The organism is Amycolatopsis sp. NPDC057786 (genome assembly GCF_042797905.1).
In the GTDB taxonomy this organism is placed as follows: Bacteria; Actinomycetota; Actinomycetes; order Mycobacteriales; family Pseudonocardiaceae; genus Amycolatopsis.
In genome coordinates, this window is sequence record NZ_JBHVKW010000039.1 from 1 (window position 1) to 57,671 (window position 57,671).

Consider the following 57,671-nt stretch of genomic DNA (forward strand, 5'->3'; position numbering starts at 1 on the left):
CCCCTGGACTGGGCGGCTCGCTGGGGCTGAGCCGATTCGGGATGTTGCGAAAGCCACTTTCGCAACGTTGGAGGTTGCGAAAGTGGCTTTCGCAACGTCGGGACCGGCGGGTGCGGGCGACCATGTCCCGAAAGCCACTTTCGGGACATCAGACGTCGCGAAAGTGGCTTTCGCGACACGCACCGGCCACACCACCCCGCCACCTCCTACTTCAGGCCTTGCAGTGACAACAACAGCGGATGCACGTCCGTCGCACCCACACGACCGGACGGCTCGAAGGCCGGATCCGAACAAAGCAGCACGGGACCGTCCTCTGTGGAATCCGGCAGCCGTCCGTGCGAGCCGCGCACCCAGCGCGGATCGGTCGGGACGACGTCCATCGCGTACCGGAGCCCGGCGAACTTCTTCGCCAGGTTGAGCCCCGCCCGCGCCTTGGCGAACTTGTCCTCCGGGTCGAAGAACAGCTCGGCGGGGTCATAGCCCGGTTTGCGGTGGATCTCGACGCCGCGCGCGAAGTCGGGCTTCCGCTCGTCGTCGAGCCAGTAGTAGTAGGTGAACCACGAGTCCGGCTCGGCGACCGCGACGAGTTCGCCGGCGCGCTCGTGGTCGATGCCGTACCGCGCCTGTGCCTCGCGATCGAGCACCTCGTCGACGCCCGTCAGCTCGCCGACGATCGAGCGCACCCGCTCGACATCGGCGGAGTCGCGGACGTAGACGTGCGCGACCTGGTGGTCGGCGACGGCGAACGCGCGCGACGCCCACGGGTCGAGGTACTCCATCCCCGCCTGGGTGTAGACCTCCAGCAGGCCCTCGCGCCGCAGCGCCCGGTTGATGTCGACCGGCCGGTGCACGTTGGTGATCCCGTACTCGCTGAGCGCGACCACGGTCGCCCCGGCGTTGCGGGCGTCGTCGAGCAGCGGCGCGAGCGCGTTGTCCAACTCACGCGCGGCCTTGCGTGCCTGCGGCGCGTCGGGGCCGAAACGCTGAAGGTCGTAGTCGAGATGCGGAACGTAGGTCAGCAGCAGATCCGGCCGTTTCTCGCGCAGGATCTGCCGCGACGCCCCGATCACCCACTTGCTCGATTTGATCGACGCCGTCGGGCCCCAGTACTGGAAGAGCGGGAATTCCCCCAGCGCGCCGGTCAGCTGGTCGTGCAGCTCGGGCGGCCGCACGTAGGCGTCCGGCGACTTGCGGCCGTCGGCGTGGTAGATCGGCCGCGGGGTCACCGTGACGTCGGTACTCATCCCCATCGCGTACCACCAGCAGACGTTCGCCGACGTGTAGCCGGGGTGCGCCGCCCGCGCGGTCTCCCAGAGCTTTTCGCCACCGACGAGCCGGTTGTGCTGGCGCCACAGGAAGATCTCGCCGAGTTCGCGGAAGTACCAGCCGTTGCCGACGATCCCGTGCTGCGCGGGCATGAGCCCGGTGAGGAACGTCGACTGCGCGCTGCAGGTGACGGCGGGCAGCACCGTGCCCAGTTCGGCCTGCCAGCCGTCCTTCGCGACGGCGGACAGTTTCGGCATGTCCCGCAACGCCTTCGGGGTCAGCCCGACGACGTCGATGACGACCAAGGGTTTCACGCGGACACCCCTTCCTTGACGAGATTCGCCTGTGCCCACTCGAGTTCCGCGGCGATTCCGCCGACGAGGTCGCCCGCGTCCGGGAGCACGCTCCAGGTGTAGGTCTCGACTTCGATATGCGGTTCGCCGGGCAGCCCGGCGGCGACGGTGCGCAGGACGTCCGTGGTGGTGGACAGCGGCGCGGCCGGGGCCTGGTGCAGCGGCATGTGGAAATGCACCCGCCACGGCCCCTCCCCCGGCAGGTCGGTCCAGGCTTCAGGCAGGTCGTCGGCCTTGTGCACGACACCGCCCGACAGCTCGCGAACCTGGTGCAGGTAACGCGGTTCGGCGAACGCGGCCAGCGCTTCACGCGCTTCGGCGGGCTTCTCGACGTGCAGGGCGGCGGAAGCCTGCACCTTGACGATGTCCACATCGGACTCCGCGATCGCCTTGAGGGTCTCCGCCGGGTCGGCGAACGACACCGCGAGATGACAGGTGTCCAGGCACAGCCCGACGTGCTCCGGGTCGACACGACCGGAAAGCCAGCCCAGCGCGTCGGCCACGGTGTCGAGCACACAGCCGGGCTCCGGCTCGACGGCCAGTTTGATCGGCCGGTCACCGATCGCCCGGACGACCTGACCGAACGCCTCGGTGGCGCGGCGATCGTCCTGTTCGGTCCACGGTTCACGCCAAGCCAACGGCAGCGTCGATATGCTGCCGTAAGAAGCATCCTCGGCGAGCAGCTCGGACAGCACGTTCACGCAGTCGATCGTGTACGCGACCCGGCCGGGATTCGTCCACTCAGGACGGTAGACGGCGTGTTTGACGACGTCGTCGTGGAAGCCGCCGTACGGGAACGCGTTCAGCGTGTACACCGACAGCCCGCGAGCGTCGAGTTCGGCACGGAAACGCTTGCGCGCTCCGGCGTCCTCGGCGAGCCCGCGCGCGACCGGCGCGGAGAGCCACAGTCCGACGCCGAGCCGATCGGCGCCCAGCCGCTCGCGCACCGGGAGCGCGTACCGCTCCAGCTGCGCGACGATGCCGTCGACGTCTTCGGCGGGGTGGACGTTCGTACAGTAGGAGATCATTTGCGGGCACCTCGCAGAACCGAGTTGCCCTCGAAAGTCACGGCCTCACCAGTGAAACCGGGCAGCGGGTCGAGCGTCAGCCTGCCGCTCAAGCCGTAGAAGTCGACTGGGTTCTGCCACAGCACCTTGTCGACGTCGGCCTCGGTGAAACCGCCGTCGAGCATCGCCTGTCCGGTCTTGGCGGTCTTCAGCGGATCGGACCGGCCCCAGTCGGCGGCCGAGTTGACGATCATGTTGTCCAGCCCGTACTGGCGCAGGATCTCGACCATCCGGTGCTCGTCCATCTTGGTGTCCGGGTAGATGGAGAAACCCATCCAGGCACCGGAATCCTTGACCAGCTTGACGGTGACCTCGTTGAGGTGGTCGACGACCACGCGCTCCGGCGCGACGCCGGCCTCACGCACGACGTCGAGGGTGCGCTTGGTGCCTTCCAGCTTGTCGCGGTGCGGGGTGTGCACCAGGACCGGGAGATCGTGTTCCAGCGCCATCGCCAGCTGCTGGGAGAAGACCTCGTCCTCTTCCTTGGTCATCGAGTCGTAGCCGACCTCGCCGACCGCGACCACGCCGTCCTTCGCCAGGTACCTCGGGAGCACGTCGAGCACCTCGCGGCAGCGGGGGTCGTTGGCCTCCTTGGGGTTCAGCGCGATCGTGCAGTGGTGCCGGATGCCGAACTGGGCGGCGCGGAACCGTTCCCAGCCGATGAGCGCGTCGAAGTAGTCGGTGTACGAGCCGACGCTGGTGCGCGGCTGCCCCAGCCAGAACGCGGGCTCGACCAGCGCGCGGACACCGGCCGCGTACATGGCTTCGTAGTCGTCGGTGGTCCGGGAGGACATGTGGATGTGGGGATCGAAGATGCGCACGGTCAGTGGCCTTCCTTGAGCAATGAGAGGGCGTCGGCGGGTACGTCACGTCCGGCCGCCCTGCGTTCGTCGGCGAAGTCGGCGAGCATGCGCCTCAGCTCGTCGTCCGCGCGGGAAGTGAGGTCCGCGACGGCGGCCAGCGGCACCCCGACGAAGACGCATTTGAGGACGCCGTGGCGCCACGTGTGGTCGTCCAGGAACCGGGCGAAGGCACCCATGGCGGCGGCGACCAGCCTGATGTCGTTGGCGCGCAAGGCGTCTTCGACCAGCCTGATGCCGGTGTCGGTGACTTCGGCGCCCGGGAACTCCAGCGCGTTGAGCGCCCGCAGGACCCCGCGCCGCTCGGCGTCGTCGCCGTAGCGGTAGAGATCGCGCAGTTCCGTGGCCAGCGCGGCGTCGTCGAGGACGTCGGCCAGCACCGTCACGAGCCGGACCCGCGCCCGGTCGTCGACGGTGCCGTGGATGAGCCCCTGCGGATCGGTGTCCGGACGCAGCGCCTCGCGGCCGACCTCGCGGCCGACGGCCGGGAAGAGCGAGCCGATCACCGACGGCTTCTCCCGGATCCGTCGTTCCGCCTTGGCCGACCAGGTCTGCGGCATCGCGGCGGTCAACGCCTCGAAGGCCCGTCGCGCGGTGTCCGGTGCGGCGTGGCTGTGCCGGGGCAGTTCGACCGCGGCCAGCCCGGTGTAGCCGATCTCCGCCAGCGCGGCGAGCGTCCCCGGCAGATCCAGATGTCCGTCGCCGAACTCGAGGTGTTCGTGGACCCGCGGCAGCATGTCGTCGAGCTGCACGTTCCACAGCAGCGGACCGGCGAGGCGGACGCATTCGGCCGCGTTCACCGGCTCGACGGCGACACAGTGCCCGACGTCGAGCGTGACCCCGAACAGCTCCGGCTCGCCGAGTTCCTTGCGCAGGTCCAGGACCTGGCCGAGATGCTGCACGAGATGCCCTGGCTCGGGTTCCATCGCCAGCCGGACGTTCAGCCGCGCGGCGTGCTCCAGGACCGCCGCGACGCCTTCCCGCAACCGGGACCAGGCGACGTCCTTGTCCACAGTGGACACCCCTGACCAGAACGAGACGCAGTCCGCGCCGAGGTCCCCGGCGATCCGCAAAGCCCTTGCCAGGAAGTCGATCCGGAGCGCGGGGTCGTCCGAAAGCAGTGTCGGCGAGTGCTTGCGCCACGGGTCGAGCAGATAACGCGCGCCGGTTTCGACGACGACCCGGTTCAGGCCGAGCGCCGAAAGCCGGGACGCCACGTGGTCGACCTGCCGCGCCAGATCGTCGGCGAACGGGTCGAGATGGTCGTGATCCAGCGTCAGCGCCACCCCGGTGTACCCGAGGTCGGCGATGATCGCGAGGGCGTCGTCGAGACGGTGGTTGGAGAAGCCGTTGGTGCCGTATCCCAGTGAAAACTTCATGTGGGGCTCACCTTCCGCGACAGCTTGCGGGCGATCGGCAGCGCGGCCGCGACCAGCACGGCCCCCAGTACCGAGCCCTTGGCCGTGACCGCCGCCTGCAGCGGGACCATGCCGTGGATGCCGGACTTCGTCGCCGAGCGCACGGACTTCGCCGACGGGTCACGGACAGCGTCCGCCTGCGCCCGGCCGACCAGTCCCGCGTAGCCCGAACCGGCCGCCATCGAGACCGCGCGATGCCAGCCGCCCCGCGCCGGTCCGGTCAATGCCAACGTTGTCGCCGCACAGCTGGTGGCCAGTGCGGCACGAGCCGTACCCGGTTTCGCGCCGTGCACTTCCCCGGTGGACAACACCGTGACACCGAGCGTGTGGACACCCACCGCGGCCGCGGCGGTGGCTGCCTTCTTCGGGGAGTCACCCGCGCCGAGCAGGACGTCGAGCGTGCGGCAGGCCGCCATCGCCACCGGTCCGGCCGAGGTCGGCTTGAGCACGGTGTCGTAGGCCCACACCGCCGCCGCGAGCGGGACCGCGACCCGCATCGACCGGCGGCCGCCGCCGAGCGCCGCCAGGCCCAGCCCGGCAGCGGTCAGCGCGGCCCCGGTGGTGAGCGCCGCGCCGGCACTCACCCGCCCGGACGGGATCGGCCGCTCGGGACGCTCCACGGCGTCGAGCTTCCGGTCCGCCCAGTCGTTGAGGGCCATTCCGGCCCAGTAGAAGGCAACCGAGGACAACGGCAGCAGCAGCCGTCGCCCGGTCATCCTGAGCCCCGCCGCTGCGGATCCGGCGACCGTGTCGCCGAGCACCGTCAGCGCGGCGGGCGCCCGTACGAGTTCCACGTAAGCCTTCACAGGGTTCCCGCCCAGCTGATCAGGCGGGCGGTCTGCTCGGCGAAGCGGTGTTCGTCGCTGCCCAGCGGATCCTTGAAGAAGAACCCGAGTTCGGTCAGCGCGCCGCTCTGGCCGCCGGCGTGCGCCGCGGTCACCAGCCTCGCGAGGTCGAGGATGAGCGGCGCCGCGAGCGCGGAGTCGTAGCCGGTCCAGGTGAACTGCAGGCTCATGCGCGCGCCGAGAAAACCCTCGAACGACACGTGGTCCCACGCGGTCTTGATCTCGCCGAGGTCGGGCACGTTGTCGATGTGCAGCGGCGCGGTGACGTCCTCGCCGAGCAGCGCCGCGAGCCCGCGGGCCTTGGATTCCAGCTTGCTGTTCGCGGTCACCGGGTCGGCGAGGGTCTCGCCGTCACCGCCGCCCAGCAGGTTGGTGCCCGCCCAGGAGCGGACCTTCAGCGCCCGCGCGCTGAACATCGGCGCGAGGACCGTGCGCAGCAGCGTCTCGCCGGTCTTGCCGTCGCAACCCGCGTACGGCAGGCCTTCCCGCTCCGCCAGCTCCCGCAACGCGGGCAGGGTGATCCCGGCGGACGGCGTGAACTCGACGTACGGGCTCCCCGCCTTCAGCGCCGCGTAAGCCGACAACGAACTCGACGGGAGCACCGCCCGTGCCGGGTCGGCGAGCGCCGCTTCCAACGCGGCGAGGTCGTCGTGTTCGGGCAGGTGGGGACACGGGGCCTCGGTGGAGGACACGTTGACCACGACGACCCGCGCGAGGTCGAGGCGGTCGGCGAAAGCTCGGATGTCCGCCGTCAGCCGGGCGGCCGCGTCGGCCTGGGCACCGGTGTGGGACGCCGGGTGGTAGCCGTCGCGGATCTCGGCGTCCACCTCGGCCAGCCCGGACCGGACCGCGGCGAACACCGCGTGCCCGAACACCCCGGCGTGCGCCAGCTGCTCGGCCCGCTTCTCCAGCGGCGTATGCGCGATGTCGTGCCCGCCGAGGACCAGATCGTCCCAGCCCGGCAACGGAACCCCGGCGAACGCGGGCAGCTCGGTGACGCAGCCGCCACCGCCCGTCACCCCCGCGCGCAGCGCGAGGAGCCCCACCGCGGCCGTGGTGGCCACCGACCCCCTCGCCCCGATCAACCAGATGCCCGTACGCTCGTGAGCAGGCATTTCCTCCACCTTTCCACACCCGAGAACCCCCGACCTCCGATGGTCGGATGTTTCGGATCGAACCAAGTCGCAGTGATAGTCGTCATGCGACTTTCGGCTGGATCTACTCCTCAGTTACTTCCTTTCGTGGTGACACCGGGCACAGCGGTCCATCGCGCCTCGTCGGACGCGCTGCGCTCGACCGCGGCCAAGACCTGCTGAACCCTCAACCCGTCCTCGAAGGACGGTTCGGGATCGGTGCCCTCGCCGATCGCGGTGAGCAGATCGGCGACCTCGTTGGTGAAGGTGTGCTCGTAGCCGAGGAGATGCCCCGGCGGCCACCACACCCCGACGTACGGGTGCTCGGGTTCGGTGACCAGGATCCGGCGGAACCCGGCTTCGGTGGCGGGCTGGCCACCGTCGAAGAAGGACAGTTCGTTCATCGACTCGAAGTCGAACGCGAGGCTCGCCTTCGACCCGTTGATCTCCAGCCGCATCGCGTTCTTGCGGCCCAGCGCGAACCGGGTCGCCTCGAAACTCGCCACCGCGCCGCCGGTGAACCGGCCGAGGAACAGCGCGGTGTCGTCGACCGTGACCTGCCCGGTGCCGCCGTCGCCGTCCGGCCGCTCCTTGACGAAGGTGTTGGTCAGCGCGGAAACCCCGGTGATCGTCTCACCGGTGACGAACTGGGCGGCGTCGACGATATGCGCGCCGAGATCGCCCAGCGCGCCCGAACCCGCCTTGTCCTTGTGCAGCCGCCAGGTCATCGGCGCCCGCGCGTCGGACAGCCAGTCCTGCAAGTACACCGACCGCACATGGCGGATCTCGCCGAGCGCCCCGCTCGCGACCAGCTTCCTGGCGTGCGCGAGCGCGGGCACCCGGCGGTAGTTGAAGGCCACCATCGACCGGACGCCGTTGGCCCGCGCCTTCGCCGCCGCCTCGGCCATCGCTTCGGCCTCGGCGAGGGTGTTGGCCAGCGGCTTCTCGCACAGCACGTGCTTCCCGGCCTCGAGCGCGGCGATCGCGATCTCGGCGTGGCTGTCGCCCGGCGTGCAGATGTCGACCAGGTCGACGTCGTCGCGGGCGATCAGCGCGCGCCAGTCCGTCTCGACGTCCTCCCAGCCGAACCGTTCCGCCGCGGCCTTCGTCCGAACCTCGTCGCGGCCGCCGAGCACGGCGAGTCTCGGGATCAGCGGTGGCGCGAAGAACCGGTGCACACTGCGCCACGCGTGCGAATGCACCGCACCCATGAACGCGTGACCCACCATGCCGATCCCGATCGTTTCCTTTGCCGTGCTCATGCCCCTCCTAGATGCGTGCGTGTGTCGGGTACGCGGGTTTACGAGTCGAAGCCGACGTCCATGTACTTGTCGACGTTCTCCTTGGTGACCACCGCGGAGTACGTGGTGATCTCGGCGGGGATCTCGTGCTCGGCGAAGTCGCCGGCGCCCTTGCCCTGGCCGAGAAGCCGCGCGAGCGAGATCGCCGAAGACGCCATCGACGGGCTGTAGAGCACGGTCGCCTTCAACGGCTCGGCGTCGGACTTGATCAGGTTCATCGCGTTCTTGGAGCCCGCACCGCCGACCATCAGGAAGTCCTTGCGGTTGGCGTTGTTGATCGCCGCGATGACGCCGACGCCCTGGTCGTCGTCGTGGTTCCAGAGAGCGTCCAATTTGGACGCCGACTGCAACAGGTTCGAGGTCTGCTGCTCACCGGACTCCGGCGTGAACTGCGCCGAGACGCGCGGTCCCACCTGGAAGCCCTGACGCGCCAAGGCGTCCTTGAAACCCTTGCTGCGTTCCTGGGTCAGCGGCAGCGAGTCGATACCCGCGACCTCGCCGATCACCGGGCTGGCGATGTTCTTCGCCTTCATCTGCTGGGCGATGTAGTTCCCGGCGTTGACGCCCATGCGGTAGTTGTCGCCACCGATCCAGGTGCGGTACGCGAGCGGGGTGTCGAAGACGCGGTCCAGGTTGATCACCTGGATACCGGCGTCCATCGCCTGCTGGCCGACCGCGGTCAGCGCCTTGCCGTCGAACGGCAGGATCACCAGGACGTTGACCTTGGCGTTGATCAAGGTCTCCACCTGGGAGATCTGCTGGTTGACGTCGTTGGTGCCCTCGGTCGCGTTGAGCGTGACCTCACTGAACTTCTGCGCCTGCGCGCGGGCGTTCTTGGTGATGGCCGCCATCCAGCCGTGGTCCGCGGCCGGCGCCGAGAACCCGATGGTGACCGGGGTGCCGGGCTGCGAGTTCGCCCCGGCGTTGGCCACGTTGGCCGCGTTGTTCTGCGCCGGTGCCTCGTTCGAGGTGCACGCGGTCAGCAGCGCACCCGCTCCGACGGCCGCGCCTCCCAGCAGGAAGCGGCGGCGGTGCAGGGATTGTTCGGTCATGACGACTCTCCATCCACGGTGATGAGTGGTTGCCATCGGATGTCCTTCGGGGGTATTCGGCGGATCCGGGTTTCCGCTGGGCGTGCGGCCGCGAGGTCCTCGTACCGGTGTCGTACTCGGGCCTTGCGGCCGTGCGTCCAGCGGGAAGCCGGGCCGTCGAGACCCCCGGAGGACATCCGATGGTGACCGCTAGGTGTTCGTCTTTGTCTTTTTGACGGAGCGGAACTGCAGTAGCGCGGCCAGGACGATGATCACGCCCTTGGCGATGTTCTGGATGTCGGTGTCCAGGTTGTTGAGCGTGAAGATGTTGGACAGCACGGTGAAGATCAGCACGCCGATCAGGGTGCCGATGAGCGAACCGCGGCCACCGGTGAGCAGCGTGCCGCCGATGACGACCGCCGCGATGGCGTCGAGTTCGTAGAGCATGCCGTTGGTCGAGGCGCCCGCGGTGGTGCGGGCGACGACCATCAGCGCCGCGATACCGCAGCACAGGCCGGCGACGCCGTAGACGAGCGCGGTGTGCCGCTTGACGTTGATACCCGCCAGCCGCGACGCCTCGGCGTTGCCGCCGACGGCGAAGGTGCGGCGGCCGAACGTGGTGCGGTTCAGCAGCACCCAGCCGATCACGAACACCAGCGCGAACATCCAGATCAGCACCGGGATGCCGAGCAGGTCACCGCGGAAGAAGTCGAGGAAACCCGCCTCCGACACCACCTGCGTGCGACGGCCGCTGATGCGTTCCGCGAGCCCGCGGGCCGAGACGTACATCGCCAGTGTCGCGATGAACGGCACGATCTTCCCGTAGGAGACCAAGATCCCGTTGATGAGACCGCAACCGAGGCCGACCAGGAGTCCACAAAGGATCATCACCCACGGGCCGTAGGACTGGGTGGCCAGCGTGGTCAGCCAGACGCTGGAGAGCGCCACGATCGACCCGACCGAGAGGTCGATGCCGCCGGCGATGATCACGAACGTCATCCCGACGCTGACCACCCCGATGGCCGCGGCGAGCCGCAGGATCGTGGAGATGTTGCCGTCGGTGAAGAACTGGTCGGGCCTCGTGACCTGCCCGACGATGCACAGGATCACCAGCACCCCGGCCAGCCCGAGCAGCCGGGTGTCGAGCGAGAACTTTCGCTTTTCCTTGGGTCGTACCGGTTCCACGGCGGGTCCCGTACGCACCGATTCGGCTTGGTCGGTCACGCCGCACTCCCCTCGAGAATCACGTCGAGCACATCCGCCTCTGTCAGCTCCGCAGACGGCTTTTCAGCCAGGACACGTCCTTCACGCAGCACCAGCACCCGGTCGGACAAGCCGAGTACTTCGGGGATCTCGCTGCTGACGAGCACGATCGCGACGCCGGTCGCGGCCAGTTCCTCGATCAGCCGGTACAGCTCCGCCCGCGCGCCGACGTCGACCCCGCGGGTCGGCTCGTCCAGCAGCAGGACCCGGCAGCCGCGGACCAGCCAGCGGGCGAGCACCGCCTTCTGCTGGTTGCCGCCGGACAGCGTGCGGATGACGCGGTGCGGGTCGGCGGGCCGGAGATCGAGGCGCCGCAGGCTTTCCCCGGCGTCGTCGAGTTCCCTGCCCCGCTCGGTGAACCCGAACGTCGCGTACTTGCTCAGGCTCGCCAGGGTCACGTTGTGCACGACGGGCAGGTCGAGCAGCAGCCCCTGGCTCTTGCGTTCCTCCGGCGCCAGCCCGATCCCGGCCTTGACCGCCGCGGACACACTGCCCGGCCGGACCGGTTCGCCGTCGACCGACACCGTGCCGGTGTCCTGCTTGCGCGCGCCGAAGATCGTCTCCAGCAGTTCGCTGCGTCCCGAGCCGACGAGGCCCGCGATGCCGACGACCTCGCCGGCGTGCACGGTGAAGTTCACGTTCTCGAACTCGCCGACGGTGGTCAGGTTCTCCACCTTGAGGACCTCGCGGTCCGGGTCCACGTGCTCCTGGTGGCGCGGGCCGAACACGGTTTCGACCTTGCGGCCCGCCATCAGCGCGACGAGGTCGGAGGTCGGCGTCTCCTTGGCGTCGAGGCCGGTGGAGACGGTCTTGCCGTCTTTGAGGACCGTGACGCGGTGGCCGATCCGGCGCAGTTCTTCGAGCCGGTGGGAGATGTAGATGATCGCGACACCCTCGGCGGTCAGCTCGCCGACGATGCGGAACAGGTTGTCGACCTCTTCGCCCGCCAGCGCCGCGGTGGGCTCGTCCATCACCAGCAGCTTCGCGTCGTACGCGAGCGCCCGCGCCATCGAGACCAGCTGCTGGCCGGCCGCGGAGAGCTTGCCGACCTCGGTCGACGGCGCGATCTCGGGGTGACCGAGGCGCGCCATCAGTTTCGCGGCCTTGTTCCGGGACTCGCTGATCCGCGTGAACCCGAACGACGCGCGCTCGCGGCCGAGGAAGATGTTGTCCGCCACGGAAAGTCCTGGCACCAGGTCGAGTTCCTGGTACATGGTCGCGATACCGATCTTCAGCGCGGCGACCGGTGAGGGCAGCGTGACCGGCTCGCCCTGCCAGAAGATCTCGCCGCCGTCGGGGCGATGCGCGCCGGCGAGCGTTTTGATCAGCGTGGACTTGCCGGCGCCGTTCTGGCCGAGGAGACAGTGCACCTCACCGGGTTCGACGTCGAAGTCGACCCCGTCGAGCGCACGGACCCCGGGGAAGGTCTTCACGATCCCCCGGACGGATAGCAGCGTCATGCCGGAGCCTCCTCGGTCACGAAGGGAACTAGCGTCGGGTCGGCGAAAAGACGTTCGGTGGCGAGATGCGCGGCGCCACGCAGCGGGGCGGTGGTGCCCAGCGGCGACGGCTCGACGCGACAGGCGGGCTCGTGCCCGAGCGGACGCGCGGACAGTTCGCGGCGCACCGGCTCGACCAGCCATTCGCCCAGTTCGGCGAAGTAGCCACCGAGCACGACGACGTCCGGGTCGAGCACGTCGACCACAGTGGACACCGCGATACCGAGCGCGACCCCGAGTTCCGAGACCGCGGCGACCGCGCGCTGGTCTCCGCGCTGCACGCGGTTCTTGAGCAGCCCGACCCGGCCGTCGACGCCCAGCGCGGGGTCGTGCAGCGGATCGCCGGGCGAAGCCGCGCCGCGCAGGACGGCGTTGAGGCCGGCCTTGGTCTCCAGGCAGCCGACGCGGCCGCACTGACACTGCTCGCCGGACGGGTCGACGGTGATATGCCCGACCTCGCCCGCGAAACCCCTGGCACCACGCAGGATCACGCCGCCGGACACGAGTCCGCCGCCGACGCCCGTGCCGCCGCTGAGGTAGAAGAGTTCCCGCACGCCTTGACCCGCGCCGGCGACCGCCTCGCCGACCGCGCCGAGGTTGGCCTCGTTGTCGACCGCGATGGCCTCGGCGGGCAGGCCGAGCCTGGCGGCGAGCAGGTCGGCGATCTCGGCGTCGCGCCAGCGCAAGGTCGGCGCGAACCGCAGCACGGCGGCGGCCGAATCGACCAGGCCGGGTACCGAGACGGTGACCCCGACCGGCTGGTCGTCGAGCAGCACGTTCCGGGCGAGGAAGGCGAGTTCGTCCATGCTCCGGTGCAGTCCGAGCGCGGCGACGTCGGCGGTCTCGGTGCGTTCGGCGACGACGCGGCCGTCGAGGTTCGTGACGACGGCGGCGAAGCGATCGGCCTCGACACTGAGCGCGAGCCCGCACGCACTGGCGCCGTTCAGCTCGACCAGCTGGCTGGGCCTGCCGTTGCCACCGCCCTGGAGTCCGGCGGAGCGGACGAGACCGCGTTCGGAAAGCTCGGTGATCAACCCGGAGACGGCCGGCTTGGTGAGTCCGCAGCGCGCCGCGAGCTGGGTACGGGAGAGCGGCCCCCCGCGCAACGCCCGCAGGAGCGCGGCGAGGTTCGACGTCCGTTTTTCCGCCGAGAACCCCTCGGCGCCGGTCGCCGTGCGTGGGCTGACCGGGTCGAGCTGCCCGGATTCAGTCGCGGCCACACTGCCCTCACTTACGAATCGGCCGTAACAAACTTTGTTACTTAGCCAGCGAAAGTAGGGTGGTCCGTGTCACTCGTCAAGGTGACAACAGGACAGAAATGGGTGCCGTCACCCGAATAGCCGTCCAGAACCGCGCAGACTTTCGTACTTTTAGAGCGAAAGTCTGTACGATCTTGACGTTACTAATCGGAATCAGGTGAGTGCCCAACGTGCCGCCGGGTGTACCCAAGGACGGGCTGAAGGACGCTTTCCCCGCATGCGATGCGACGAAAGCGCCCTTCGCCGCGTGACATGCGGTGAAGGACGCTTTCAGCCCACTGCCCGATCAGCTGCTCAACGTGAAGGCCCGATCGGTGGCGGACCAGGCGGCCCCGATGACGCCCGCGGTGTCCCCCAGCTCGGACAGCACGATCGGCAGGTTCCCGGTCGCGAGCGGCAGCGACCGCCGGTAGACCGAGCTGCGGATCTCGGCGAGCAGCTGATGCCCGAGCTGCGCCACGCCGCCGCCGATCACGACCATGCCAGGGTTCACGAAACTCACCAGCGAGGCGACCACCTGCCCGAGCCGCCGCCCGCCGTCGCGGATCAGGTTGACCGCGCCGAAATCGCCCGACGCCGCCGCGCGGCCGACGTCCTGCGCGGTGATCACGCCGCGGTCCGCCACGACGTCGGCGAGGTACGCCGACCGGCCACTGCGCGCCAGGGTCAACCCGTCGCGGGCCAGCGCGGCGCCGCCGAAGTACGCCTCGAGACAGCCCGTCTCACCACAGGCGCAGGTCGGCCCGTAGTCGTCGAGGCGGATGTGCCCGATGTCGCCCGCGGTGCCGGCGACGCCTCGGTACACCTTGCCGCCGAGCACGATCCCGCAGCCGATGCCGGTACCGATCTTGACGAACACCAGGTCGTCGATTGAACGCGCGACCCCGGCGTGCCGTTCCCCGAGCGCCATCGAGTTCACGTCGTTGTCGACGGTGACCGGGCAGCGCAGCAGTCCGCCGAGATGGTCTCGGACGGAGAACCGGTCCCAGCCGGGCATTATCGGCGGCGCGACCGCCATTCCCTCGGCGAAACTCACCGGCCCCGGGAGGCCGATCCCGGCGGCGATCAGCTTGCCAGGGGCCTCTTCGCGGATCTTCTCCGCCAGCGCGACGACGCGCTTGAGCACGGCGTGCGGACCCTGCCGGACGTCGCAGTCCTCGACGGTGTGCACCAGGACCTCGCACGAAGCGTCGGTGAGGGCGACCCCGACCGAGGTCGCGCCGACGTCGACCGAAAGCACCCTAAGGTCTCCCGCGAGCCGTACCAGCGTGGACCGCCTGCCGCCGCGACTTGCCGAAGGACCCGCGGTCTCGACGAGGCCGACCTCGCCCAGCCGCGCGACCTCGGCCCCCACCCGGGCACGTGGCAGCTCCAGCCGCTCCCCCAGTTCGACACGGGACATCGGTCCCTCATCCCGCAACAGGGTGAGCAGCTGGGTCTGGTGCCGGGTTTCGACCATCGGATGCTCCGAGGTGGGTGCCGTGCTCATTCACCTGAGCCTACGGCGTTGTCCACCCACTGTCCCGAATGCCACTCGGAACCTTCGGCGCGCATCGGGCGGGAACAAACCCACCGGCACGGTCAGTCCATTGTGGACGATTCGGTACGGACGACCGGCCATGTCGCACCGCCGGAATAGACGCTCTTCGGAACTCCCGATCATCCTACCTGCCTACCTTATCGCTGTTCAGATCTTATCGGCGATAAGATACGGTCGAGTTGTCAAGTCCGATACGGACCGGCGAAGGTGTGCGCATGGTCGTGAGACGGGATGGCTACGTTCGAGCAGCGCTCGAACTCCTCGACGAGGTCGGACTGGACGGTTTGAGCCTGCGCAAGCTCGGGGAGAAGCTCGGCGTGCGGGGTCCCGCGCTCTACACGCACTTCAAGAGCAAGCAGGCGTTGCTCGATCAGATGGCCGAGACCATGCTGGACGACCGGCTCGCCCCGCTGGACGAGCCCTCGGCGATGGACGATTGGGCCGAGTGGCTGGCTCGGCGCGCCCGCACCATCCGCCGCACGCTGCTGTCCTACCGGGACGGCGCCCGGCTGCACGCGGGCTCCCGCCCGACCGGCCGGTCGGCGATGACACCGCTGATCAAACCGTTGCTGCGAGCCGGTTTCACCGAAGAGGACGCGACGCACGCGATCCTCGCCATCAGCCGGTACACACTCGGCTGCGCGATCGACGAACAACAGCACGCCGAAGGTGACCACGACGAGGATCCGGCCGCTTCCTTCGAATACGGCCTCGCGCGCCTGATCGCCGGGCTCCGCGCGCACGTCGGTATCGCGAATCCGCCGGACCAGGATGTCGCTTAGCCGCATTTAGAGGACTAAATGCGAGTCAGGACCACACGTACCGTCGTTCGGGCCGTCCGGTACCGCCGTACTTGAGGGTCACCTCGGCCTTCCCTGTCGCCACGAAATGCTCCAGGTACCGGCGCGCGCTCACTCGCGCGACGCCGGTCGCTTCGGCGCATTCGCTCGCGGACATCCCGCCGGGCGCGCCCCGCAGCGCGGTCTCCACCAGCCGCGCGGTCTGGACGGTGAGTCCCTTGGGCAGTACGGGTTTCGCGCTCGGCCGCGCGCCGAAGACCTGGTCGACGTCGGCCTGCCCGGCCTCGGCCAGCCGGTCCAGCCGCTGGTGCAGCGACGCGAAATGGGTGAGCTGATCGCGCAGGGACGCGTACTCGAACGGTTTGATCAGATAGTGCAGGACCCCGCCCCGCATCGCCTGCCGCACGGTTTCCACGTCGGTCGCGGCGGTGATGAGGATGACGTCGACGTCCTCGGTCGCCCGAAGTTCCCGCAGCACCGAAAGCCCGTCGAGATCGGGAAGATAGACGTCGAGCAGCACCAGATCCGGTTTCAGTTCCCGCGCCAGGCGAAGCGCGTCGGCGCCGGTGTGCGCGACCCCGACCACGGCGAACCCCTCCGTGCGCGTGACGTATCCACTGTGGACTTTCGCGACCATGAAATCGTCGTCGACGACGAGCACCTTGATCATCGCGGCAACCTCGCCGTGAACACCGCGCCGCCGGAATTGTGCACCTCGACCGAACCGCCCCGCCGCACGCACGCCTGCCGGATCAGCGCGAGCCCGAGCCCGCGCTGGCCGTGCGCCGCGGCCTTCGTGGTGAAGCCGTGTTCGAACACTTCTTCCGCGATTTCCGGGGCGACTCCCGGCCCGGAGTCACGGACCACCACGCGCACTTCGTCCTCCTCCTGCCAAACCCCGACCTCGATCCAGCCCTGTTCTCCGCCCAGCGCGTCCAGCGCGTTGTCGACGAGATTTCCCAGCACTGTCACCAAATCCGTGGAAAGGGCATCCTCGACGCGGTCCAGTTCGCTGTCCGGGGCCATGCGCAGCCCGACCCCGCGTTCCGCGGCGAGCGACGCCTTCGCGATCAGCAGCGCCGCCACCGCCGGGTCGCCGACCCGTGAGCCGACCTCCGCGCGCCACTCCCCCTGCGCCGAGCTGATCCGGCTGACGTAGCCGCGAACCTCTTCGTATTCCCCGAGTTCCAGCAACCCGGAGATGGTGTGCAGCCGGTTGCTGAACTCGTGCGCCTGCGCCCGCAACGTGTCGGTCGCGTGCCTGCTCGCGTCGAGTTCGTCCCGCAGGGTCATCAGATCGGTGCGGTCCCGCAGGGTGACCACGGCTCCCCGCACGTCGATCGGCATCCGGTTCAGCGTCAGCACCTTCCCTTGCCGCAACACGATCTGGTCGGCGCCGGTCGCGCGGCCGGTGAGCAGGTCGCGGATCCGCTCGTTGAGGTCGAGGTCCTCGACCGACCGGCCGACGGCGTCCTCCGGGAGCGCCAGCAGTTCGCGGGCCTGGTCGTTCGCCAGGGTGATCCGGTGCTGCGGATCCAGGCCGACGACGCCCTCCTTGATGCCGTGCAGGAGCGCCTCCCGGTTCTCGACCAGCGCGGTGATCTCGTGCGGCTCCAGGCCGAGCGTCTGGTTCTTCACGCGCCGTGCGAGCAGCAGCGAACCGCTCACCCCGATCACCAGCGCGACCCCCAGCACTCGCAACGCGTTGTCCGGCGAGTCGAGCACACCGGCGAAGAACCCTGGCGACTTCGAACCCGCCGCCACCATGCGGATCACCTTGCCGCCCTTTTCGTCGAGCACCGGGACGTGCGCCACGATCGAACCGTCGAGTTCGCCGACCCAGGACCGTCCAGAGAGGACAGAGCTGTCGCCGATGTCGAGCAGCGTCCGCACCTGACCCGGATCAGGTGACGCGAGCACGTATCGGTCCGCTCCCGCGATCACGACGAAATCGACCCCGGAGAGACTTCGCGCCGTCTCGGCGGGCGCGTTCAGTTCGAAGGGTCCGTTCTCGAGGTCGCCCACGACGCCTTGCGCGGCGACACTCTCCGCTACCGAAAGCGCCCGGCGTCCCTCGGTCGTGCGGAAGTTGTTCCCCGCCTGGACGACGGCCAGCACGCCCACCGCGCACAGTAGGCAGGTCACGACTACCAGTTGCCACACGAGGAGCTGGCGGGCCAAGGAACCCCGAGCACCCATCGCCACCTCCGCGTGACCAAAACGAACACAACAACCATTGGGCCCGTAACCGAGACATCTCTGTTTACACGAGTGCAACATGTCCAACCACGCGGCAGAGAGGCGGGGATCACAGTGAAGCCCAGTAGCTGGTTGGCCATCGCGGCGGCGCTCGTCGCCGTTTTGCTGGTGCCACCGTTGCTCACCCCGGGCGGCGAGGCCGACGAGGGCTCGCAGATCCGGTCGTTGCGGGTGCTCGTGCCCAACGCGCCCGGCGGCGGTTACGACATCACGGCGCGAACCGCGACCAAGGCGATGGAAGACGCCGACCTGCTCGGCAACGCGGAGGTGTTCAACCTCCCCGGTGCCGGCGGCACGGTCGGTCTCGGCCGCACGGTGGCCGAACGCGGCAACGGCAAGCTCGTCATGTCGATGGGCCTCGGCGTCGTCGGCAGCGTGTTCACGAACAAGTCGCCGTCTTCGCTGCTCGACACCACACCGGTGGCGAAGCTGATCGAAGAGTCGGACATCGTCGTGGTCGGCAAGGACTCGCCGTACCAGAACATCGGTCAGCTGATCGAGGCCTGGAAGAAGGACCCCGGCGCGGTGCAGGTCGGCGGCGGTTCGTCGCCCGGCGGCCCGGACCACCTGGCGCCGATGCTGATGGCGAAGGCCGTCGGCCTCGCGCCCAAGGCGGTCAACTACGTCCAGTTCGACGGCGGCGGTGAACTGCTCGCGTCGGTCCTCGGCGGCAAGGTCGCGTTCGGTGTCTCTGGTGTCGGCGAGTACCGCGACCAGATCGCGGCGGGCACGCTCCGGGTGCTGGCGGTGACCAGCGGGGCCCGGATCCCCGGAATCGACGCGCCGACGCTCGCGGAGTCCGGGGTGGACGTCAAGTTCACCAACTGGCGCGGCATCGTCGCGCCGCCCGGCATCACCGAAGCCGACCGCGCGAAGCTGGTGAGCCTGTTCGAGCGGTTGCAGAAGACGCCGCAATGGCAGGAAGCCTTGCGGCGCAACGGATGGACCGGCGCGTTCGCGCCAGGTGAGCAGTTCGGTTCGTTTCTCAAAGAGGAGAACACTCGAGTGGCAACGGTGCTGAAAGAGCTGGGTCTGGCATGACGACCACGTGGCTGAAGGAGCGCTCCGAACTCGGGGTGAGCGTCGGGCTCGTGGTGCTCGGTGTCCTGGTGCTCACCGACGCGCTGAGCATTCCCACCGACTTCGCCCAGCGCGGCCCGGTGGGCCCGAAGGCGGTGCCGATCCTGGTCGGCTCGCTGCTGCTGCTCGTCGCCGTGCTGCTGGCGCGCGACGTGCTGCGCGGCGGCAAGGGCGAGGCCGAGGGCGGCGAGGACATCGACCTGACCGCGCCCGCCGACCTGCGCACGGTGCTGCTGCTGTGCGGCGCCTTCCTCGCCAACGCGGCGCTGATCGGCCTGGTCGGTTTCCCGATCTCGGGCGCGATCCTGTTCTGGGGCGCGGCGTACGCGCTCGGCAGCCGCAACCTGGTGCGTGACCCGCTGATCGCGGCGGGCATGTCCGTCGTGACCTTCCTGGTCTTCAACAACCTGCTCGGAGTCCCGCTTCCCGGTGGCCCGTTGATGGAGGTGTTCTGATGTTCCAGCAACTCATCGACGGCTTCGGCACCGCGCTGACCCCGACCCATATCGCGATGGCGGCGATCGGGGTACTGCTGGGCACCGCGATCGGTGTGCTGCCGGGGATCGGCCCGGCCATGGCGGTGGCGCTGCTGCTCCCGGTGACCTACGGGCTGGAGCCCACCGGCGCGTTCATCATGTTCGCCGGGATCTACTACGGCGGGATGTTCGGCGGTTCGACGACGTCGATCCTGCTGAACACGCCGGGTGAGAGCGCGGCGGTGGTCGCGGCCATCGACGGCAACCCGATGGCGCGCAAGGGCCGCGGCGCGCAAGCGCTTGCGGCGGCCGCGATCGGGCATTTCATCGGCGGCATCCTCGGCACCATCGCACTGGTCGTGCTGGCCCCGATCATCGCGAAACACGCCGTCGACATCGGCGCGCCGGATCTGTTCGCGATCATGGTGCTGGCGTTCATCGCGGTCACCTCGGTGCTCGGCAGTTCCCGGATCCGCGGCGTGGCGTCGCTGCTGATCGGGCTCACCATCGGGCTGGTCGGCCTGGACGAGATGACCGGGCAGTCGCGGCTGACCTTCGGCTCACTGCATCTCGCCGACGGGATCGACGTCGTGATCGTGGCGGTCGCGCTGTTCGCGGTCGGCGAGTCGCTCTGGGTCGCGGCGCATCTGCGGCGCAACGCGTTCAAACCGATCCCGGTCGGCAGGCCGTGGCTCTCGCGTGCGGATCTGAAGCGGACGTGGAAGCCGTGGCTGCGCGGTCCGGTCATCGGGTTCCCGTTCGGCGCGGTGCCCGCCGGTGGCGCCGAGATTCCGACTTTCCTCTCCTACGTCACGGAAAAGCGGCTCTCGAAGCACAAGGACGAGTTCGGCAAGGGCGCCATCGAAGGGGTCGCGGGCCCGGAAGCGACGGCTTCGGCCTCCGCCGCCGGGACACTGGTCTCGATGCTGACACTCGGCCTGCCGACCACCGCGGTCGCGGCCGTGATGCTGGCGGCGTTCCAGCAGTACGGCATCCAGCCGGGACCGCTGCTGTTCGAACGGGAGTCTTCGCTGGTGTGGGGCCTGATCGCCTCGCTGTTCGTCGGGCTGACGCTGCTGCTGGTGCTGAACCTGCCGCTGGCGCCGCTGTGGGCGAAGCTGCTCCGGATCCCGCGGCCGTACCTCTACGCGGGCATCCTGTTCTTCGCCAGCGTCGGCGCGTACGCGGTCAACGCGGACATCTTCGATCTGCTGGTGATGTTCGTGATCGGCCTGATCGGCTTCGCGATGCGCCGGTACGGGTTGCCGGTGCTGCCGGCGATCATCGGCGTCATCCTCGGCCCGGCCGCCGAACAGCAGATGCGGCGCGCGCTGCAACTGAGCGACGGCAGCCTGACCGGGTTGTTCAACACGCCGTTCGCGATCGTGGTCTACGTGATCATCCTGGTGATCCTGTTCTTCCCGTTGTTCAAGCGTTTCCTGCCTGCCCGTCCCACCGCCCCCGAGGCGGAGCCCAAGGACAAGGTCGACGCCTGACCAGCGGGAATCCGGCCCGGCCTCGACTGCCCCGAGGCCGGGCCTTTCCCTCTCCGGATGGAGGGAACATATCCGCGCGAGTGATCTTTCCGGCGCCTCTCGGCGACACGATCGGTCCCATGAAGATCCTGCACCTGCCCCCGGCCGTCAGCGACACCGAGCGGCCGGTTCCCCGCTGGGCGATGCGCCTGGCCTACGCGCTCCCGTGGCTCCTGCTGCCTTCGTGCCTGTGGCGGCTGCCTTTCATCTTCCATTTCGAAATGGGGCAGATCCACGACCGCGGGATGCCGCCGCTCTGGCTCGGCATCCCGTACATCCTCGCGCTCAGCGTGCTTTCCGAAGTGATCGCGCTCCTGGCCATCGGGCTGGTCCGGGGCTGGGGCGAGGTGGCGCCCCGCTGGATCCCGTTCATCGGTGGCAAACCCGTCCGGCCGCTGGCGGCGGTCGTTCCCGCCGTGGTCGGGGGCCTGATCCTCACCGTGCTCTTCACCTCGATCCCCCTCGGTGACGGGCGTCAGCTCACCGCGTACGGCGTCGTCGAAAGCATCGCTTACGTCAGCGAGGGCTGGGAAACGCTGGCCACCATCTGCGTCACTCCGCTCGCGCTCTGGGGGCCGATCACCATCGTTCTCGGGCTCGCTTATCACCGCCGTCGCAAGGTAACGAAAGCATAACGGCGAGGTCGCGTTTTGAACCGGGTACCCGTCGGGGCCGTTTCAGCCAACGCGGAGTCAGTGACGCCGGTGCTGCCGGCGCCGCATCCCCCGGGCTTCGCGCAACGACACCGAACGAGGTGAACAAGTTCATGCCCCGTAACCAAAGAACCGCCGGCCGCCATCGCATGGCACGCCGCACCAAGGTCGCCACGGGCGCCACCGCCTTCGCCATCGCCGTCGGCGGGATCGTCGTGCTCAACACGACCGGCACCCCCGACGCCGCCAGGGCCGACGGCGCGGACAAATCCTTCTTCATCGACATCACGAAGGTCCCCCGCGGCAACAACGTCAACCTCGACCTCGCGAAACGAGGCGCACGAGGGACGTTCACCGTGGACTGCGGCCGCAACGAGAACGGCCACTTCAACGGCGACAACTTCATCGCGCAGCCCGGTGTCCGCAATGGAGCCGAGCATCTGCACGACTACGTCGGGAACCTGTCGACCAACGCGGATTCGAACAACAAGAGCCTGCTGCGCGCGGGCACCACGTGCAAGAACGGGGACAAGTCGGCCTATTTCTGGCCGGTCATCCGGATCAACACCGAAGAAGAGGAAGAGAACGAGGCGGCGAACGAGGAGCAGCTCGCCGCCGACCGCGCGAACGCGGCCAAGGACGAGGCGGCCGCCCAGGTCGACTGCCCCGACGTCGCCAGTGAACTGGAAGAGGTGCCCGACCAGGCCATGCCCGCGGTCGACGAGAACCTCGACAAACTCGACCAGGAGTCCGAGAACGCGAACAACCAGCTGGCGCAAGGAAAACAAGCTGGCCAGGTGCTCGACGAGCTGAAGAACAAGCGGAAGCCGTCGATCCAAAAGATCGCCGACACCATGCGGCAGGCCGGGAAACAGGTCGCGAAGAACGAAGAGCAGCTCGCCGGCTGTACGGTGAAGCAAAATGGCAAGGGCGGCCTCGACAACGGCGGCGACAACAGCAACGTCAACGCCGCCGGTGACGCCGAAAAGAAGAAGTCCGACGGCAAGTCCGCCGACCTGCCCGGCGTCAACGACAACAACGAGATCGGCGACAACGAGGGCGAAATCCAGCGCGCCGAAAAGGTCGATCTGACCTTCACCAGCGGCGGGGCCCGCCGGGTCGTCGCGATGCCGAAATTCCTGCGTGTGCTCTACGGCGACGCCAAGCAGAGCACCAACGGCCCGGCCAACGCGCGCCCCAGCTGGACCTGTACCGGTTTCGAAGACCGGCTCACCGAGCTGTACCCGATCTGCCCGCGGGGCAGCAAGGTCACGCGGATCCACTCGTTCCCGAACTGCTGGGACGGGAAGAACACCGACAGCGCGAACCACCGCACGCATATCGTGTTCTCCGACCGCAACGGGAAATGCCCGCGCGGCTTCAAGAACGTGCCGCAGCTGCGGATCACGCTGGTGTACGACATCCCGCCGGAGATCCAGGCCGCCGGGCAGTACGCGGTCGACGCGTTCGCGCAGGAGAAGCACGACCCGCGCTCCGACCACGACGACTTCGCGAACGTCATGTCGCAGCGGCTGATGAACCAGCTGGTGAAGTGCGTCAACAGCGGCAAGAGGTGTAAGCAGTAACCCAAACTCGTGAGTGGTAAGGACGGTTCTAACCGTCCTTACCACTCACGAGGTCTCTGCGAGGGGGCGCGGCGGGGATGACCCGCGCCCCCACCCCCCGCGCCGGGGGTCCGGTTCCCGGCCCGGCGTAGGGGTACCGGGCCGGGAACCGGCGAGCGATACGGTTTTCCCTCCCTGGAAACCGGACCGCCCGGTCTGGGTCAGGCCGTCGTGGACAACCGGCTCACCCGGTCGAACACGAGCGGCACCGCGACAGCGGGGTTCAGTTCGGCGAGGACCGCTTCCGCGTCCAAGCCCGGCAGGTGGATCCACGCGCTGTCCGCGAAATCCGGTGTCGTGACGCTGATCCTGGCGCAGCGGGCAGGCGGGACCAGCGCGACCCCGAACGGCTCGACCACGTTGCGCCACACGGATTGCGAGACGATCATCCCGGCGCCGAACTTGTCGCCCGTCGGATCCGAACGGCACCAGTAGCCCACGGCGTCGTTGAAGGTGGAGGCGCACAGCAACCGGGTCAGCGTGATGTAGGTGCGGTGGTAGCGATGGTTGTCCGCCATCGGTCCCATGTGGACCGCCACGCGCGCCCGCATCGGGACCCTGGCGTAGCGGTTGCGGGTCCGGAGGAGATGGTCCAGGTGGAACACGACCTCGCAGAGCTGGCCGACGGCGTGGTCCGGATACGCGACCATCAGCCCGTCCCCGGTCTCCCGGAAGTGACGCGCTTCCCCCGGCGCGAGCCCGACCGCGGTGAACGAGCGGGAAACCAGCGTCTCCATCTCGGTCTTCATCGGGTCCAGCAGGTCGTCACTGGCCTTCGACGAACCGACGATGTCGACGGACAGGACGGCGTGGGTGTGCGCGTTGTAATGGCCTGAGGTCAGCACCTGCATCTCTGCGACCCCTCCCCTGATCGGTGAAAACTGGCGGCAGGAAGCAGTGTTCCCACTCCTCACCGGAAGTTCTGTTCGGAACCGAACAAAACATGACCTCGCGCAGGTCAACGCCAGTGAGCTAAGTCACACCTTTTTCCGTGACCACCCGCAATGCCTCGCGGTCGATGACGGTGATCGCACGGCGCGAACTGGCCACCACCCCCGCCTTCCGGAGTTTGTCCAGTGCCTGCGCGACCATGGTCCGGCCCATCGGGATGAACTGCGCGAGTTCGTCCTGGCTCAACGGGATCCCGATCCGCCAGCCGTCGGGTGTCCGGATGCCACAGACGTCGACGAGGTAGTCCAATCTGGTCGCGACCCTGGCCACCGCCTGCGGTTTCCAGGACTGCGTCCGCTGCCGCTGCGCGAGCACGAACCGGCGGGCGACGCTGACGAGCACCTCACGCATCGCCGACGGATGCTCCAGCAGGAACCGGTTGAACTCGCTCGCCGCGATCCGCCGGACGTGCACTTCCTCGATGGCGACCACGTCGGCCATCCGGATACCGCCCGCGATCACCGCGATCTCGCCGTGCAGATCGCCGGGGACCCCGACGTCGAGGATCACCGTCGCGCCCATCCGGTCGGCGCTGGTCACCTTCACGTAGCCATGCCGCAGCAGCATGACGAAGTCGCCGGGTTCGCCCGCCCGCATGAGCGCCTGCCGTCCCTCGTAGGTCTGCGGGGTGCCCATCTCCAGCAACCGGGCGCGGACGGGTTCGTCCAGTCGCTCCAGGAACGGACGTTCTCTTTCTTCGGCGGCCTCCTGGCCCAAACCCACGAAACACCCTCCCAGGCAGTCGTGAACACCTATCGCGGAGAGTAACCGAATCGGCCACCCGATCCGGCGGCGGAACCGTCGTGGGTGGTGAAGATGCCCAGCCGGACCAGCTCCGATCTGATCCACTCGGCCAACCGGTGCAACGGTCCGTCTTCGGCCTCGACGAAATAGCTGTCCACGATCTGGTGTCGTCTGTCGGCGTGTTTCGCCGCATAGAGCAGCGCTGACCGTACCTCCGACACCTTCAGCGGAGCGACCTTGATTCCCGGAGCGGGCCGCACGGTGCTCTTGGCGGCCATCACCGCCAGCACGGCCTCCTCCAGGCTGAACCGGTGCTCCACCGGTACGACCACATGTTCCACGCCCTCGACAACCCGGCGCCCGATCAACGGCATGCCCTCAGATCAGCATGGCGCACGGCCGTAGTCTGTTCGGCACCGAACACTCACCGTGGTTCGACCGCCGCGAGGGCGTCTTCGAGTATCTCTTGGAACACGTTCATCCGCTGGGGGAGCATCAGCTGGTCCGGGTTCCCGTCCCGCACCGATCGCTCCAGCTTCAAGGTGAGCTGCCGGACGGTCATACCCAGTTGGAGGACTCCCGGAGACTTGTCGCCCTTCCGCTGTTCGAGCGTCGCCACCGCCCGCCGGAAGGCTCCGGCGAGGTCCGTCTCGCCCGGCCGCAGCGTTTCGATGGCCGTCAGTGCCCGCCCGAGCAGGCTGTAATGGTCGGCGGGCGGTTCCGGCGCACTCTTCTCCCGCTCCGGCCTCGGCCGCCTTCCGTTCAGCACGAAGAACGCGGTCTCGGCGGGAATCAGCACGGCCAGCACGGCGACGCCACCGAATAGCCAGGCCTGCGGATGCGGATAGGTCACCGCACGGCCGATCAACCCCGCGATCAGGCTGAGCACCACCGCGACGACGTGGAACGGGCGGTTGTCGTGATCGGCCATGTCAGAAGTTGCTGAAGACGTTGACGAACATCTTGTCGATGCCGTGCGGGTCGACGGCCTGGTAGCTGCGGGCCTTGGACTTCTGGGCGATCTCGTCGAGGACCCGGCTGTCGGCCTGCGCGCCGTAGGCCATGGTGAAGATGCGGACGGAGTTGTCCAGCCGTTCGGCGTCGACGTTCTGCAGCACCTGCTCCTTCGTCCCGGCCTCGGTGTTCTCGCCGTCGGTCAGGAAGACGACGGCGTTGATCAGGTTCGGGTCGAATTCCCGCCGCATCTTCTCGTTGGCGGCCGTCACGGTCTGGTACAGCGCCGTATCGCCTTTCGGGGTCAGGTTCTCGACCAGGTCGAGCATCGGACCGCGGACGTTCTTCACCTTGCCGATGGGCATCTTCTCCTCGTACCCGTCGGAGAACGTCCACAGCCCGACCTCGTCTTCGGGATGCAGGTACTCGAGCTGTTTCCGGATCGCGGGTTTCAGCAGGGCGATCCGGCTTTCGGAGTACGGCTTGTCCTTGCGGTTCTTGTCGAACGGTTCGTTCATCGAACCGGACAGGTCGAGCACCAGCAGGATCCGGCCGCGCCGCTGCGTGTACTCCCAGCCGTCCAGCATCTTCTGGATCTGTTCGCCGGTGGGGACGCCGATCTTCGGCGGCTCCTGGGCTCCCTGGGTGCCCACGACCCCGGCGAGCTCCGGGGTCCCGTTACCGCCGGGGTCGCGGAATCCCAGCTCACGGAACCGGTCCTGCTGGCCGGCCTCCAGCAGGAAGTCGTAGAAGTCCTTGGCCGCCGACTGCTGCTCCGGGGACGCGTTCGCGGTGATCAGGAAGGGATGGTCGATCAGCATCGTCCCTTCCCTGGGGTGGACGGCGACCAGCGGGCGCAGCGGCGCGACGGGGTTTCCCTTCAGCTGCGCCGGATCCCCGGTCGGCACGCCGCGGTTGTAGAGGTAGACCATCTGCTCCTGCATCGCCATCGCGCTGATGTAGGGCGTCGGCTTCTTGCGGTCCTCGTCGTACAGCGTCTTCAGGAAAGCCACCGAATCGTCGCTGTAGTAGGCGACCGACGCCTCGATCCCGCGGACGAACTGCACGGTCTCCGCGGTGCCGATCTTGCCGTAGTCACCGCCCGTCGCCGCGAAGTAGGTCGCGATGGTCGCGGCGAGCCCGGACGTCGACCGCCGCGGGTTGTCCTTGCCGAGCGTGAAGTTCCCCCACTGGGCGTACGCCGCGCCCCTCGAGGCCCAGCCCCCGTTCCGGTTCACTTCCAGTACGTCGCCCCAGCCGAGCGTCTTGCCCGGCCAGCCCATCGCCTTGGCCATCGGCTCGGGCATCGCGATCACCATCGGGCTGGTGGCGAGCGAGGTCTTCGGCCCGGCCTTGATCCGCTCGCCCTTTCCGCGCTGGCGCAGCAGATCGAGCCAGAGCGACGAACTGGGCAGCCAGACCTGGGGCTCGGGCTGGTGCTGGTCGATGTCGTTCCAGCCGTCGGCGATGAGGTCGAGCGTGGCACCCGAGGTCTTCTTGTGCGCGTCGACCTTCGCGCACCGCCCGCCGTCGAACATCCGGCCGGTGTTGTTGTACCGCTCGGCCAGTTCGGCGATCAGGTCGCCCTTCTCCGTGGAGGAATTGGTGACCAGGCGGACGCAGTCGGCCCTGGTGGCGTTCGAGGGCGGGGTGACCGTGGTGGCGAGCAGGACGATCACGAGCGTCCCGACGAGCACGCCGAAGACGAGCGAAAGCCAGCCTGATCTCCGCATGCGCCGCCCCCTAGCCGTCGTAGCGGGCAAGTGTAGCTACAACGTGGTTCCCGGTTATGTCTCCTCGGTCACGAGATCGTAGGTTTCGAAACTGAAGCGGGCGAGGGTGCCCACCCAATTCCGATAGACCTGTAGATCATCGAAGGATTCGACGTCTAGCCTCCATTCAGGTGGAAATGCCTCCCGTAGCGATTCCCCGGTGGAAAGGGCGATGAACGTCTTGCGCGCGGCGTCCGGATCGGCGACCAGCAGGGTCAAAAGGATGAGCACGGCACGGTAGGGGCCACCGACGAAACGCGCCAGTTCCGCGTCCGGGATACCGATGCGCACGAGCCGGTAGAGGTTGACGAGCTTCCGGATCTCGCGCGGCGTGTTCAGCCTTTTCCGCAGTACGTGGACGAAAGCGCGTTCGACCTCGGTGAGCCGCAACCGGTCCGGCCGCATGTTGTAGAACGTCGGCGGGGCCGTTTCCCGGACGACCACCTCCCTCGTTCCGCCGCGTTCGGGGACACCGTCGTCCTCCGGCCATTCTTCGGACTCGGACGGCTCCGGTTCCCGTTGCTCGATCGGCATCAGCGCGTCGATCAGCTCGTCCGCCGCGCTTCCCATGGGGCGCAGGGCGAACACGATCTGGAAGATCTTGTCGAGGTACTCCGCCTGTCGCGCCTCCCCCGCGCCGAACAGTTCTTCGTGGTGCTGGTCGAGGCAGCGCCGAAGCCACCGCGGGTCGACCGCGACCACCACGACGAATGCGGGCAGCGCCAGCAGCAGATGCACCGCGGCCAGCACCTCGATCACCTTCGACGGCGGGCAGCGGTCGAGATCGTCGATGTAGAGCACGATCCGTTCGAGCGGCGGCTTGCCCTTGCCGCCCGCCCGCAGCCATTCCTCCCTGGCGTCCACGAGATCGGCGCTCAGGTTCGCGAGGTCTTCCCGGACCCGGGCGAATACGCCTTGGTAGTCCCCGTATCTCCCGGTTTTCGCCTCCTCGATGAGATCGCCGAGCCTGCTGGCCGCGTCCAGCCGCCGCAGTCGTTCCTCGGTCTCCCGGACCTCGGCGTCGAACCGTTCCGCGCGTTTGTCGACGTCGTGCCGCAGCTTGTCCAATGTGGACTTCACCGGCGCGAGGGCGGCCCTGGCGGTGGTGAGGGCCGGGGTCAGCACCGCACCGAGCGCGACGACGGCGCCCGCCGCGGCGAGGATCGCGTTGTGCCACAAGACCCAGCCGGTGATGGCCGCGGCGACACCGAGTACGCCCAGCACCGCGTATCCCGCGACGGCGAGCCTCCGCCGCCGCCGTTCGGCCCGGTCGGCTCCGGACACCAGCAGTCGCCAGCGCCAGGTGTGCGGGGAATCCGCCTTGACCGCCTTCAGTCCCGCGAGCCGAGTGCGCAGCTCCTCGCGTTCGGCGCGGACCTCGCCGGCGTCCGCGTGCGTCTCGGGCGCGCCGAGGTTGCGGAACAGGTGGTCCACCAGGCCGACCCACAGATGGTCGTCGTGGTACTGCCAGGCGTTGAACCGGATCTGCCGGATCTCACCGGCGAACACGCTGTTGGCGGCGTCGCCGCGGGAGCGGCGCGCCAGTTCGGCCACCCGGTCGGTCACCTGCCGGACGAAACTCGACTTGCCGGAACCCCACGGGCCCAGCAGCGCGACGCACAGCGGCGGGCTGGTCTCGCGGTCGGCGATGACCGCGGCGAGGGTGCGCACGTCGTCGTGGAAGCCGATCAGGTCGACCGGGCTTTCGACGTCGGGCGTGATCCGCGGCCGCGCCCGGCCCGGTTTGCGCTCGACGAAGCCGGTGCCGTCGATCTGGTTGCCGAAGCGGTCCCACACCCGGATCGTGCGGTCGTCCCCGACCGTGACGATCTTCTCGTTGCCCGCGGTGCAGACGATCGCCCGGACGTTCCCCTGATGTCCCTTGAGGAGCGTGTAGTCCCGCGGATCGTCGATCTCGCGGACGCGGACCTCGCCGTCGGAACCGCCGGAGAGCACCAACTTGCCGTCCGCGCCGAAGGCCAGCGAGCGCACCACACCGGTATGCTCTGGGAAGACGAGGGCCGGATCGCCCTTGCGCCCCCACAACCGGACCATCTCCCCTTCGGCGGACAGCACCTGCCCGCCGTCGGCCGAGATCGCGACCACGTGTACCGCGCCCGCGCCGCCGAACCGGTAGTGGGAAACGATTTCCCCGTCCCACAGCCGTACGCCACCGGCGTCGTCCCCGGCGACGACGACCCGGCCGTCCGGGGTCACCGCGACCGATTCGACCTCCGGGCCGCCGGTGCGCAGAGCCCGTACCGTCGCGCCGTCCAGCCGCCGGACCTCGACGGTGCTTCCCGCTCCGGACACGGCGAAGTCCTTCGCCACCGCGACCGCCACGGTCCGCCTGGTGGTCTGGACCTCCGGGGCATGCGCGCCGGTACCGGTGATCCGCCAGCGCCGCACCGTCGCCCCATCGCAACCGACCACGTACTGGCCCGAAATACCCACCGCCAGCACCGGCCGATCGTGGCCGCCCAGTGCGAAACGCTGCTCTCCGGTCTCCAGGTCCCAGACCCGCACGGTCCGGTCCGCGCCCCCGGTGACCAGGCGATTTCCCTTCACCGCGACCGCGAGGATCGGTTCTTCGTGTCCGGTGAAACGCGCCGTCGTCATAACGGCACAGTCTTCCGGTCGCGTCAAGATCATGGTTAACGACAGGCGACTATCGGCGGGTACCCCGGCCGCCTCGACAGGTCCAGGGTCGACAGTGCTCCGAAATTCCAGCACGCCTTAAACGCGAGGAGTTCAACGTGCTTCGACGTACCTTCGCCGCGGTGCTCACCGGCGCCGCGCTCTCCGTCTCGGTGCTCTCGGCACCCTCCGCCGGTGCCGCCGAGATCATGGCGACCACCCTGACCTACGACGACAGCCAGGCCGCGGAGTTCAAGGAAGCGGTGGCCGCCGGCGTCAACGTCTGGAACACCAACGTCACCAACGTCCGTATCGTGAAGGCGACGCCGGGGCAGCGGGTCAACATCCGCGTCATCGCCGACAACGGCTGGCCGCGCGCCACGCTCGGCCCGGTCCGCCCCGGCGGCACGGTCACCGTATGGATGGGCAGGCAGGCCGTCCAGCAGGGTTACTACACGCCGCGGATCGCTTCCCACGAACTCGGGCACAGCCTCGGCCTGCCCGACGTGAAGCCCGGCCCGTGCTCGTCGCTGATGTCCGGCTCGACCGGCGGTGTCAGCTGCAAGAGCGTGAACCCCAACGCCCAGGAGAAGGCCAGGGTCCAGCAGCTCTACGCCGGCACCGCGGCGCCGAGCGCCGACGCGGGCAAGGTCCTCGCGGACGTCGGCTGATCCCGCGCCAGGGGGTGCCCGCCCGGCACCCCCTGGCCTGGGGTTTCTAGGCTTTCGCCGTGATGGCCGCCGCCGGGCACAACTGCACGGCGTCGCCGATCTCCGCCGGGTCCCGGTCCAGCAACCGGACCCGGCCGTCCACCTCGTCCTGTTCGAACACGTCGGGCGCGGTCAGCACGCACATTCCGGCGCCCACACAGCGTTCCCGGTCCACTTCGAGTTTCATCGCGATCAGTCCCACGCCACCGGGAGCGCGTACACCCCGTAGATGTCGGAATCCGTCCGCATCGGGATCTCTTCGGCCGGAACGGCCAGGCGCAGCTTCGAGAACCTGGCGAGCAGCCCGGTGAAGGCGACCTTCATCTGTACCCGCGCGAGCTGCTGGCCGAGGCACTGGTGGACCCCGTGTCCGAAGGAGCCGTGCCCGGCGGCGTTCCGGCGGACGTCGAGCCGGTCGGGATCCGGGAACTTCAGCGGATCGCGGTTGGACGCCATCCCCGACAGCGCGACCACCTCCCCCGCTTTGACGAGCTGACCGCCGATCTCGACGTCTTCGAGCGCGGTGCGCGCACCGGTGTGCGTGATGGTCAGGTAGCGCAACAGTTCCTCGGTCGCGCCTTCGATCCGTTCCGGGTCCTCACGCAGGATCGCGAGCTGGTCCGGATGCTCCAGCAAGGCGAAAGTGCCCAACGCGAGCATGTTGGCCGTGGTGTCCAAACCGGCTCCCAGCAAGAGGAACGCGATACTGGTGAGCTCCTCGTCGGTGAGTTCGGTGGTCGTCAGTTCGCCGAGGATGTCGTCGGTCGGCTCGGCCCGCTTCGCCAGGATGAGTTCGTAGAGGTACTCCCCCAGCGCGTTGATCGCGGCTTCCTGCACCTCGGCCGGAGCGTCCGGCTGGTTCAGCGGCAGCACGTTGCGGCGGAAGAACTCGTGGTCCTCGTAGGGGACACCGAGCAGCTCGCAGATCATCAGCGCCGGAATGGGCTGCGCGAAGGCCGTCACCAGATCGGCCGACGTTCCTTGCCGTTCCATCGCGTCGAGATACTCGGTGGCCACCTGCTCGACCCGTTCGGTGAGCAGCCGCATCCGGCGGACGGTGAACTTGCCGGTGAGCAGCTTGCGGTACCGCGCGTGCTCCGCACCGTCCATCCGGATGAACATCCCCGGAGCCGCCGGCGGCATCTCCACCATCGCGGCCGCGCCCGGCAGCGGCGAGTGCATCAGCTCCTGCCGGGCACTGAACCGCGGATCCGCGAGGACGGCACGGACGATCGCGTGTCCCGTCGCGAGCCAGCCTTCGTGGCCGTCGGGGAACGTCAGCCGGACGAGCGGGTGCTCGTCGCGCAGCGTGCCGAGCTCGGCGGGCGGGTCGAACGGGCAGCCCTTCGGCCGTTCGAGGGGCAGTTCGGTGAGATGTGGGACCGAGGTGGTCATCGCTGTTCCTCCCAGTTTTTACCGATACCAAAAGGCTACGTTGCATTTACATCTGCCTCAAAGCTATGGACTGGCTCTTTTGCTGTTGTTGCTGGTAGATTTCGGGAAATCGTTGCATCGGCCGTGGCGGTTAATGCAACGTCTCGTTGCAATGATCTGCGCGTGAACGCACAGGAGGTGCCCATGCCGGGCGGCAGGCTGACCCAGGAGGACCGCCGGCTGATCGCGACCTGGCTCAAGGACGGTCTCGGGTACGCCGAGATCGCCCGGCGGCTCGGGCGGCCGACGTCGACGATCAGCCGTGAGGTCGCGCGCAACAGCGGCCGTTCCGGCTACCGCGCCGAAGAAGCGAACCGCGTGACCGGCGAACGCGCGCGGCGCCGCAAACCACAACCGCGCGCCGTCCCCGTCGTCGAGAACGGCTACGGCCGGGACCCCGAAGCCGTACGCGCCTTCGAAACCGACTTCGCCGAGATGATCGTGGCGACCGGACTCCCCCGCATGACCGCGCGCGTCCTCGCTTGCCTGGCCGTCAGCGACGACGGCGTGCTCACCGCCGCCGAACTCGCCCGGCGGCTCCAGGTCAGCCCGGCCTCGATCTCGAACGCCGTCGCCTACCTCGAAGCGCAGGCGATGCTCAAACGGGAACGGGACGGCCGCCGGGAGCAGTACGTCATCGACGAGGAAATGCCGCAACGAGTGTGGGCCGAAAGCGTCCGCTCGAACCAGGAATGGGTCAGGATCTCCCGCCAGGGCGCCGAAGTCCTCGGCGTCGCGACCCCCGCGGGCGCCCGCTTGGACGACCTCTCCCGATTCCACGCACGTATCGACGACGTCATGCACGACGACCGCGTCGCGGTCTTCGCCGGTGACGCGCTGACCGTGCTCGCCGCACTCCTGCATGCTGGACGAGGACTTTCCCTGGTGGCGCTCGCTTCGGCACTGGAATGGTCTACCGAGCGGGTCGCTGCCGCCCTGCGGGTGGCCGAAGAACATCCGCACATCGCCGGCCCGGTCCGGGTGGATTGTCGCGATGGGGAGTATCGGGCGGTTCCGTTGGTGGAACGGCTCACTGGTGCGCAGTTGGCTGCTTTGGGATCCTGAGTGGTGCTGCGTCCGTTTCGTGGCCGCCTGTGGCTGCTTTCGGCGTCTTGTGGCGAGACTTGTCGGCGGCGGCCCTTGAACGGCCAAACGTGAACCCCGCGTCCGCCATGCCCGTCGCCACTTTCCGGCGACGCAGGCCTAACGGCAAGACTAGACTGTGACCTTGCAGGGCCAAAGCGGCGCTCCGCACACGCCCCCGTGGCCGCCTTTCCGCGACGCGAGATCTCGTGGCGAGACTTGACAGCAGCAGCCCTTGAACGGCCAAACGTGAACCCCGCGTCCGCCATACCCGTCGCCACTTTCCGGCGACGCAGGCCTAACGGCAAGACTAGACTGTGACCTTGCAGGGCCAAAGCGGCGCTCCGCACACGCCCCCGTGGCCGCCTTTCCGCGACGCGAGATCTCGTGGCGAGACTTGACAGCAGCAGCCCTTGAACGGCCAAACGTGAACCCCGCGTCCGCCATACCCGTCGCCACTTTCCGGCGACGCAGGCCTAACGGCAAGACTTGTTAGCGGCACCTCCGAAGGGGAAAAGCAGAGCCCTGCGAACACGTCGCACCTCGCCACTTTCCGGCGACGCGGCTCTAACGGCGAGACTTAGCCGTCCGTCGCCACTTTCCGGCGATGGGACTCAGAACGGTGGCGGTTCGTCGGCGAGCGATGTCCTTGGGCGGGGTAGGTGAAGCGGCGGGGGTGAGCTGTCGTAGCTCTGCCCGGTGGGGGTGGTGATGGTGAGGGTGCCGTCGGCGGCGAGGTGGTAGGTCCAGCCGGCTTCGTCCTTGAGGCGGTGATCTCTTCGGCAGAGGTCGATCAGTTCGTCGGCGTTGGTATGGCCGCCGTGCTGCCAGGGCACCGAATGATCGATGTCGCATGCCTGCGCGGGGCGGTGGCAGCCGGGTCTTCGGCACTCGCGGTCCCGGACCCGGACGAACTCGCCGAGGCCCGCGCTGGGTCGGTACCGGTCCCGCCCGAGGTCGAGGACCTGCCCGGAGAGTGGGTCCGTGATGATGCGGCGCAGCACAGTGTTCGAGCCGGTGGCGACATGCCGGGCGAGTGCGGCCGGGACAGTGCCGTGTCCGGCGAGATCTGCGGGATCGTCGTTGAGGCCAAGATAAGTGAACAGATCCATGTACAGGAACACTTCGGTGCGTTCACTGGTGCCACCTTGGCCGCCGAGCAGGAGGTCGAGCGCGACGTCGGCGCGTAGCTGCTCAAGGGTGCGAGTCTCCTCCCCTGTCTTGAGCGCGCGAGCTTCCCGATCGATGCGCCGGTAGGCGGCGGTGACTTTCTCGACCGGCCCGTCTTCGACTTCGATCGACGCCACTCCCGTTTCGCCTTGCCGCAAGGTCAGGCGACGACCTTCGCGATGCCTTTCGGCCCGCGCTTCGGCGCCCTCGCGGTCGACGGTGATCGCCGCGTGGTTCGCTGCTTTCCGGATCTGATCAGGATTCCTGCCCGGTAGTCGCTCCTCCAGGAGCGCATCGACGGTGCGGGCATCCTCGTCCGACAGCCACGCGGTGGCCGCGGCGACCTTCATCGCGCCGAAACCGCTCACTTCTCCTTGGTCCATCAGGGACAGAGTGCGAGGCAGACGGGTGGTCAACGCGTCAGCCGCGGCGACCATCGCACCGGCGTGATTGTCCACAAGAGACAGAGCAAAGGCGGCCTCCTGTGTGACGCTCGGCGCCCCATCGCGATGCCGGTTCAGCTGCGCCAGCGCCCGGAACCGGACCGCTTCCAGCCGTGCGATCCCGGCCGACGCCGCTTGCGCGACAGCGACGGAATCCTTGTCGTCCAACGAAATGACCGAAGCGTTCACCGCTTCCAGCGTCTCGGGGTCGGTGAGTCTTTCCAGTAGCGCCACAGGCGCGGAATGTGTGTCCACCCCACGACCATACGACCGGCCACCGACAGTTTCCGGGCTCACGTCCGGGGCAGGGGGTTGCCGATTTTCGACAACGAGGAATCCGCGGAGGGCTGCCGGTTATAGCCGCCGATTACCGGCAACGACGAGAGACCAACCAAGCAACATCACCGACTCTCGACAACAAGGCCCCAACAGAGACATGCCGTCGCCGAATTCCGGCAACGAGCTACCACCGGAGGCTCGGCAGCAACAACCACCGGGTCACGTCGTCGATTCCCGGCAACGAGAGCAGCCACCAACCGGCATCGCCGAATTCCGGCCCACCGAACAACCCCTACATCACATCCCGCACGACCATCCGCTCCGAAGCCCGTTCGATAGCCGCCTCGACCGCGCCGACCCGGTCCGCGAGCAAGCCCATCGCGCCGACCGCGCGGCTCATCGGGTCCTCGTCGTCTCCGCCGAGCGCCTGCGCCCTCAGGTACGCCGCCTTCACGTCCGCCCAGCGTTGCGCCTGCGCTTCGCTCAACCGTCCGCGAAGCTCCGCCAGTTTCAGCAGGTTCGCTTCGGCGCCCGAGGTGAGTGTCTGCGCTTCGCCGGCGTAGTGGTCGTCGATCAGCGCTTCCAGTTCGGTGTCGTTCATCGCGGGCACGATCCGGCCGGCGAGTTTGTTCATGTTCCGATACGAACCCTGTAGCTGGAACGGCGGTTCGACGCGGGACGAGTCCGCTTGTGCGGCCGAAGCGATGTACGCCTGGTTGTTCGTCAGGACGATCTGCTGCACCTTGATCAGTTTCCGCAGTACGGCGAGGATCTGCTCCAGTTCGGTCGCCGAGTACGCGTGCTTCAGCTGATCCGCCCGCACCGAACCGTCGCCGCGGGCCAGCCGGACGAGAACGTCCACATCGGACCGTTCGCGCGAGACCAGCGGCGCCAGGACGGTGTTCGCGGTGAGCGAGTTCTCGATGTAGCTCAGCGCGAACAGCTCTTCCTTGCCCGACAGGACATCGCCGAGGTTCCACACGTCCGCGCGGTTGGCGAGCATGTCCGGGATCCGGAAACGCTTGCCCTGTTCGGTGTACGGGTTACCGGCCATGCAGACCGCGAACCGCTTGCCCCGCAGGTCATAGGTCCGCGTCCGGCCTTCCCAGACGCCCTCCATTCGCCGTTGCGCGTCGCACAGCGAGATGAACTTCTGCAGCAGTTCCGGCGACGTGTGCTGGATGTCGTCGAGATACAACAACACGTTGTTGCCCTGCTCCAGCGCGAACGAGATCTTTTCGACCTCTTGCCGCGCCGTCGCGTTGGGCGCGTCCGCCGGATCCACCGACGTGACCTCGTGTCCGAGCGCCGGCCCGTTCACCTTGACGAACACCAGCCCGAGGCGGCTCGCGACGTACTCCATGAGGGTCGTCTTGCCATAACCGGGCGGCGAGATGAGCAGCAGCAGACCGGACTGGTCGGTACGCCGCGCGTCGCCGGTCGCGCCGAGCTGCTTGGCGAGGTTGTCGCCGATCAACGGCAGATAGACCTCGTCGAGCAACCTGTTGCGCACAAAGGCGCTCATCACCTTCGGCTTGTACTCGGACAGCCGCAGCCTGTCCCGCTCGGCCGCCACCAGGTCGTTGCGCAGCCGTTGGTACGCCCGGAAACCCGGCACCCGATCACGCCGGAACCGAAGTGTCCTGGCCAGCGTCTCGTCGAGCCGCAGGGTCAGTGACCGGTTGACGATCCGCGGATGCGAGCCGAGCAGACCGTCCACAGTGGCCGAAAGCTCCGCCGATGAGTCGTAGCGGGGCAGGTCGGCCAGTTCGATCGCGACGGCCTCGGCCAGCTCGTCGTCAGGCAGGCCTGTCGAGTCTACAAAGGACCGAAGCCAGGCCTCGGCGAGCTGGTGACGGTCGGCGAGGTCTTCGAGCGCACGCAAGTCCTCGGCGAAGCTCCGGCGGTCGAGCCGGAACTTGTCGAGCAGGGTCCGCGCGCCACCGCTGGTGACGAAACCCGGTGACGCGTCGGCCAGTTCCTCGAACAGGTACTCGCCGGCGAGTTCGAGGTCCAGCGTCAGGCCCGAGGACGCGGCGAACGCGCTCATCGCGTCGGTGAGTTCCCGCGCCAGCGAGTCGATCGCCGTGGTGTGCCCGAACGCCTCCCGCACCCGCGCGAGTGACGCGGCGCGCGTCGTCCACGCGGACTTCGCCGCTTCTTCGGCACCGAAAGCCCAGAACAGCTGGGCGGCGGCCCTGGCGGCGGGCGGGTAACGCAGCAGCCCGGCCCCGGATCGCAGGCGCACCAACACCGACAGGATCGCGGCGGCGTCGTGGTCGTGCACGCCGCGTGCGTAGCCCTCGTCGTAGCGGTCACCCGCCACCCGCCGGACGACGCCCAGCAGATCGGCTTCCTGCAGATCCGGCTGTTCGGCCAGGATCGACGTCGCCAGGTATTCGGCGCGGTAGACCTCGGGCGATTCCGAGACCAGCAACTGGTCCCAATACTGCCGCGTCTCCTCGAACGAGGGATCCCGCACGGGAGAGCGGTAGTCGGTCCCGGTGATCGCGAACTTCATCCCGCCGTCGTGCGGCACCAGGGTGAGGTCGATGTCCTGCGTGTTGACCGCGAAGGTGTTGCGGCCGAGGCGGATCGTCTCCCCGCCCTCGCCGTAGAGGTCGAGCCGGTCACGCAGCGCGCGGCCTGCCTCCTGGCGGGCGGCCTTGACCCGCCCTTCCAGCTCTTCGGCGCGCACCTGGTCGCCGAGGTCCCGCAGTTCGGCGACGACGCTGCGCAGCTTCGCGACCATCGGGTCGGAAGCGAAGTAGGTGTTGATCTCGTCGACCGAACCGAGCGAGCCGACCCGCCTGGTGACACTCGAGAGGATCCGCTCGGCCGAATCGACCAGCCGGTCCGCGCGACGCGCCCGCTCGTCGAGCAGTGCCTGCTTGCGCGAGGAGAACGCCTCGTAGACGTCGGTGCGCTTCTCGCCGAGCGACGCGAGGAAGTCATCGAACTCGCCGAACCGCGATTCGAGGTTTTCCAGCTGCAGCAGCAATCTGCCGAGCTGCTCGTCGCAACGGTCGGGAGTGTCCGCGATCGCGAGCCCGCCGGTGATCGCCTGCGCGAGCAGCGCGAACTCGGCGGCGAACTCCGCCCGGCCCTCGGTCTCCAGCAGTTCCTTGCGACGCGCTTCGAGGGTCGCGCGAGCCCGGTTGACCGCGCCGATGACCTCGCCGACGCGTTCGAGGATCTTCGTCCGCACCACGGCGTCCGCGATGTCCAGGCCGCCGACGACGTCCGTGAGGACTTCGAGGCCGGCGGACTGCTCGTCCAGCCGCTCGGCGACCGGGACGGCCTCGGCGACCGTGGAGATCGCGCCCGCGGCCTCGATCAGCCCGTCGACCTCGGCGTGGTAGCTCGTGAACGCGTCCTCGCCCTGCAGGAACCGGACGGCGCGCTGCGCGGCCTCGCCGAATTCCGTGTCGAGGTCGGCGATCAACTTGTCGACCCGGCCGGTGTCGACATAGCGCAGTTCCCGCACGGTGACGAGATGTCCTCGCGCGCGGTGCATTTCCGCGAGCCTGCGCACCCACGCGTCGGCCGCGTTCAGCGCCTCGCCCCGCACCTTCCGCACGAGCGACGCGGTCTCCGCGGCCGCCTCTTCGACGGCCTCGGCCGCCTGCGAGGTGAGCGCGGTGACCGTCTCGAACTCGTCGAGCACCTGTTCGGCGGTGACCCGGACCTCCGACAGCGGCGACCGCAGATCGCCGAGTTCGGCCTCACCGAGCCAGTGATAGTGGTCGAAGACCCGCGCGCACGCGGCGATCAGGGCCTCGAACACCGCCGCGGACGGCGCCATCTCGCCGACCATCCGGCCGATCGAAAGACAGTCGGAGATCCCGCGGACCAGATCGGCGTTGCCCACCCGCTCCAGCGGCCCGGTGCCGGCGGGCTGCGACGCCGCGTACGTGTCCGACTGGAACGGCGTCCGCCACACCTGCATCGGATGCACGCGGCTCGGCTCGTCGGACAGCGCGCGGAACAACACCATCGTGCCGTCGTCGAACAGCGAGTACCCGTGGCACGGGATCGGGTTCGAGACCTCTTTGCGGATCACGTTGTACGGCAGGAGCAGCGAGCGTCCCTCGGCCCGCGCGTGGAAGACGTAGAGCACGTCCTCGCCGTTGGGCGAGCGGATCACGCGCTCGAATTCGAGACCGTCCACGGTGGTGTCGAAGGTCTTGCTGACACCCGTGTCGAGATAGTAGCCGCCGGGGAAGATGATCCCGTGGTCCTCGGGCAGCCGCTGGCACGCCTGCCCGATCCCGTCGAGGCGCACCACGTCCCGCGTACGGGTGTTGAACACGAGGTACCGGTACACCGTCTCCTTGTAGGGCAGGATCCGCAGCAGGATCAGCGGGCCGATCCTGGCATAGGAGACCTCGGCGTCGGCGAGGCTCTGCAGTGGCTCGTCGACCGGTTCGGCGTAGACGCCCTCACCGGTTTCGGTGTTGTTCTCGACCTTGATCGTCAGGTTGCCGCCGACGGTCTCGACGAACACGTCGTCCTCGATCGAGATATGCGGATGCCGACCGAGGACGTGCTGCTCGCGGCTGGTCTCGATCCATTCGAAGTCGTGCGACGGCGGGAAGACGTGGTCGCGTTCTCCTCGGCTGTCCACATAGGACACCTTGCCGTCGGCGGCGATCCCCCAGCGCAGCACGCGGATGTCCTCGGTCCGCGGACCGATCTGGAACACCGCGAGCAGTTTGCCCTCGACCCGCCGCAGCTGCAGCAGCTTCGCCTGCCGGTAATACCGGTACAGCTCGGCGAAGTCGCGGACGAACTGCTCGTCGCGCAACAGCTCCGGCAGCTCTTCGGCGGGCACGTCGTCGAAGCGGAACGCTTCTTTGTCATGGCTGAAGCCGTGCAGCGAGAAGACGTCGTCGACCGTCGTCTCGGGTTTGAGGCCGATGAAGACGTTGTAGCCGAACAACATCCGCCCGCCGACCGACACGACGTCCCGCGGCACGCAGTTGTTCGCCGTGCGGATCCGCTCCGTGCCGATCAGCGCGAGCTGCGCGCTGCCGAAGACCCCGAGCCGCGCGGTGTTGAGCTCGTCCGCGCGTTTCGCCAGTTCGGCGGCCTGTGCGGCGAGCCGGGCGCGGAGCACCTCATAGGTGCCCGCGTCCAGCTGCTCCGTTCCTGCCGCCGGTTCGGTCGTCGTCACTGCTTCGCGGGGGCGAGGGTGGCGACAGAGGTGTCGGCGAGGCCGAGCCGCTGCGCCATCGACAGCAGCTCACGCAGCTTGTCGCTGTCCGGGCCGCCCGCCTGCAACTGCTTGGCCAGGAAGGCCGACAGCGTCAGGTTCTTCACGTCCTCCGTGCTCACCGAGCCGACCAGTTTCGTCAGGTCGTCGGTGAAGCTGCCCGAACCGTCGAGCCACGACTTCCCGAGCGTCTGGACGACGTCCGAGTGCTCGACGAAGCCGTCCACGCTCTTGCCGAGTCCGATCGAGCCGATGACCTTCTCGAAGAACATCGTCTCGCCGCCGACGATGTCGATGTCGGCCTTCTCCAGCCCGATGCCCAGCACCGTGGCCTGTGCCTCGGCGACCTCGCGCTGCACGTTGAGCGCGGCGAGCCGGATCTCCTTCTCGGCCTCCAGGCGCAAGCGGTACTCCTCGTGCTGGCGGCTGGCGGTGTCGAGCGCGGCCATCGCGGCGGCCTTCTCGGTGAGACCTTCGGCCTCGCCCTTGAGCTTGTCGCGCATCCCGTCCGCGAGCACGATCGCCTTCTCGCGTTCGACGATCGCCTCGGCCCGGCCGACCTTCTCCAGCGCGTCGGCGTCGCGTTCCTTGACCTGCGCCGCGGCCAGCCCGATGGCGGCCTCCTCGGCCTGGATGCCTTCGGCCAGGCGGATCTTGGCGCGGGTGTCCAGCTCGGCGGCCTGCTGGCGGGCCTCGGCCAGCGTCAGTTCCTCGCGGGCCTTGTGCTTCGACGCGGCCTCGGCCGCCTCCGCGGCCTTGATGTCCTTGACGAGGTTTTCCTGCGCCTCGGCCTCGGCCCGGATGATGATCGCCGAGCGCTGCCGCTCCGCCTCTTCGACGACGCGGAGCTTCTTGATGTTCTCTTCCTGCTCCGCGACGGTCTTCTCGACCGCGATCCGCTCGCGGATCACCTCGGCGATGGACCGCTTCTCGGTCTCGACTTCCTTGTCCTTGGCGATCCGGGACAGCTCGGTCTCGCGTTCGCGGCCGATGACCTCGAGCAGCCGGTCCTTCTCGATGCGCTCGCTCTCGATGGCGATGACCCGCTCGCGGTTCTTGCCCGCGACCTCGATCTCACGCTGCTGGTTCTGGTGCTGGATGCCGAGCTGCTCGTCCGTCCGCAGCTGCGCGGCCTGCGACTTGAGCCGCTCCTCCGCCTGCACCTTCGCGATCTCGGCCTCTTCGCGCGCCCGCATGGTCTCGACCTCGCGGTTCTGCTTGATCTCCGCGTCGGCCTGCCGCCGCTCCAGTTCGAGGATCGCCTCGCGGGCGTCCACGTTCTGGCGGGTGATCTCTTTCTCCTCGCTGCGGCGGAACTCGTTCGTGCGCACGTGCTCGATCGCGGTCAGCTCGGTGATCTTGCGGATGCCCTGCGCGTCGAGGATGTTCGCGGAGTCGAGCTGCGCCATCGGCGTCTGCTCGAGGTAGTCGATGGCCGCGTCCTCCAGGCTGTACCCGTTGAGGTCGGTGCCGATGACGCGGATGATCTGGTCGCGGAACTCGTGGCGCTTGGTGTAGAGATCCACGAAGTCCAGCTGCTTGCCGACGGTTTTCAACGCCTCGGAGAACTTGGCGTTGAACAGCTCCTGCAGGGTCGCCTCGTCGCTGGCGCGTTCGGTGCCGATGGCCTGCGCGACCTTGATGACGTCCTCGACGGTCTTGTTGACCCGCACGAAGAACGAGATCCGGATGTCGGCGCGGATGTTGTCCCGGCAGATCAGGCCCTCGCGGCCGGTCCGGGTGATCTCCATGGCCTTGACGGAGGTGTCCATGATCTCGGCCTTGTGCAGCACCGGCAGGACGATCGCGCCGGTGAACGTCACGTCGACGCGGCGGACCTTCGAGATGATCAGCGCCTTACCCTGCGGCACCTTCTTGAACAACCTGGTGATCGTGAAGAGCAAGACCAGGAGGATGACGACTACCACGGCGATCAGCACGCCGGCCCCCACACTGATGGCACCCATAGTGTTCCTTTTCTGCTTCAGATGTCCAAGGACTCGACCCAGAAGAACTCGCGTTCGGAGTCGTAGTCATAGAGAACTACGCGGCTGCCCGCCGTGAGGTTGCCTTCGCCCGCCTGGCGAACGTCCACAATGGCCGTCGACCCGTCGGCGGCGGCGACTTCGGCCTGGCCGAAGTCATGGGTGACCGACGAGGTGCGGATGACCGCGGCCCTGCCGACGAAGTCCCTCCTGCTCGGTTCCTTCGCGGGGCCGAAGACGCGACGTAGCGGCACCACGATCACCCTCGTCCCGAGTGTGCCGAGCACGAGCGCGACGGCGAGCACGCCGACCCCGAGCCCGATCCTCGATGGTGTCGAAAGCTCCAGGTCATCGAGAAGAACCGTCCCTGCCAGGCTGGCGAACCAGGTGAATGCGATCAGTAAAGAGAGCGAAAGGGACAGTGGGACCCCGCCGAAGCCCGCCAGGAGCCCGTCGCCGCCGTCGAACTCGTCGAGGTCGAAGGCGCCGAACAGGGCCAGCAGCCAGTAGCCGATCACCACGATCAGCAGGAAGCTGAAGAGCACGGCCGGAAAACCCAGAGCCGCGGTGACGAACCCGCCCATCGCCGTCGTTCCCTCCCCCATTACCCCGGGTCAGGACTATAACCAGCGCGTGACGGCGGGCGGGCCGTTTTCGGCTACGACTGGGTCACGACACCCGGAGGCGTGCGCGGCCACCCGCCGCATTCAGTCCTCTACTTGCGGTCCTTTGAAGCGGACTGACTCGGAGGTTGCGGCTACGGCGAAGGCGGGTTGCGAGGTGCCCCGAAGGTGGCATTGGGGACATTGAGGGTCTCCAATGCCACATTCGGGCACGAGGCAAGCCGGTCTCTTGGCGCTTCGCCGCCACCGGGGACGTCACGAAGGGCCCCTTTGAGACGCTCAACGTCCTGAAGGGCTCCTTTGAGACACCCCGCGCGGCGCACAGGCGTCGCGTGAGAGTGCGGAGCGTTACGCCGACCGGCCGCTCCGAAGCCATCCGGTTGGACCTGTCGCACCACCGGAGCGGGCCCTACTCTCCAGTATTGAGAGTGACACAGGACACACCACGGTCTTGGGAGGCTCCATGGGGTGGCACGTTCGCGAAACGATCGACGAGGATCGGCGCGAACGGCGAATCCGCCACGTCACCCGATGTCTGAGTTGCACGCTCACCTGCATCCATTGTGGACTTCCCGCCAGATTCTCCGTTCCCCCAGGACATCCCGGCCTCGGCGTGGTCGAGCATCTTCCCGGCGTCACCTCCCCCGGCCTCCCGGATCTCGCTCTGCTGCACCGATTCTGCCGAGACAATCTCGCCGCGGAGCCGGGGATCGCGCTCCGGCGCGCCTATCTCGGCCTGGCGACCGAACTCTTCGAAACGGGGCGGCGGATCCGCCGTCACCGCAGGCTCGGCGTGCATCCGCCACGGCCGGGAAAGCTCGAGGCCTACCGAAAACGGTGGCGAGTGGCCAAAATGCGGTACGCCTGCAAGGCGTGCCGGTACTACACCGGCTCTCACTGAGCCGATTCTCCCCCGGAGGACTCGTGCTCGTTCGCCTCATCCTCGGTCTGCTCATCACCGTCGCCGGTCTCGCCTTCGCCGCCCGCCGCGCGCTTTGGCTCACCAAACTGATCCGCTCCGGCCAGCCGGACGAAAAACGCTCGGACGTCATGGCCGTCCGCGCGAAAACGCATCTGGCCGAGGTCTTCGGGCAGCGCAAACTGCTCAAGTGGTCCGTCCCCGGGCTCGCGCATCTGTTCACGTTCTGGGGTTTCGTGATCCTCGGGTCGGTCTACGTCGAGGCGTACGGCGCCCTGTTCGACCACGACTTCCACATCCCGCTCATCGGGCACTGGGCGGTACTGGGCTTCCTCCAGGACTTCATCGCGGTCGCGGTGCTCGTCTCGCTCGCGGTGTTCGCGGTCATCCGGATCCGCCAGGCACCCGAGCGGAAAGACCGCGCGTCGCGCTTCTTCGGGTCGCACACCGGCGGCGCCTGGCTGATCCTGTTCATGATCTTCAACGTGATCTGGACGATGTTCCTCTTCCGGGGCGCGTCGGCGGCGGTCGGCGTCTTTCCGTACGAGTCGGGCGCCTGGGTCTCCCTTGGCGTGGGCGAGCTCCGGGAGCCGCTGGGCCCGTCGGTCACGGAACCGCTGGAGACCGTCGGGCTGCTGCTGCACATCGGCGTGATGCTGGCGTTCCTGTCGATCGTGCTCTACTCCAAGCACCTGCACATCTTCCTGGCACCGGTCAACGTCACGGCGAAGCGGCTCCCGGACGCGCTCGGCCCGTTGCTGCCGATGGAATCCGGCGGCAAGCCGATCGACTTCGAGGATCCGGGCGAGGACGACACGTTCGGCCGCGGCAAGATCGAGGACTTCACCTGGAAGGGCATGCTCGACTTCGCCACCTGCACCGAATGCGGCCGCTGCCAGTCGCAGTGCCCGGCGTGGAACACCGGGAAACCCTTGTCCCCCAAGCTGTTGATCATGGATCTGCGCGACCACCTCTTCGAGAAGGCGCCGTACATCCTGGACGGCAAGGAAGCGCCCGAAGAACGCCCTCTGGTCGGCACCAAGGAGGACTTCGGCGTCATCGACCCGGACGTCCTCTGGTCCTGCACCACCTGCGGCGCCTGCGTCGAACAGTGCCCGGTCGACATCGAGCACGTCGACCACGTCGTGGACATGCGCCGCTACCAGGTGATGATCGGATCGGCCTTCCCGAGCGAACTCGGCGTGTTGTTCAAGAACCTCGAAACCAAGGGAAACCCCTGGGGCCAGAACAATTCAGACCGCCTGGCGTGGACAAAGGAGCTCGATTTCGAGGTGCCGATCTTCGACGGCGAACTCGCCGACGACGTCGAGTACGTCTACTGGGTCGGCTGCGCGGGCGCCTTCGACGACAACGCCCGCAAGACCGTCCGCGCCACCGCCGAGCTGCTGCATCTCGCCGGGGTGAAGTACACGATCCTCGGCACCGACGAGTCGTGCACCGGCGACCCGGCGCGCCGCTCCGGCAACGAGTTCCTCTTCCAGATGCTCGCGCAGCAGACCGTCGAGACGCTGAACGCGGTCTTCGACGGCCGCGAACCGGGCACCCGCAAGATCGTCACCACCTGCCCGCACTGTCTCAACACGCTCGGCCGCGAGTACCCGCAACTGGACGGGCACTACGAGGTCCTGCACCACACGCAACTGCTGAACCGGCTCGTCCGCGCGGGCAGACTGACGCCGGTCAAACCGGTCGACGCCGGCCCGGTGACCTACCACGACCCGTGTTACCTCGGCCGCCACAACAAGGTCTACGAGCCGCCGCGCGAACTCGTCGGGGCGACCGGCGCGACACTCAGCGAGATGCCCCGGCACGCCGACCGCTCGCTCTGCTGCGGCGCCGGCGGCGCGCGGATGTGGATGGAGGAGCAGATCGGCAAACGCATCAACCTCGAACGCGTCGACGAAGCGCTCGGCACGGACGCCGAGACGATCGTCACCGGCTGTCCGTTCTGCCGCGTGATGCTGAACGACGGTCTCGTGCAGCGGCAGAGCGAGCAGCGTGGCGAGAACGTCACCGTGCGCGACGTCTCCCAGCTCCTGTTGGAAACGGTGAAGGAGCGCGACCGGACCGCGACGGAGATTTAAGCACCGGGTGGCGGAGCTGACCCGCATACCGGGAACGGACACAACGCGTGAACCCGCCCGGCCGAAGGCCCCGCTATCGCGGTGGCAGGGCACCCTTCCTCCCAGGCCGCGCCCTGCCGATGTCGATCGCGGACGTGGGTTCACCCAGAGATTTAAGGCACACGAGAGTTGGAAGTTCGGCACGCCGAACTCTAAACTCGCGGTATGGCGAATCTGCGCAAGACCGTGTGCGCGCTGGCGGCGTCCGCACTCGTCCTGTCCGCTTGCGGCGGCCCCGCCGGAGGGGACGACGACAAGCGGCCGGTCGTGCTGACCACGTTCACGGTCCTGGCGGATATCGCCTCGAACGTCGCGGGCGACAAACTCCGGGTCGAGTCGATCACCAAACCCGGCGCCGAGATCCACGGCTACGAGCCCACCCCGGACGACATCAAGAAGGCCGCGAAGGCCGACCTGATCCTCGACAACGGGCTGAACCTGGAGGCGTGGTTCGCCCGGTTCGTCAAGGAGAGCGACGCGCCGCACAAGGTGGTCAGCGAGGGCGTCCAGCCCATCGCCATCGGTGAGGACGCCTATCAGGGAAAGCCGAACCCGCACGCGTGGATGTCACCGACGAATGTGGGTATCTACGTGGACAACATGGTGAAGGCGTTCAGCGAACTCTCCTCCGGCGACGCCGCCGTGTTCAAGGCCAACGGCGACGCCTACAAGGCGAAACTGAAGGAGGTGCGGGACGAGATGACGGGTGCGCTGAGCGGCCTGCCGCAGAACGAGCGAGCGCTGGTCACCTGCGAAGGCGCCTTCTCCTATCTCGCGCGCGACACCGGCCTCACCGAGCGGTACATCTGGGCGGTCAACGCCGAACAGCAGGCCACCCCGCAGCAGATCACCCGCGCCATCGAATTCGTCAAGCAGAACAAGGTCCCCGCGGTGTTCTGCGAGTCGACCGTCTCGGACGCACCGATGCAGCAGGTGGTCTCCGCGACCGGTGCCGCGTTCGGCGGCGTCCTGTACGTGGATTCCCTGTCCGGTCCCGAAGGCCCGGTGCCGACCTATCTCGACCTCATCCGCCACGACTCGAAGACGATCGTCGCCGCGCTCACCGGAGCGAAGCCGTGACGGCGGCGATCCGCGTCGAAGGCGTCACCGTGCACTACGGCGACGTCCTCGCGCTCGACGGTGTCGACGTCACGCTCGAACACGGGCATGTCTGCGGGCTGGTCGGGATGAACGGCTCCGGCAAGTCGACGCTGTTCAAGACCATCATGGGCATGGTCCGGCCGGACACCGGCACGGTGTCGATCGACGGCGGCACCCCCGCCCGTGCCCGCAAGACCGGCGTGATCGGGTACGTGCCGCAGAGCGAGGACGTCGACTGGTCGTTCCCGCTGTCGGTGCGGGATGTCGTGATGACCGGCCGCTACGGGCGGCTCGGCTTCACGCGGCGGCCGCGCCGCGCCGACCACGAAGCCGTCGACCACGCGCTGGAACGGGTCGAACTGACCGAACTCGCCGGACGCCAGATCGGCCAGTTGTCCGGCGGGCAGCGCAAACGCGCGTTCGTCGCGCGCGGCATCGCCCAAGGCGCCCGTGTCCTGCTGCTGGACGAGCCGTTCGCCGGTGTGGACAAGCGGTCCGAAGCCACGATCACGCGGCTGCTCAAGGAACTCGCGGCCGACGGCGCAGCGGTCCTGATCTCCACGCACGACCTGCACGCGCTTCCCGGACTGGCCGACGAGGCGATCCTGCTGATGCGCAAGGTGCTCGCGCACGGCTCGCCCGGAGAGGTTCTCCGGCCGGAGAACCTCGCGCTGGCCTTCGGACTCGATGTCCTGCGACGGGAAGAGGAACTCGCGTGAGTCTCCACGACCTGTTCCTCGAACCGCTGAGCTACGACTTCATGGTGCGGGCGCTGGCGTCCACGGTCATCGCGTCCGCGGTCTGCGCGGTGCTCTCCTGCTGGCTGGTGCTGATCGGCTGGTCGCTCATGGGCGACGCGGTCTCGCACGCCGTTCTGCCCGGTGTCGTGCTCGCGTACGTCCTCGGCGCGCCCTTCGCGCTGGGCGCCGTCGTCTTCGGTTTCCTCGCCGTGGCGCTGATCGGCGTCGTCCGCGACACCAGCCGCGTCAAGGAGGACGCCGCGATCGGCATCGTGTTCACCACGCTGTTCGCGCTCGGGCTCGTGCTGATCTCGGTGACGCCGAGCCAGACCGACCTGAACCACATCATCTTCGGGAACCTGCTCGGCGTGGACACCTCGGATCTGCTCCAGATCGGTGTCCTCGGCGCGATCACGCTCACCCTGCTGGTACTCAAACGCCGCGATTTCACCTTGTACGCCTTCGATCCCACGCACGCGCACGCCATCGGGCTGAACCCGCGGGTGCTCGGTGCGGCGCTGCTCGGCCTGCTCGCGCTGACCGCGGTGGTGGCGCTGCAGGTGGTCGGCGTGATCCTCGTGGTGGCGATGCTGATCATCCCCGGCGCGACGGCGTACCTGCTGACCGACCGGTTCGGCCGGATGCTGGTGATCGCGCCGTCGTTCTCGGTGCTCGCGGCGGTGACCGGGCTTTACCTGAGCTACCACCTCGACACCGCGTCCGGCGGGATGATCGTGTTGGTGCAGGGCGCCGGGTTCACGCTGGTGTACTTGTTCGGGCCGCGGCACGGGATCGTCGGGAAGAGGCTGGCCAAGCGACGGCGGGAAGCCGCCCGGGTCGCGTAACCGGACAATCACCCCGCGCTCTGTGTCTCTCGTGACATGGGTCCGAGCCGCCTCTTAGGTTAGGCTCCCCTCATGTCTACGGAAGACGCGCTGCTCACCGGCCATGACCTGGTGCTCGCGCACCATGAGCGGGCCGTGGTGGACGGGGTGTCCCTGTCGCTGCGCGCCGGCCTGGTGACCGCGCTCGTCGGGCCGAACGGCTCCGGCAAGTCGACGCTCCTGCGTTCGCTGGCGCGGCTGCACAAACCTCGCGAGGGCGGCGTCCGACTCGGGGAACGCGCCGTCTGGGGCGGGAACGCGTTGTCCGGCAAGGAGTTCGCCCGGCGGGTCACGTTGCTGACCCAGCACCGGCCCACGCCGAGTGGCGTTTCGGTGCGTGACGTCGTCTCCTACGGCCGGTACCCGTACCGCTCGGGCTGGCGCGGGGTCGACGTCGACGGCGCCGCCGCGATCCGGCGCGCGATGGAGCTGACCGGGGTGACGCCGATGGCCGAACGCGGCGTCGACGAGCTCTCCGGCGGCGAACTCCAGCGGGTCTGGCTCGCGTCCTGCCTCGCCCAGCAGACCTCCGTGCTGCTGCTCGACGAGCCCACCAACCATCTCGACCTCCGCTATCAGGTCGAGATCCTCGACGTCGTCCGCGATCTGGCCAACGAAGGCGTCGCGGTCGGCGTGGTGCTGCACGACCTCGACCACGCGGCGATCATCGCCGACGAGGTCGTGCTGCTGAGCGAGGGAACCATCGTGGCCACGGGTGACATCGGGCAGGTGCTCACCACCGAGCACCTCTCCCAGGCCTACGGCGTCACCGTCCACGTCGCGAACGACCCGGTGACGGGCGCGATCCACTGCAGGCCACTCGGGCGGCATTCGCCCAGGCCCGCCTGAGAAAACCAGGAAGAACCATGCGTTTGCTGACCCCTGCCGCCCTCGTCGCGGCGACGGCCCTGCTGCTGTCCGCCTGCGGCACCACCGAGAACACCGCCGTCGCGCCGAGCGACGCCGCCGCGAGCGGACCGGTCACGGTGACCGACGCGCGCGGAAAGGCCGTCAACCTCAAGGCCCCCGCCAAGCGGGTCGTCGCGCTCGAATGGGGCGAGGCCGAGATGGTCGCGTCGCTCGGGGTCATGCCGGTCGGCGCCGCGGACGTCGCGGGCTACAACGTCTGGGACAAGGCCGCCCCGCTGACCGCCGAGGTCAAGGACGTCGGCAAGCGCAACGAGCCCAGTGTCGACGCGATCGTCGGGCTGAACCCCGACGTCGTCATCATGGCCGAGGAACGCGACTCGACGCTGGTGCCGCAGATCGAGAAGTACGTGCCGGTCGTGGTCACCAAGTCCAGCGACGCGAGCCGTAACTTCGACCGGCTGCGCGAGGACTTCAAGCTGATCGCGAAGACGGTCGGCAAGGAGTCCGAAGCGGACAAGGTCCTGTCCGAAATGGACGCCAAACTCGCCGAGGGCAAGAAGGCCGTCGAGGCCAAGGGCGCCGCGGGCACCCCGTTCCTGATGGCCGACGGCTACCTCGAAGGCAGCACCGTCAGCATCCGCCCGTTCGGCAAGGGCTCGCTGGTCTCCGACACCGCCGAGGCCGTCGGCCTCAAGAACGCCTGGACCGGCAAGGTCGACCCGCAGTGGGGTCTCGGCCAGACCGACGTCGAGGGCCTGACCGCGCTCACCGACCCGAAGACCGTGCTGTTCTACAGCGCGGCCGAAGAGGACGTTTTCACCACCGGTCTCGCGCAGAACGCCGTCTACCAGCGCCTGCCGTTCGTGGTCTCGAAGAAGATCCACAAGCTCCAGGCCGGAACGTGGACCTTCGGCGGGCCGAAGTCGATCATCATGACCGCCGACCAGATCGTGAAGGCCGTCACCGCCTGATGAAGACCGAGGTCCGAGGTACTTCGCCCCGCCGAGGACTCGTCGAAACCGTGCGGGCGCCGCAGACGATCCGCACCGCGGTGGTGTCGGCGGGACTGGTGCTGCTCATCGCCGTCCTCGCCGGCATCCACCTGACCCAGGGCACCTCGACGTCCGGTCCGCTGGACGTGGTGAAGGCGATCTTCGGCCAGGGCGACGCGCAGACCCTCGCGGTACTGGAGGGTTCGCGCGTCCCCCGGCTGCTCGCCGCGTTGCTGCTCGGGGTCGCGCTCGGCGTCGCGGGCGCGGGAATGCAGTCCGTGGCACGGAACCCGCTCGCCTCGCCCGACACGCTCGCGGTCAACGCGGGCGCGCATTTCGCCGTGGTGGCCATCTCCGCGTTCGGGCTTTCGCTGCCGCTCGTGCCGGTGGGCGGGGCGGCGTTCGCGGGCGGGCTCGCCGCGGCCGTCGTCGTGCTGGGACTGGCGGGCGGCGGTTCGGCGAGCCCGCGGCTGGTGCTCGTGGGCTCGGCGGTCCTGCTGGCGCTCAACTCGGTGACCATCCTGCTGCTGCTCCTGTTCGAGCAGGAGACGAACGGGCTGTTCGCCTGGGGCAGCGGCTCGCTCACCGTCTCCGACCTGCGGGCGACCGGACAGATGACGCCGATCGTGGTGGTCGCCGTGGTGGCGCTCATCGCGATGGGCCGCAAACTCGACGTCCTCGCCCTCGGTGACGACAACGCGACCCTGCTCGGCCTGCGGGTCCGCCGGACCAGGATCGGCGCGGTCGTGCTGACCGTCGCGCTGACCGCGGCGGCGGTGACCGTGGCCGGACCGGTCGGGTTCGTCGGCCTGTGTGCGCCGGTGATCACGCGGCTGCTGCTGCCGATCGCCAAACACCGCGCGCTGCTGCCGGTCTCCGGGCTGGTCGGCGTGGTGACGGTGCTCGGCGCCGACGTCGTCCTGCGCGCGATCATGGGTTCGGCCGAGGCCGTGCGGGTGCCGACCGGAGTGGTGACCACGATCGTCGGCGCCGTCGTGATGGTGTGGCTGGCGCGGCGCGGCCGGGGAAGCGGCTCGCGCCGTCCGGCTCCGGCCGGACGCGTCGGGGTCGCCGGATCGACCCGGCGGCTCGTGACCATTTCCGTCGCACTGGTGGCGCTGCTCGCCGTCGTCCCGCTGGTGGGGCTGATGCTGGGCGACCGGATGGTGCTGCTCGGCGACCTCGCGAACTGGGTCACCGGAAACACCGGGACGGCGCTCACCTTCGTGCTGGACCAACGACTTCCTCGGGTGCTGGCCGCGCTGCTCGCCGGTGCCGCGCTGGCGGTTTCGGGCTGCGGGATCCAGTCGGTCAGCCGCAACCCGCTCGCCGAACCCGGTCTGCTCGGCATCACCGCGGGCGCCGGGCTCGGCGCGATCACGCTGATCACCGTCGTCCCCACGGTCGGCGCCTGGTCGATCGCCGGTGCCGCCGGGCTCGGCGCGGCCGTCGTCTTCCTGCTGGTCTACGGGCTGGCGTGGCGTTCGGGGCTGGATTCGGACCGGCTGGTGATCATCGGCATCGCGGTCTGGTCGGCCGGGATGGCGCTGATCAACCTGCTGATCGTGGTCTCCGACCCGTGGAACTCGGCCAAGGCGCTGACCTGGCTTTCGGGATCGACCTACGGCCGCACGCTGGAGCAGGTCGCGCCCGTGGCGCTGGCGCTCCTCGCGCTGCTGCCGTTGCTGTGGGCCAAGCATCGCGAGCTGGATCTGCACGCCCTCGACGAGGACACCCCGCGTGTGCTCGGGATGCGGATCGAGCGGTCCCGGCTGCTCGTGCTGGGCGCCTCCGGGATCCTGGCGGCCACCGCGGTGTCCGCGATCGGCGTGGTCGTGTTCGTCGGGCTGGTCGCGCCGCATCTGGCGCGTTCGCTGGTCGGCGGACGGCACGGCCGGGTGCTCCCGGTGGCCGCGGCGCTCGGGGCGCTGCTGGTGAGCGTCGCGGACACCGTCGGGCGGACGGTCATCGCGCCCGCCCAGATCCCGGCGGGGCTGGTCATCGCGATGGTCGGGACGCCGTACTTCGTGCTGGTGCTCTGGCGGACCCGGCCGTAATGGGCTGAAGGGGCCCTTCACCGCATGTGATGCGGTGAAGGGCCCCTTCGTGGCGTCTTATGCGGGGAAAGTCCCCTTCAGCTCCCTACAGGGTCTTCTGGAGGTGGGTGGCGAGGAGCTTCGTGAAGCGGGCGGGGTCGCCCAGTTCACCGCCTTCGGCGAGCAAAGCCATGCCGTACAACAGTTCCGCGGTCTCGGCGAGCCCGTCGTTCTCGCCCTGTGCGGCGAAGGCGTCCCGCAGCCCGGACACCAGCGGGTGGCCGGGGTTGAGTTCCAGGATCCGCTTGATCTGCGGCATTTCCTGGCCCATCGCGCGGTACATCTTCTCCAGCGTCGGGGTGACGTCGTTCGTGTCGCCGACGATGCAGGCGGGCGACGTCGTCAGCCGCGACGAGAGCCGGACCTCCTTGACCTGGTCTTCGAGCGTCTTCGTCAGCCAGGTCAGCAGCCCGGAGAACTCTTCCTTCTGCTCGTCGGTGGTGTCGGAGTCGAGTTCGACCTCGCCCTTCGCGACCGACTGGAACTGCTTCTCCTCGAAGCCCGGAACCGCGTCGACCCACATCTCGTCGATCGGGTCGGTGAGCACGAGCACCTCGTACCCCTTGGCCTTGAAGGCTTCCAGGTGCGGTGAGTTCTCGATGCTCTGCCGCGACTCGCCGGTCAGGTAGTAGATGTGCTCCTGGCCGTCCTTCATCCGCTCGACGTACTCACGCAGCGACGTCAGCTTCTCCGGATCGTTGGTCGAGGCGAACGAGCAGATGTCGAGGATCGCGGTGCGGTTCTCGTGGTCGTCCAGCAGGCCTTCCTTGACGGCGCGGCCGAACTCCTTCCAGAACGTCTCGTACTTGTACGGGTTCTCGTCGGCCATCATGGTCTTGACCGTCGAAAGGACCTTCTTGACGAGCCGTCGGCGGATCAGCTGGATCTGCCGGTCCTGCTGCAGGATCTCGCGCGAGACGTTGAGCGAGAGGTCCTGCGCGTCGACGACGCCCTTCACGAAGCGCAGGTACTCCGGCATCAGCGCTTCGCAGTCGTCCATGATGAAGACGCGCTTCACGTACAGCTGGACGCCGCGTTTGCGCTCCCGCATGAACAGGTCGAGCGGCGCGTGGCCCGGCAGGAACAGCAGCGCCTGGTACTCGAAGGTGCCCTCGGCCTGGAGCCGGATCGTCTCCAGCGGGTTGTTCCAGTCGTGCGCGACGTGCTTGTAGAACTCGTTGTACTCGTCTTCGGTGACGTCGCTGGACGGGCGGGCCCACAGCGCCTTCATCGAGTTGACCGTGACGACCTCGTCGCCCTCGGTCATGCGGATCGGCCAGGTGATGAAGTCCGAGTACTTCTTGACGATCTGCTTGATCTTCGTGGCCGAGGTGTAGTCGAAGAGCTGGTCTTCGGCGTCCTCGGGCTTGAGGTGCAGGACGACCGACGTGCCCTGCGGCAGGTCCGGCACCGTCTCGATGGTGTACGTGCCCTCGCCCTCGGACTCCCAGCGGACGCCCTCGTCCGATCCGGCGCGGCGGGTCAGCAGCGTGACCTTGTCGGCCACCATGAAACTGGCGTAGAAGCCGATGCCGAATTGGCCGATGAGGTCCTGCGAAGCCGCGGAATCCTTGGACTCTTTCAGTTTCTTCAGGAATTCGGCGGTGCCGGATTTCGCGATCGTGCCGATCAGCGCCACGACGTCGTCCCGGCTCATCCCGATTCCGTTGTCCCGCACGGTGAGGGTGCGGTTTTCGGGTTCGGTCGCGATCTCGATGTGGAGATCGTCGGTGTCCGCCTGGAGGTCCTTGTCACGGAACGCTTCGAGGCGGAGTTTGTCCAGTGCGTCGGAGGCGTTGGACACCAGTTCCCGCAGGAAGGTGTCCTTGTTCGAGTAGATCGAGTGGATCATCAGCTGAAGCAGCTGACGTGCCTCCGACTGGAACTCGAGTGTTTCGGCAGAGGTTGTCACGCGCCGATATTACCCAGCGTGGAACCGGCTCAGGCCAGCCTCCGCCTGGCCACTTCGACCAGTCCGTCGCCGATGGCCCGCTCGATGGTGGTGACGCACGCCCGGCCCTCGGTCTCCACCGTGGCGATGACGTTGCCGAAATGCGGACCGGACACCTTGGACCAGGTCAGCGGTTCGGGGGCGACCCCGCCGCGGCGGGCCCAGCGGCGCGCGATCGCCGCCACCGGGGCCGACCAGGTTGCGGCGAAGGCCAGCCGGAGCTGGCGCGGCATGGCGTTGTGGACCGGCGAGCAGGTGAGCTGGAAGACCGTCGAAGTCACCGGCTCCGGATAGCGCGCCTCGGCGATGTAGGCGTGATGGACGTCGCCCGAGAGCACCGCGATGGTGGCCGGCGGTTCGTCCCGGCGGCCCTCACGCGCGATCATCGCCGCGAGCCGGTCGAACGACGCCCGGAACGACGCCCAGTGTTCGAGGTCCGCGGCCTGGCGGATCTTCTCCGCGAGCCGTCCGCGCCACCCTGGACGGTCGCAGGCACGCTCGTTCAGGGACTGCAGGTGCGAGACGACCGGAGGCAGCAGCCACGGCAGCGACGAGCCGATCAGCAGGTGGTCGCACGGCGCGGCGGCGTTGTTCTCGATCCAGGCGAATTCGTCGTCGTCGACCATGGCCCGGGCGCCGCTCGCCAGGATCCGCCCCGCCCGGCTGTCGATGACCAGCAGCCGCACGCCACCGAAGTCGCGGCGATAGCTCCATCGCGCGCCCTTGGTGCCGTCGCGTTCACTGTCGGCCTCGTCGGCGAACGCGGCGAGCAGCCCGGCGTTGTCCCCGCCGGAGGCGATGGCCTTCTGGAAGGTCGGATCCTCGGCGAGCTCCGCGGGGCCGAGATTCCCGAGGTGCTGGTAGACCCAGTAGCTCATGATCGCGCCGCGCAGCCGCTCCTTCCACCACGGTTGCGCGCGCATCCGCCGCTGCCAGGCGAGGGAGGTGTTCCAGTCGTCGCGGACGTCGTGGTCGTCGAAGATCATCGACGTCGGCACGGTGGACAGCAGCCAGCGGATCGCCGGTTCGCCCCAGGCCTCGGAGTACAGGTGGGTGTACTCCTCGAAATCCGACACCTCCGTGCCCGGCGGTTTCGAGGTGTCACGACGCTGCTTCAGCCACTCCTGCGTCTCGTCGGTGGTCTCGTCGGCGTAAACCTGGTCGCCCAGCATCAGCAACGCCTGCGGCCACTCGGTTTCGTCGCCCGCCGCCATCCGGCGGGCGTACGCGGCCAGCGCGTCCGGGCCGAAGGTGTCGCCGTCGTGCGGTTTGCGGCACGAACCGAACACGAGCCGGACCCGCGACTCCTCCTCGGGCAAGGTCCGGATCCGGCTCGGCGGAAACCCGGAATCGGCGAGGGGCCAAACCTTTTCGCCGTCCACGCGCACTTCGTATTCGACACACGAGCCGGGTTCGAGGCCGGTCAGCACCAGCAGGGCGTAGTGATGCCCCTTGATCTCGAACGTCCTCGCGGTCGTGCCGAGTACCTCGACCTCACTGGCAGTGCCGGTCTCCACCCATACCGTCGCCGACGTCTCGTCGACGTGGCGCAGCAACGGACCCAGGCGCAGACTCATTCCCGGAACGGTGCCACAACGGAGCCAAGATCGTGCGCTGAGCGATGCCTCAGCCGAGCCGCGCGAAGACCTCCCGGATCTCGGTCAGCGACTTCTCCCGCTCGGCGTCGTTCTCGTACCAGCCGTCGGCGGCCCGCTCCTCGACGATCGCCTCGGGGGTGAATTCCTCGCCGAACCGGTAGGGGCCGACGCAGTAGGCGAACCCCGACTCGCTCAGCGGGTCCAATCCTTCCCGGCGGCAGTGCTCCAGGAAGCCTTCGGCCTGTGCCCACCGCGCGCCGTCGAACCAGAACACGCCACCGGCGTACAGGATCGTCTGGCCGGTGCCCGCATCCACGATGTTCAGCGACTCGTAGTTCTCGGGGCGGTTCCGCACCAGCGCGACGAGGTTTTCGGGGACGCCGCCGTAGAGCGCCTCCTGCACCTCGTAGGTGCCTTCGGCGTACAGGTTCAAGTCCGTCTCGTGATCGAAGGTCAGCAGCAGCGCCTGCTTGTCCGGCGTGAAGTACCAGACGGCCGACTGCCCGCCGCAGTCGTTCCAGGCGAACCGCTCCGCACCGTCCACCTCGACTGGCTCGATCTCGGTGACCGCGTCGATCACCGCGGCGCGGCGCCGCACCTCGTCGAGGGATGTCGCACCGAGGGCCGCCCAGATCTCTTCGCTCACCCGCGCAGACTACCGGTGCGCACGTGGCCGATCCGGATGCGCTGCGGGTGGTCGCCGACCGGGACGGACTTCACCTTCGCGCCGGTCGCGAAGTCGATCGCGGTCACCTGGTCCGAGGCGCTTTCCGAGATGACGCAATGCTTTCCGTCACCGCTGACGGTCGCCCAGTACGGCTTCGCCGCCGGCACGAGCTGTGCCTCGCGCAGGCTCGCACGGTCCACAATGGTCGCGTAGTCGTCCATCGTCCCGGCGACGCAGAGCTTGTCGCCCGCGGGACTCATCGAGAGCCCGTGGTGCCGCGAGTCGTTGACCCAGGTCGTGCGGTCCTCACTGGTGTTCGGGTTCTTCGGCAACGTCTTCGACCTCGTGATCCGGTCGGTGGCGACGTCGTATTCGAGGAGACCGTTGAAGAAGGACACCTGGAAGTACAGCTTCGACTCGTCGGGGGTGAACGCCACCGGCCGGAC

46 protein-coding genes (1 of these 46 running past the window's edge) are annotated in these 57,671 nt (G+C 68.4%); 16 read left to right on the plus strand and 30 right to left on the minus strand.

From position 1 onward, the window contains the following. Positions 1 to 206 precede the first annotated feature (206 nt). From ACFVM3_RS20835 to ACFVM3_RS20890, 12 genes are all read right to left on the minus strand, one after another. The gene (locus ACFVM3_RS20835; RefSeq protein WP_378440862.1) at positions 207 to 1,580 is read right to left on the minus strand and encodes an alkaline phosphatase family protein; all 1,374 of its coding nucleotides are present in this window, start codon (positions 1,578 to 1,580) and stop codon (positions 207 to 209) included. After that, complete coding sequence (gene eboE / locus ACFVM3_RS20840) at positions 1,577 to 2,647, minus strand: metabolite traffic protein EboE (RefSeq protein WP_378440864.1); 1,071 nt, start codon at positions 2,645 to 2,647, stop codon at positions 1,577 to 1,579. The genes ACFVM3_RS20835 and eboE overlap by 4 nt, the downstream gene beginning before the upstream one ends. Then, the gene (locus ACFVM3_RS20845; RefSeq protein ID WP_125680667.1) at positions 2,644 to 3,507 is read right to left on the minus strand and encodes a TatD family hydrolase; all 864 of its coding nucleotides are present in this window, start codon (positions 3,505 to 3,507) and stop codon (positions 2,644 to 2,646) included. The genes eboE and ACFVM3_RS20845 overlap by 4 nt, the downstream gene beginning before the upstream one ends. A gap of 2 nt (positions 3,508 to 3,509) precedes the next feature. Next, positions 3,510 to 4,925, minus strand: coding sequence for an EboA domain-containing protein (locus ACFVM3_RS20850; RefSeq protein WP_378440866.1), 1,416 nt, complete (start codon positions 4,923 to 4,925; stop codon positions 3,510 to 3,512). Continuing rightward, positions 4,922 to 5,770: an SCO3242 family prenyltransferase gene (locus ACFVM3_RS20855; RefSeq protein WP_378440868.1), complete on the minus strand. Its 849-nt coding sequence runs from the start codon at positions 5,768 to 5,770 to the stop codon at positions 4,922 to 4,924. Before ACFVM3_RS20855 ends, ACFVM3_RS20850 begins: the two co-directional genes overlap by 4 nt. Continuing rightward, a complete protein-coding gene (locus ACFVM3_RS20860; RefSeq protein WP_378440870.1) occupies positions 5,767 to 6,924 on the minus strand; it encodes an inositol-3-phosphate synthase in 1,158 nt (385 codons plus the stop codon). Before ACFVM3_RS20860 ends, ACFVM3_RS20855 begins: the two co-directional genes overlap by 4 nt. A gap of 110 nt (positions 6,925 to 7,034) precedes the next feature. Continuing rightward, positions 7,035 to 8,204, minus strand: coding sequence for a Gfo/Idh/MocA family protein (locus tag ACFVM3_RS20865; RefSeq protein WP_378440872.1), 1,170 nt, complete (start codon positions 8,202 to 8,204; stop codon positions 7,035 to 7,037). Between the two features lie 38 nt (positions 8,205 to 8,242). Further along, complete coding sequence (locus ACFVM3_RS20870; RefSeq protein ID WP_034317963.1) at positions 8,243 to 9,295, minus strand: substrate-binding domain-containing protein; 1,053 nt, start codon at positions 9,293 to 9,295, stop codon at positions 8,243 to 8,245. Positions 9,296 to 9,484: 189 nt separating this feature from the next. Further along, the gene (locus ACFVM3_RS20875) at positions 9,485 to 10,459 is read right to left on the minus strand and encodes an ABC transporter permease (protein ID WP_378440946.1); all 975 of its coding nucleotides are present in this window, start codon (positions 10,457 to 10,459) and stop codon (positions 9,485 to 9,487) included. A 35-nt stretch (positions 10,460 to 10,494) separates the two neighbouring features. After that, a complete protein-coding gene (locus tag ACFVM3_RS20880) occupies positions 10,495 to 11,997 on the minus strand; it encodes a sugar ABC transporter ATP-binding protein (RefSeq protein WP_378440875.1) in 1,503 nt (500 codons plus the stop codon). Next, complete coding sequence (locus tag ACFVM3_RS20885) at positions 11,994 to 13,256, minus strand: ROK family protein (RefSeq protein WP_378440877.1); 1,263 nt, start codon at positions 13,254 to 13,256, stop codon at positions 11,994 to 11,996. Before ACFVM3_RS20885 ends, ACFVM3_RS20880 begins: the two co-directional genes overlap by 4 nt. Positions 13,257 to 13,581: 325 nt before the next feature. Next, positions 13,582 to 14,784 carry an ROK family protein gene (locus tag ACFVM3_RS20890; protein WP_378440879.1) on the minus strand — a complete coding sequence of 401 codons (1,203 nt, stop codon included), beginning with the start codon at positions 14,782 to 14,784 and terminating at the stop codon, positions 13,582 to 13,584. Between the two features lie 266 nt (positions 14,785 to 15,050). On the opposite strand from ACFVM3_RS20890, the gene ACFVM3_RS20895 reads away from it, so the two are divergent. Beyond that, the gene (locus tag ACFVM3_RS20895) at positions 15,051 to 15,617 is read left to right on the plus strand and encodes a TetR/AcrR family transcriptional regulator C-terminal domain-containing protein (protein ID WP_378440881.1); all 567 of its coding nucleotides are present in this window, start codon (positions 15,051 to 15,053) and stop codon (positions 15,615 to 15,617) included. Between the two features lie 25 nt (positions 15,618 to 15,642). Here the strand turns inward: ACFVM3_RS20895 and ACFVM3_RS20900 are convergent, their stop codons facing one another. Together ACFVM3_RS20900 and ACFVM3_RS20905 are read right to left on the minus strand one after the other, a co-directional pair. Further along, positions 15,643 to 16,305 carry a response regulator gene (locus ACFVM3_RS20900; RefSeq protein WP_378440883.1) on the minus strand — a complete coding sequence of 221 codons (663 nt, stop codon included), beginning with the start codon at positions 16,303 to 16,305 and terminating at the stop codon, positions 15,643 to 15,645. Then, entirely contained in the window at positions 16,302 to 17,834 is a 1,533-nt protein-coding gene (locus ACFVM3_RS20905) for an ATP-binding protein (protein ID WP_378440885.1), read from the minus strand. Before ACFVM3_RS20905 ends, ACFVM3_RS20900 begins: the two co-directional genes overlap by 4 nt. A gap of 132 nt (positions 17,835 to 17,966) precedes the next feature. On the opposite strand from ACFVM3_RS20905, the gene ACFVM3_RS20910 reads away from it, so the two are divergent. The 5 genes from ACFVM3_RS20910 (at position 17,967) to ACFVM3_RS20930 (ending at position 23,224) form a co-directional block, all read left to right on the plus strand. Next, complete coding sequence (locus ACFVM3_RS20910; RefSeq protein WP_378440948.1) at positions 17,967 to 18,935, plus strand: Bug family tripartite tricarboxylate transporter substrate binding protein; 969 nt, start codon at positions 17,967 to 17,969, stop codon at positions 18,933 to 18,935. Then, positions 18,932 to 19,429 carry a tripartite tricarboxylate transporter TctB family protein gene (locus ACFVM3_RS20915; RefSeq protein WP_378440887.1) on the plus strand — a complete coding sequence of 166 codons (498 nt, stop codon included), beginning with the start codon at positions 18,932 to 18,934 and terminating at the stop codon, positions 19,427 to 19,429. The genes ACFVM3_RS20910 and ACFVM3_RS20915 overlap by 4 nt, the downstream gene beginning before the upstream one ends. Further along, on the plus strand, positions 19,429 to 20,946 hold the full coding sequence (locus ACFVM3_RS20920) for a tripartite tricarboxylate transporter permease (protein WP_378440889.1): 1,518 nt from the start codon (positions 19,429 to 19,431) through the stop codon (positions 20,944 to 20,946). Before ACFVM3_RS20915 ends, ACFVM3_RS20920 begins: the two co-directional genes overlap by 1 nt. A 119-nt stretch (positions 20,947 to 21,065) precedes the next feature. Further along, a complete protein-coding gene (locus tag ACFVM3_RS20925; RefSeq protein ID WP_378440891.1) occupies positions 21,066 to 21,620 on the plus strand; it encodes a hypothetical protein in 555 nt (184 codons plus the stop codon). 131 nt (positions 21,621 to 21,751) lie between these two features. Further along, positions 21,752 to 23,224 carry a DUF1996 domain-containing protein gene (locus ACFVM3_RS20930; protein ID WP_378440893.1) on the plus strand — a complete coding sequence of 491 codons (1,473 nt, stop codon included), beginning with the start codon at positions 21,752 to 21,754 and terminating at the stop codon, positions 23,222 to 23,224. A 200-nt stretch (positions 23,225 to 23,424) separates the two neighbouring features. Here the strand turns inward: ACFVM3_RS20930 and ACFVM3_RS20935 are convergent, their stop codons facing one another. The 6 genes from ACFVM3_RS20935 to ACFVM3_RS20960 form a co-directional block, all read right to left on the minus strand. Beyond that, positions 23,425 to 24,114, minus strand: coding sequence for a hypothetical protein (locus ACFVM3_RS20935; protein ID WP_340684177.1), 690 nt, complete (start codon positions 24,112 to 24,114; stop codon positions 23,425 to 23,427). Between the two features lie 121 nt (positions 24,115 to 24,235). Continuing rightward, entirely contained in the window at positions 24,236 to 24,937 is a 702-nt protein-coding gene (locus tag ACFVM3_RS20940; RefSeq protein ID WP_378440895.1) for a Crp/Fnr family transcriptional regulator, read from the minus strand. Between the two features lie 29 nt (positions 24,938 to 24,966). Next, complete coding sequence (locus ACFVM3_RS20945) at positions 24,967 to 25,332, minus strand: hypothetical protein (protein ID WP_007034234.1); 366 nt, start codon at positions 25,330 to 25,332, stop codon at positions 24,967 to 24,969. Positions 25,333 to 25,382: 50 nt separating this feature from the next. Then, positions 25,383 to 25,889, minus strand: coding sequence for a hypothetical protein (locus ACFVM3_RS20950; protein ID WP_378440897.1), 507 nt, complete (start codon positions 25,887 to 25,889; stop codon positions 25,383 to 25,385). Between the two features lies 1 nt (position 25,890). After that, positions 25,891 to 27,645, minus strand: a complete 1,755-nt coding sequence (locus ACFVM3_RS20955) for a substrate-binding domain-containing protein (protein WP_378440899.1) — start codon at positions 27,643 to 27,645, stop codon at positions 25,891 to 25,893. Positions 27,646 to 27,699: 54 nt separating this feature from the next. Then, positions 27,700 to 30,303 carry a P-loop NTPase fold protein gene (locus tag ACFVM3_RS20960; protein ID WP_378440901.1) on the minus strand — a complete coding sequence of 868 codons (2,604 nt, stop codon included), beginning with the start codon at positions 30,301 to 30,303 and terminating at the stop codon, positions 27,700 to 27,702. A gap of 137 nt (positions 30,304 to 30,440) precedes the next feature. Here ACFVM3_RS20960 and ACFVM3_RS20965 point away from each other — a divergent pair, with 137 nt between their 5' ends. Then, the gene (locus tag ACFVM3_RS20965) at positions 30,441 to 30,992 is read left to right on the plus strand and encodes a snapalysin family zinc-dependent metalloprotease (RefSeq protein ID WP_378440903.1); all 552 of its coding nucleotides are present in this window, start codon (positions 30,441 to 30,443) and stop codon (positions 30,990 to 30,992) included. Positions 30,993 to 31,038: 46 nt separating this feature from the next. On the opposite strand, the gene ACFVM3_RS20970 is transcribed toward ACFVM3_RS20965, so the two are convergent. Both ACFVM3_RS20970 and ACFVM3_RS20975 read right to left on the minus strand, forming a co-directional pair. Next, positions 31,039 to 31,218: a ferredoxin gene (locus ACFVM3_RS20970; protein ID WP_378440905.1), complete on the minus strand. Its 180-nt coding sequence runs from the start codon at positions 31,216 to 31,218 to the stop codon at positions 31,039 to 31,041. Positions 31,219 to 31,223: 5 nt separating this feature from the next. Further along, on the minus strand, positions 31,224 to 32,426 hold the full coding sequence (locus tag ACFVM3_RS20975) for a cytochrome P450 (protein WP_378440907.1): 1,203 nt from the start codon (positions 32,424 to 32,426) through the stop codon (positions 31,224 to 31,226). Positions 32,427 to 32,588: 162 nt separating this feature from the next. Between ACFVM3_RS20975 and ACFVM3_RS20980 the strand changes: the two genes are divergently transcribed. Continuing rightward, the gene (locus ACFVM3_RS20980; RefSeq protein WP_378440909.1) at positions 32,589 to 33,530 is read left to right on the plus strand and encodes a helix-turn-helix domain-containing protein; all 942 of its coding nucleotides are present in this window, start codon (positions 32,589 to 32,591) and stop codon (positions 33,528 to 33,530) included. Between the two features lie 632 nt (positions 33,531 to 34,162). Here ACFVM3_RS20980 and ACFVM3_RS20985 read toward each other — a convergent pair. The 4 genes from ACFVM3_RS20985 to ACFVM3_RS21000 form a co-directional block, all read right to left on the minus strand. Further along, positions 34,163 to 35,395: a DUF222 domain-containing protein gene (locus ACFVM3_RS20985; protein WP_378440950.1), complete on the minus strand. Its 1,233-nt coding sequence runs from the start codon at positions 35,393 to 35,395 to the stop codon at positions 34,163 to 34,165. Between the two features lie 337 nt (positions 35,396 to 35,732). Next, positions 35,733 to 40,616, minus strand: a complete 4,884-nt coding sequence (locus tag ACFVM3_RS20990; RefSeq protein ID WP_378440911.1) for a DNA repair ATPase — start codon at positions 40,614 to 40,616, stop codon at positions 35,733 to 35,735. After that, positions 40,613 to 42,622, minus strand: coding sequence for a flotillin family protein (locus ACFVM3_RS20995; RefSeq protein ID WP_378440913.1), 2,010 nt, complete (start codon positions 42,620 to 42,622; stop codon positions 40,613 to 40,615). The genes ACFVM3_RS20990 and ACFVM3_RS20995 overlap by 4 nt, the downstream gene beginning before the upstream one ends. A gap of 17 nt (positions 42,623 to 42,639) precedes the next feature. After that, a complete protein-coding gene (locus ACFVM3_RS21000) occupies positions 42,640 to 43,245 on the minus strand; it encodes a hypothetical protein (protein WP_378440915.1) in 606 nt (201 codons plus the stop codon). Between the two features lie 481 nt (positions 43,246 to 43,726). Between ACFVM3_RS21000 and ACFVM3_RS21005 the strand changes: the two genes are divergently transcribed. From ACFVM3_RS21005 to ACFVM3_RS21040, 8 genes are all read left to right on the plus strand, one after another. After that, positions 43,727 to 44,164 carry a hypothetical protein gene (locus ACFVM3_RS21005; RefSeq protein ID WP_378440917.1) on the plus strand — a complete coding sequence of 146 codons (438 nt, stop codon included), beginning with the start codon at positions 43,727 to 43,729 and terminating at the stop codon, positions 44,162 to 44,164. A 23-nt stretch (positions 44,165 to 44,187) separates the two neighbouring features. Further along, on the plus strand, positions 44,188 to 46,287 hold the full coding sequence (locus ACFVM3_RS21010; protein WP_378440919.1) for a (Fe-S)-binding protein: 2,100 nt from the start codon (positions 44,188 to 44,190) through the stop codon (positions 46,285 to 46,287). A gap of 204 nt (positions 46,288 to 46,491) precedes the next feature. Next, positions 46,492 to 47,406, plus strand: a complete 915-nt coding sequence (locus tag ACFVM3_RS21015) for a metal ABC transporter substrate-binding protein (protein ID WP_192746351.1) — start codon at positions 46,492 to 46,494, stop codon at positions 47,404 to 47,406. Next, the gene (locus ACFVM3_RS21020) at positions 47,403 to 48,146 is read left to right on the plus strand and encodes a metal ABC transporter ATP-binding protein (protein ID WP_378440921.1); all 744 of its coding nucleotides are present in this window, start codon (positions 47,403 to 47,405) and stop codon (positions 48,144 to 48,146) included. The genes ACFVM3_RS21015 and ACFVM3_RS21020 overlap by 4 nt, the downstream gene beginning before the upstream one ends. Further along, positions 48,143 to 49,012: a metal ABC transporter permease gene (locus tag ACFVM3_RS21025; protein WP_378440923.1), complete on the plus strand. Its 870-nt coding sequence runs from the start codon at positions 48,143 to 48,145 to the stop codon at positions 49,010 to 49,012. The genes ACFVM3_RS21020 and ACFVM3_RS21025 overlap by 4 nt, the downstream gene beginning before the upstream one ends. Before the next feature lie 72 nt (positions 49,013 to 49,084). Further along, a complete protein-coding gene (locus ACFVM3_RS21030) occupies positions 49,085 to 49,900 on the plus strand; it encodes an ABC transporter ATP-binding protein (protein WP_378440925.1) in 816 nt (271 codons plus the stop codon). Positions 49,901 to 49,917: 17 nt separating this feature from the next. Continuing rightward, positions 49,918 to 50,892 carry an ABC transporter substrate-binding protein gene (locus ACFVM3_RS21035; RefSeq protein WP_378440926.1) on the plus strand — a complete coding sequence of 325 codons (975 nt, stop codon included), beginning with the start codon at positions 49,918 to 49,920 and terminating at the stop codon, positions 50,890 to 50,892. Then, complete coding sequence (locus tag ACFVM3_RS21040) at positions 50,892 to 52,970, plus strand: iron ABC transporter permease (RefSeq protein ID WP_378440929.1); 2,079 nt, start codon at positions 50,892 to 50,894, stop codon at positions 52,968 to 52,970. The genes ACFVM3_RS21035 and ACFVM3_RS21040 overlap by 1 nt, the downstream gene beginning before the upstream one ends. A gap of 85 nt (positions 52,971 to 53,055) precedes the next feature. Here ACFVM3_RS21040 and htpG read toward each other — a convergent pair whose 3' ends face one another. The 4 genes in view from htpG to ACFVM3_RS21060 are tightly spaced (at most 49 nt apart) and all read right to left on the minus strand, a layout consistent with a single transcriptional unit that may run on beyond the window. Further along, positions 53,056 to 54,921: a molecular chaperone HtpG gene (gene htpG, locus ACFVM3_RS21045; RefSeq protein WP_378440931.1), complete on the minus strand. Its 1,866-nt coding sequence runs from the start codon at positions 54,919 to 54,921 to the stop codon at positions 53,056 to 53,058. A 29-nt stretch (positions 54,922 to 54,950) separates the two neighbouring features. Continuing rightward, entirely contained in the window at positions 54,951 to 56,537 is a 1,587-nt protein-coding gene (locus ACFVM3_RS21050) for an alkaline phosphatase D family protein (protein WP_378440933.1), read from the minus strand. A 49-nt stretch (positions 56,538 to 56,586) separates the two neighbouring features. Next, on the minus strand, positions 56,587 to 57,204 hold the full coding sequence (locus tag ACFVM3_RS21055) for a hypothetical protein (protein ID WP_378440935.1): 618 nt from the start codon (positions 57,202 to 57,204) through the stop codon (positions 56,587 to 56,589). Beyond that, on the minus strand, positions 57,201 to 57,671 hold the end of the coding sequence (locus tag ACFVM3_RS21060) for a YncE family protein (protein ID WP_378440937.1). The gene runs 756 nt beyond the window's last position; 471 of the gene's 1,227 nt are visible here — the last part of the coding sequence; its start codon lies beyond the right edge, outside the window; its stop codon occupies positions 57,201 to 57,203. Before ACFVM3_RS21060 ends, ACFVM3_RS21055 begins: the two co-directional genes overlap by 4 nt.

Bases quoted from the DNA above. Each gene is read 5' to 3' on its own strand.
- ACFVM3_RS21050 (WP_378440933.1), bottom strand. From the start codon at position 56,537: ATGAGTCTGCGCCTGGGTCCGTTGCTGCGCCACGTCGACGAGACGTCG.
- ACFVM3_RS20880 (WP_378440875.1), bottom strand. From the start codon at position 11,997: ATGACGCTGCTATCCGTCCGGGGGATCGTGAAGACCTTCCCCGGGGTC.
- ACFVM3_RS20935 (WP_340684177.1), bottom strand. From the start codon at position 24,114: ATGCAGGTGCTGACCTCAGGCCATTACAACGCGCACACCCACGCCGTC.
- ACFVM3_RS21035 (WP_378440926.1), top strand. From the start codon at position 49,918: ATGCGTTTGCTGACCCCTGCCGCCCTCGTCGCGGCGACGGCCCTGCTG.
- ACFVM3_RS20995 (WP_378440913.1), bottom strand. From the start codon at position 42,622: ATGGGTGCCATCAGTGTGGGGGCCGGCGTGCTGATCGCCGTGGTAGTC.
- ACFVM3_RS20960 (WP_378440901.1), bottom strand. From the start codon at position 30,303: ATGACGACGGCGCGTTTCACCGGACACGAAGAACCGATCCTCGCGGTC.
- ACFVM3_RS21000 (WP_378440915.1), bottom strand. From the start codon at position 43,245: ATGGGGGAGGGAACGACGGCGATGGGCGGGTTCGTCACCGCGGCTCTG.
- ACFVM3_RS20920 (WP_378440889.1), top strand. From the start codon at position 19,429: ATGTTCCAGCAACTCATCGACGGCTTCGGCACCGCGCTGACCCCGACC.
- ACFVM3_RS20860 (WP_378440870.1), bottom strand. From the start codon at position 6,924: ATGCCTGCTCACGAGCGTACGGGCATCTGGTTGATCGGGGCGAGGGGG.
- ACFVM3_RS20975 (WP_378440907.1), bottom strand. From the start codon at position 32,426: ATGACCACCTCGGTCCCACATCTCACCGAACTGCCCCTCGAACGGCCG.
- ACFVM3_RS21030 (WP_378440925.1), top strand. From the start codon at position 49,085: ATGTCTACGGAAGACGCGCTGCTCACCGGCCATGACCTGGTGCTCGCG.
- ACFVM3_RS20890 (WP_378440879.1), bottom strand. From the start codon at position 14,784: ATGAGCACGGCACCCACCTCGGAGCATCCGATGGTCGAAACCCGGCAC.
- ACFVM3_RS20950 (WP_378440897.1), bottom strand. From the start codon at position 25,889: ATGGCCGATCACGACAACCGCCCGTTCCACGTCGTCGCGGTGGTGCTC.
- ACFVM3_RS20895 (WP_378440881.1), top strand. From the start codon at position 15,051: ATGGTCGTGAGACGGGATGGCTACGTTCGAGCAGCGCTCGAACTCCTC.
- ACFVM3_RS20870 (WP_034317963.1), bottom strand. From the start codon at position 9,295: ATGACCGAACAATCCCTGCACCGCCGCCGCTTCCTGCTGGGAGGCGCG.
- ACFVM3_RS20850 (WP_378440866.1), bottom strand. From the start codon at position 4,925: ATGAAGTTTTCACTGGGATACGGCACCAACGGCTTCTCCAACCACCGT.
- ACFVM3_RS20905 (WP_378440885.1), bottom strand. From the start codon at position 17,834: ATGGGTGCTCGGGGTTCCTTGGCCCGCCAGCTCCTCGTGTGGCAACTG.
- ACFVM3_RS21015 (WP_192746351.1), top strand. From the start codon at position 46,492: ATGGCGAATCTGCGCAAGACCGTGTGCGCGCTGGCGGCGTCCGCACTC.
- ACFVM3_RS20865 (WP_378440872.1), bottom strand. From the start codon at position 8,204: ATGAGCACGGCAAAGGAAACGATCGGGATCGGCATGGTGGGTCACGCG.
- ACFVM3_RS20955 (WP_378440899.1), bottom strand. From the start codon at position 27,645: ATGCGGAGATCAGGCTGGCTTTCGCTCGTCTTCGGCGTGCTCGTCGGG.
- ACFVM3_RS20900 (WP_378440883.1), bottom strand. From the start codon at position 16,305: ATGATCAAGGTGCTCGTCGTCGACGACGATTTCATGGTCGCGAAAGTC.
- ACFVM3_RS21040 (WP_378440929.1), top strand. From the start codon at position 50,892: ATGAAGACCGAGGTCCGAGGTACTTCGCCCCGCCGAGGACTCGTCGAA.
- ACFVM3_RS20930 (WP_378440893.1), top strand. From the start codon at position 21,752: ATGCCCCGTAACCAAAGAACCGCCGGCCGCCATCGCATGGCACGCCGC.
- ACFVM3_RS20945 (WP_007034234.1), bottom strand. From the start codon at position 25,332: ATGCCGTTGATCGGGCGCCGGGTTGTCGAGGGCGTGGAACATGTGGTC.
- ACFVM3_RS20925 (WP_378440891.1), top strand. From the start codon at position 21,066: ATGAAGATCCTGCACCTGCCCCCGGCCGTCAGCGACACCGAGCGGCCG.
- ACFVM3_RS20915 (WP_378440887.1), top strand. From the start codon at position 18,932: ATGACGACCACGTGGCTGAAGGAGCGCTCCGAACTCGGGGTGAGCGTC.
- eboE (WP_378440864.1), bottom strand. From the start codon at position 2,647: ATGATCTCCTACTGTACGAACGTCCACCCCGCCGAAGACGTCGACGGC.
- ACFVM3_RS20970 (WP_378440905.1), bottom strand. From the start codon at position 31,218: ATGAAACTCGAAGTGGACCGGGAACGCTGTGTGGGCGCCGGAATGTGC.
- ACFVM3_RS21005 (WP_378440917.1), top strand. From the start codon at position 43,727: ATGGGGTGGCACGTTCGCGAAACGATCGACGAGGATCGGCGCGAACGG.